Here is a 57,671-nt window from a genome sequence, read left to right as displayed (position 1 = left end):
ATGCTGTATAGTCTTCCATCGCTTGCTTCACTTTGATTGGAGAGTTGATACTTGAACCGTCATTGAATTCAATTTTTTGAATCAAATGAGGTTTCGTGTACATACCGTTCGCGCCAAGTGTTGCGTAAGCAGCTGCCATCTGTGTCGTGCTCGCTTCGGCAGTACCAAGTGCGTTGGACTCATTTAGTTGATCTCCGGAATAAGAAGGCTCAATACCAACGTTTTTCACGAACGATTCGATTGCATCTTGTCCGTATTCATCACGTACTTCTTGGAATGCACGAACAGCTGGCGTATTCGCAGAAATTTTCAAATATTGACGCATCGTATTTGGACCACGGAAACCAGTGTAATAGTTGTTTGGACTGTACGTACCTTCTAACTCGGCGTCAAGCAATATTTTCCCCGTCGACCATTGTCCATTTTCAATTCCTGGACCATAGTCGAAGAACGGTTTCGCCGTCGATCCAATTTGATACTTTTCATTTGAGTAGTCACGATACGTCGTATCACCTTGTTTCGCTTGCTGGCTATCGACGATGGCGACAATCTCACCTGTTTTCGTATTCAGTACGGTCGCACCCATTCTCAAGTCCTCAGGGAAACCATTTGTTTGTAAATTGACGTTATTCGATTTAATGTCGCTATTGATTTTTGTATGCAACTCTTTATTGATTGACGTATACACTTTCAGACCTGTGCCATAAATATCTGACTGGTCAAGCCCATAATCATCTTCTAACTCTTGAAGCACACGTGAGTATATCGCACGCGTGAACGCTTCCTCTTCCGTCTCTTCACCCGGTGAGATGACGTCAGCAATCGCGACATCAAGTGCTTCGTTATACTGTTCTTCAGAAATATGACCGTCTCGTTTCATCGCAGACAAGACCTGTTCCTGCCGATAACGTGTCAACTCCTGGTCACCATTGATTGGGTCATATGCGCTCGGACGTTGTGGAAGACCTGCGAGGATGGCAGCCTCCTGATAATTGACCTCCGAGACCGGCTTGTTGAAGTAGCGTTTCGATGCTGTTTGAACACCGTATCCACCACTACCATAGTAGTTTTTGTTCAAATACATTTCTAAAATCTGTTCTTTCGTATACTCACGTTCGAGCTTAAGCGCAAGCCACTGTTCTTGAAGCTTCCGCTTCAACTTCTTATCTGTTGAAAGAAACGACTGTTTCACCAACTGCTGCGTGATGGTAGATCCACCCTCTGCACCGAAACCGTCAGTCAAGTTGGCCACAACTGCACCACCGATTCGACGCAAGTCGATTCCGTTATGTTCATAAAAGCGACGATCTTCAATTGAGACGACCGCTTGTTGCATCACTTGTGAAATATCGTCGATGGAGACGTACTCCCGAATTTGACCGGCGCCTTCGAGCGGTTCACCTTCAGCCGAAATCAGCTGAATTGGATACGTATCAACGAGTTTTTCTTCGTCAAGCTCTGGTGCCGTCGCAATCGCATATACGGTATATGCTCCAAATGCAATGACTGCTGCAATAAATAGCATGAAACCTAATAAAAAGATGCGTTTCCACATCGGTTTCTTACCTTTAGTCTTTGGTTGTTTACCAATTTTTTTACGTTTATTCGTCGTCGAATCTTGTCGACGTGCGACCCTACTTCGCTCCATTCATGGTTCACTCCTTCTATTCAATCGAGCCATTGATCGAGCACCGTCAAATAATCAATCGACGGTAAGGCTCTCGTCGGAACTTCAATCGCGTCCTGTTCAATAAAGCTGAGCGGAATCGATTTTCGTCCCGTCAGTCGTTGTTCCCACCACTGAACAAGTTGTTCCGTGGTCAATACATATTGCGTATTATAGCGACTAAAGCGGATGATGACAAAACAAATCCCTCCGTGACGTTCACACTCGCGCATATGTTCAATCTGATGTTCATGAAAATTTCCGAGCGGAAACGACGTCTTATTATTCGTTTCTTTCGCTTCAAAGTCAATGTACTTACCGCGATACACTCCGTTATAGTCGGTCGTGGATGCCTGCTTGAAATAGGCCTCCGTAACCTTAGCGGCACTGCGCTTCGGATAGTCGACTTTGACAATTTGTAACGGTGTCGGTTTCTTATGAATGACAGCTCGTTGATGAATCCGATAAAATTCATTCGTTTCATTTAACAACGTCTCTAAATTCATTCCGCGATTCGCATAGGTTGGAGAATTCGATACTTCTCTCGAAATTCCTTCCCCCTTTGGTTCCTTTGTCACTTTTGCTTTCTTACCGTTTGGATAATGGAACAATGTCGTCACCCCATACATACATATTAACAGGTCGGTCCACTCGTTCCTTCCGTCTCAGGTCTGATTGTCGACTTCTGTCGGTCGACACTTGTGTGGATTTACCGCAACACATATCGTACCAAACTCCCGTATGTTAAACTAGTATGTAAGCGATTGTGTATCCAAATTGAAAAGCTCTCGTCACGTAAGACCCGATTGCTTTTCTATGATAATAGCATCTCTTCTGTTTAGCCAAGATTGTACATCGATAAACCTAATTGATGTCATTCTGAAAAAAAGTGTGCAATTTCTGTGCAATTGATTGACCGTATCACCATTTGGAAATAAAATAGGTAGCTTAAAAAACGTTAAGGTTAAGCCGTTTTGGAGGGATTGGATGGAAAGTGGAAAGAAGTATGTCATGTTCGTCGATGAGACAGGTACACCGAAAGGCAACACACAGTTCAATTTAACTGGTGTTCTGATGGAGTACAAATATTCAATCGATGCGGATGAGACTGGATTACCTTGTGTATTAAAGCGACGCCTTCAAGCGTTTAAGCGAGATGTTTTTAAAACCGAACAGATCCCGCTACATCTAAAAGAAATTTTAAAGGCTGAACATCCTTATGGAAAAGAAGACGGCATCACAATCGACATGTTGCGTGATTTTTGGGATAAACTACCTGATTTTTTACGTGGCATCGATTGTACAATCGTCAGCGTCGAGGTCGATAAGCAGAAATTACATGATTTTTACTCGACGCCAAAAGATCCATATGTAGTCGCCTTTGCTCATCTCATGAAATCATTTTATGCTTTTTTAGAAGAAACAGAAGCAGTCAGTGCTCGTGTCGTCCTCGAATCTAGAGATGATTACCAGAACTTATTGATTCAAAAAGCATTTTTCGATATTTTCAACTCGGGTACGGTCCATCTCGATGTCGAAAAAAGTCGTCAAAAAATTAAAGGATTCATCTTCTCTGAGAAGCAGAACACAATGTATCAATCCGGTCTAGAGATTGCAGACCTCGTCTGTCTCCCGTTGTCACGTGTTCGTCGAGGTGTGATTGAGGTAAAACCACGGTTCGTCCATTATGGGGACGAGAACCGAATTTTCAAAGCGATTAAGGACAAAATTTACATTCGTAAAGAAAGTCCGGACCAAGACTTCCGCAACTGGGGCTTCAAAAAAGTACCCATCACGAAAAAGCGTCGTGAATGGAGCGACCATCCTTGGAATCATTAAAGCGAAAATGCATCGACACAGAACGTGTCGATGCATTTTTATGTGGTGACTTTCGTCGATTTCATCCGTTTCTTACCTTCCCGGCACATATGAAGCAGCGGACATGTCTCACAAGCCGGTCGCTGCGCTTTACAATGGTAGCGTCCAAAGAAAATAAATTGATGATGAAGTTTCGACCACTCATCGCGCGGGAACTTTTTCATCAATGTCTCTTCAACTTGACGGACGTTATCTTTCCAACGACAGATACCGAGACGTTTCGAGACACGCTCTACATGTGTATCTACCGCAAATGCCGGTTCATGGAAGGCGACTGACAAGACGACGTTAGCCGTTTTGCGGCCGACACCTGGAAGTGCCTCGAGTGACGTCCGGTCTGACGGCACAATCCCGTCATGCTCGTTCACGATTTTCTCAGAGAGCGCCTTCACATTCTTCGCTTTATTCCGATACAGTCCAATGCGTTTAATCAACGTCTCAATCTCCGAAACTTCTGCCGTAGCCATCGCTTCAACAGTCGGAAACGCTTCAAACAAACCTGGTGTCACCTTGTTGACTAGGGCATCTGTCGCTTGCGCAGATAGCGCGACAGCGACTACTAATTCGAATGGATTTTGATGCGTCAATTCGCAATGTGCATCCGGGAACATTTGCTTCATCGTGTCCGCTATTTCTAGCAGCTGAACTCTCGTCAACATCACTTATTCCTCCGTTGATATTCCACGACATCCTCGAGCGATTCGACTTGATGATCCTGCCAAACACGTAAGATTTTGTCCATGTATTTGAAATTTCGCACATTCCGTAATTTCGCTTCACGGAGTGCCGCCATGATGAGTTCTTCACTGAAACCATCCTCTGTCATCCATCCGACGATTTGTTCAATCTCAAACGGGGTGATCGTCCCGAATTCCCGTTCGAATGTATGAATGATGTTTTCATTCAATGTCTGTTGCGGCGTAATCTTCTCTTCAGCTTGCAATGCCTCGAAAAGTGGTAGCAAACTATATCGCTCGCTATTACTTGATGCATCGATTGCAATCAATTCTTTTTGCAACAGCCCAAGTAGCACTGACCGGGCCTCATTTTCCGACACATTCAACCGTTTCCCTAACTCGCTCGGGAGAGGCATGACGATGCCTTCACCAGTCATTTCGAGTAGATGAACGATAAGACTGAACTCAATCGGTGACAAATCGAGTCGTCTTGCATCGGTAAACAGTTTTCGCGGAATGACGACCGGACTTTGCTCGAATAATTGAATCAATTGATGTGCATCCATGTCGCACTTCCTTTCTAAGACACATCAATCGGGGAGGACATGACGTCTTCCCCGATTAATCGTTAAGGGTGGATTCGGTTTAATAGACGTGGGAACGGGATCGCTTCACGGATGTGCTCGATTCCACTAATCCAAGCGACCGTACGCTCGAGTCCGAGTCCGAAACCAGAATGAGGGACCGAACCGTATTGACGGAGTTCGAGGTACCAATCGTAAGCATCTGTTTCGTCAAGACCTTCTTTGATGATCTCTTCTTTTAGACGATCGTAGTCGTCCTCACGTTGAGATCCCCCGATGATTTCTCCATATCCTTCTGGTGCAATCAAATCTGCACACAGAACGAGTTCTGGGTTTTCCGGGTCCACTTTCATGTAAAACGGTTTGATTTCTTTTGGCCAGTGCGTGATGAATACCGGTTGATCGTGTGCGTTGGCAATCGCCGTCTCATGTGGTGCACCAAAATCGTCGCCGAATTCGATATCATCGAACCCTTCTGATTTTAAGAATGTTATTGCATCCTCATAACGGACACGTGGGAATGGTGCCTTTACTTGCGCCAATTTTTCAAGGTCACGTCCGAGAAGTTCAAGCTCGTTCTTACAGTTCGTAAGCGCTGATTGCGCAATGTAGGAGACGTATTGTTCTTGAATCTCGAGGCTCATGTCGTGATCGAAGAATGCCATCTCTGGCTCAATCATCCAGAACTCGATCAAGTGACGACGTGTTTTTGATTTTTCCGCACGGAACGTCGGACCGAATGAGAATACTTTACCGAGCGCCATTGCAGCGGCTTCCATATACAATTGACCCGTCTGCGAGAGGTAGGCTGATTGACCGAAGTAGTCTGTCTCGAACAACTCTGTCGTGCCTTCCGGTGCACTGCTCGTAAGGATTGGCGGATCGATTTTGACGAATCCTTCTTTGTTGAAGAATTCATATGTCGCACGAATGATTTCATTACGAACTTTCATGATCGCGTGTTGGCGACGTGAACGGAGCCATAAATGACGATTGTCCATCAAGAATTCCGTTCCGTGCTCTTTTGGTGTGATTGGGTAATCCACTGACTCCGCAATCACTTCTAAATCTGACACTTCTAACTCAAATCCGAGTGGTGTACGTCCACCGTCCGATTTGACGTTACCTGTTACCCATACAGAAGTCTCTTGTGTCACGCCTTTAGCGAGGGTGAACAATTCTTCAGCAACATCAGCTTTCACGACGACTGCTTGAGCAAATCCGCTCCCATCACGTAGTTGGAGGAACGCAATCTTCCCGCTTGATCGTTTGTTAGCAATCCAGGCCCCTACACGGACCGTTTGGCCTTCATAGTCTTTAAATTGGTTAATCGAAATTGTTGTCATGTTCATTTCCATCCTTTCGCTTATCGAGCGCGCTTCGTAACGAAGTCTTCTACTCGATCGAGCGCTTCTAAAACGCGTTTTAATTCAGTAGCATATGATAATCGTACGTAATCGTCCTGTCCAAAACCAGAACCTGGCACGAGTGCCACGTTCGCCTCTTCGAGAACAGCCTCACACCAATCATCTACTGTATCGTATCCGCTCTCTGTCGCGGCAACTTTTGCATTGGCATATAAGTAAAATGCGCCTTGCGGTTTCAAACATGTGATTCCAGGGATTTTGACGAGACGATCATAGACGATTTCAAGTCGTTCTTCAAACGATTGACGCATCATTTCCACATCATCCTGTGGGCCGTTATAAGCTTCCACTGCAGCCGCTTGGGCGAGAGACGTCGGGTTCGACGTCGAATGTGAAGCCAAATTCGTCATCGCACCAATAATTCTAGCATCACCAACAGCGTAACCAATCCGCCAACCTGTCATCGCATGAGACTTCGATACACCATTGATGATGATGGTACGTTCGCGCATATTTGGGAGTGTGGCAATCGATACGAATTCCGCATCACCGTAAATCAATTTTTCATAAATCTCATCGCTCACAACGAGAAGGTTGTGTCGAAGAACGACATCGGCGAGTGCCTGTAGCTCTTCTTTCGTATAAATCATTCCCGTTGGATTCGAAGGACTGTTTAAGATAACGGCCTTCGTGCGAGCTGTAATCGCATTCTCGAGTTGATTTGGCGTCAATTTAAATGACGTCTCTTCATTCGTATCGACTAGGACAGGCTCTCCGTCCGCCAATTTGATTTGTTCTGGGTAACTGACCCAATACGGTGTCGGGACAATCACTTCGTCCCCTTCATCTAGAATGGCTTGGAACAAAGCATAAAGGGCATGTTTCGCACCAGAAGCGACCATCACCTCGTTGCGTTCGAACGACAATCCACTATCGCGTTTCGTTTTTTCGATGATGGCATCTTTCAACGCTACCGTCCCGCCAGATGGCGTGTATTTTGTATCCCCATCTCGAGCCGCTTGACAAGCAGCATCAATGATTCGTTCCGGAGTATTGAAATCCGGCTCACCCGCCCCAAGACCAATGACGTCTTTGCCCGAAGCCTTGAGCGCCTTTGCTTTAGCTGTGATTGCTAACGTTGTCGATGGCGTAAGTTGTTTCACTCGTTTCGCTAATAGATGATCCATCATAATCCCCCTCTAATTCGTCACATTTGATCAGTCAGTTGAACACGTCGAATAAACTCTCCGGACTGTAGCGTATAGTATGAGTACGTATAAGATGCATCTGCTTTTGTAACCACTTCGATGAGTGCTCGCTCGTCGAACCCATATTTACAGCTGACAAGTTGTCCGCCAGTTTCCTCGATAGAACGTGCGCAGACGTCTTTCGCTTTCACTTCACCGAATTCACGTTGCTCAATCTCTAGTTTGTCATCAAGTGGAACAAACCAAATAGAATTCCCGTTTTCTTCTGAAAAAACAACATACGTATCCGTTCCATTGAACAGTTCACCCTGTTCCACTTTCAGGTTAGGTGCCTCTTCAGTGAGACGATTCGTCGCTTCCTCGACAAGTTGTTCCTTTTGGTTTTCTGTATATCCAATCGTGAAGCGATACATCAAACTAAAGACAAGGACGACACCAATCAGTGCCGTCAGTAACGAGACGATCCATTTTGTTTTTCTTGTCATTCTGTACGATAGATGGTGAAAACCATCTCTTCCTTCTTTGGATCATTCACTTTCTTCTCAAGTGAAAGTCCGAACATCAAATCTTGACTTTTTAAAGTACGATTCAATAAATCGACAATCTTATAGACGTCCGCCGTCGGTTCGATGCGTACGCTCGCAAGCGTCTCGATATTCGAATTCATATTGATTCCTCCTCCAAAACACTATACGTATCATTATAAAGCGATAATATCATGATGCCTAGCGTTATCTATCATTTCGTGTTACAGACTTTTCTTTCTCATCTAAGAACAATTCCAACTCAGACAGAGAGGTATCTAACGTTCCTTCGATTCGATCGACTTTTGGCAAACTATTGATAAACTGTTTGCCATAACGGGTCGTCTCCACACGACGATCAAATACAAAAATTGCCCCGTAATCCCCTTTTGATCGAATCAATCGACCGATACCTTGTTTAAATCGAATGACGGCTTGAGGGAGTGATAGTTCAAAGAATGGCGATTTCCCTATCGACTCAATTTTTTCTGAACGGGCTTGCATGATAGGCTGATCCGGTGGGGCGAATGGTAGTCGAACAATGACCAGGCACGTCAACGCCTCTCCCGGAATGTCGACACCTTCCCAAAAGCTTGCTGTCCCAAAGAGAATGGATTGTTCCATCCGCTTGAACTGTTTCGTCAATCGGCTACGAGAGCCTCCGCTGACACCTTGTGCGAGGAGCGTATAAGACGGGTCGAGGTGATCTTTTACTTGTTCGTAAGTCAAACGTAACAACTCATTTGATGTGAAGAGGACAAGCATTCGTCCTTTTGTCACGTTCGCAATTTGAACAATCGATTGCGCCGTCTGGTCGACAAACTGTGCAAGCGGTACATCGTTAATCAACGGGAAGTCTGATGGGATAAACAACTTGGCTTGTTCTTTAAAGTTAAACGGTGAAGGTAATACGACTCTTCGGATCGGCTCACCTTCTAACCCGAGCCGTCGCTCCATAAAACTAAACTTACCAGAGACCGTCATCGTCGCCGATGTTAAAATCGTCGGTCTCTTCTTAAACAGCCGTTCATGTAACAACGGTCCAATTTCAACCGGTTGCGTATATACCGAGGTCAACTTTCGGTTACCTAAATTCAACTCGACCCAACTGACTGCATCATCGTCTCGTGTCAACATTGTTTCATAGATGACACTCTCAAGTTCTCGAACATCCCCGATTAGTGTTTTTAAATCACCCAAGAGCGCGCGTTGTTTAAACGTCATATGCTCTTTCCGTTCATCAAGGAGTCGATGCAAATGCCTAAGTGACGTTCTGAGCGTCCGAAGCTTGTCCTCTAATCGATTCGCCACCTCACGAATCGGGCTGAACGATGAGCTTTCCCGTTCAAAACGAACCGTTTGTCGTGGTTCTTTTTTCTTCCCTAACGATTGGAGCGCCGTCAGGAGGTCTTCAAGTTCTTCTTCGACCTTGGCGAGTGATGAATCAATCTGTTGGCTAAACGCTTCCGCCTCTTCGGTGACGGATGTCAAGTCCGCCAGCTGAATGATGCGAGAATGGAATTTCCCATCCGCGCCATATCCGAACCACTTGAATAACCGATCAAATTGGATAGCGTCAAACGTTACACCAAAGTGATGCGAAGCTACTTCTTCGACTTGATGCGCCTCGTCTAGGACGAGTGGTGTATCGGTTGGCAAAATACCTGCCTGATGTTGTAAGTCGGAGAACAACAAAGCATGATTCGTTACAATCAAGTCTGCTTCTTTTGATCGAAGCACAGCTTTTGTGAAAAAGTCACGACTATACCATGGGTCAAATCGACCGAATTCACTCGAAGCATCGGCTTGAATCAAACGTTTGAACGAGGCGGGACCTTGCGTCGCAGATCCTGGAAAGGAGAGCTCTTCTAAATCTCCAGTCTCCGTTTCCGTCAGCCATACGAGGACCATCGCTTTACACATCGCTACCAAGAGTCCGTCATTTGATTCATCTAGTATCATCTCAAACTTACGTAAATCGATATAGTTTCGTCTTCCTTTTAAAAGTGTAAATTCAATCTCAGGAAAAATTTGGCGAAGTACCGGTAAATCTCGATTTAGTAATTGTTCTTGCAATTGTATCGTATGCGTACTAATAACAACTGGTCTTTTCGTCTCGAGTGCATGATGGGCACTCGGAATCAAATACGCCAACGTCTTTCCTGTCCCGGTTCCGGCTTCAACCAATAACGTCTCCTCGTCATCTAACGCTTTATAGACGTGTCGCATCATTTCAAATTGACTTTGTCTCGGCTCGAACTGCTCAAAAAGTGACGGGAGCGTCTCTTCAATCGTGCGAAGTAGGAACGGTTCAAACGGTTCGCGATCTTCGGCCGGAACAAATCCGTCTGTCGGTCGATGTAGCGCAATTTTTCGATGTATATCAAAGCGTGACTCGTCGTCCGGTCGAATCCCAACCTCCAAAATCAATTCATCAAATAACGGTTCGATGTGGCTTGTCCACGACTCAGACAAGACGCGAAGTTTCTTCAATGTCACCATAGGTAAATCGCGTAATCGGTCGAGCATCCGGATGAAAAGCTCGGCTGTCGCGTCGGCATCACTAAGTGCCCGATGCGCGTCTGTATGTATGAGGTTAAATGTATCGGATAATGCTTCTAGCGCATGGCTCTCCAATGTCGGATAAAGAATACGAGCCAATTCTACCGTATCAATCGCTCGTCCTTGAAATGGAAGATACCCAGCTTGTTCAAGACTCTCGTTTAAAAAAGTTAAATCAAAAGCGACGTTATGCGCGACAAATACCCGACCATCTAACATCTTCCAAATGTCGGGAATCACATCTTCGAATGTCGGTGCATCACTTACGTCATCATCACTAATCGTTGTTAATTGCGTAATAAAAGGTGGGATTGGTCGACTCGGTCGAATCAAGGTGCTGTAGCGCTCAATCACTTCACCATCTCGTACGACGACCGCTGCAAACTCAATCAATTCATCACCGGACTTAACGGAATGTCCCGTCGTCTCTATATCCACAATCACATACGTGTCCATAACATCCATCCCATCTTAGGCACGCTCGTGCTTTCTATCTGTCTCATCTTACCATAGAATGAACGACGAAAAAACGGGGATGCCTCTGTCGACACCCCCGAATAATTCACAAAATTGTATGGGCAATCTCTTCGTAAAGAAGTTGATCTACCTCGTTTTGCTCGTTCAATACAGCAACTTTTGGACGGTGCGTATTTGCCTCTTCCGCAGTCATTTGACCGTACGCCATGATAATGACGACATCACCGACTTGGAAATGGCGTGCTGCCGCTCCATTCAAACAAATCACACCAGATCCACGTTCTCCTTTGATGACATACGTCTCAATGCGTGCCCCGTTATGGTTATTTGTGATGTGCACATGCTCATTTTCCATGATGCCTACAGCGTCCATCAAATCTTCATCGATTGTAATCGAACCGACGTAGTGTAAGTTTGCTTCTGTCACCGTTGCCTTATGAAGCTTAGCGTGCATAAATGTTCGAATCATTGGATTCACCCCTTCTTCCAAATCACATTATCAATCAATCGGGCCCGTTCAAACTGAACGGCCACCGCAAGTAATAGTTCATCTGAGTCGTTTGAGGCAATACCGAGTGTCGGATAATCGACGAGTTCTACATAATCGATTTGACTGTTCGGAATCTCGTTTAATCGTACAGTCAGTTGTCGTTTCACTTCTTCAATCTCAAGACCTGCCTCAAGCGTTTCTCTTGCTGCCCTCAGCGCTTTAAAGATTTGACTCGCCTCTTCTTTTTCGACGTCAGACAAATACACGTTTCGAGAAGACTTGGCAAGTCCTGTCTCCTCACGAATAATCGGGCAACGTCGAATCTCGACCGGCACAAAGTAATCTCGGACATAGCCTTCAATGAGAGCTACTTGCTGGGCATCTTTTAGACCGAAGTACGCACGTGTCGGTTGAACAAGATTAAATAATTTAGAAACGATTGTCAATACACCATCAAAGTGACCAGGACGACTCGCTCCGCACAGTACGTCAGCTCCCTTTCGAATGGAAACGCGTGCCATATCGATTGGATACATCGTTTCCGTCACCGGATAGAACAGAAGGTCGACACCTGCTTCTCGAGCCAACTTTTCATCTCGTTTAAAATCTCGTGGATAACGATCGAGGTCTTCGTTCGGACCGAACTGAGTCGGGTTAACAAAGATACTCATGACAACAAAGTCATTTTCGCGACGCGCATTTTCGACGAGACTCATATGACCTTCATGTAAATAACCCATCGTCGGAACAAAGCCGATGGTTTGATTAAACGGTAAAGCGTGACGTAATTCTTCGACAGTCGATACAATCTTCATCATTTTCCTCCATACAACGAGTCGAGTAGTGACTCATCCATCGTGAACGTATGGCGTTCAAGCGGGAAGTGACCATTCTTCGTCTCTTCGACATAAGAACGGATGGCATCAGTCGCCACTTCACTCACATCCGCATACGCTTGAACGAATTTAGGGAGACGATCGACTCCATATTTCAAGACGTCATGGTAGACGAGGACTTGGCCGTCGACATCCGCTCCCGCACCGATTCCGATGACAGGAATCGTCAATTCTTCCGCGATTCGTTTTGCCAATTGATGAGGGACACATTCGAGAACGAGCATCTTCGCACCAGCCCGTTCAGCATCTAAGCTATCACGAAGGAGCATTTCAGCAGCCTCGAGAGACTTTCCTTGTACTTTATATCCTTCTAGCACCCCAACCGATTGAGGAGTCAATCCTAGATGGGCAACACAAGGCATTCCTACTTGAGTGAGACGTTCAATCGTTTGAAGTACTTCACCGGCACCTTCTAGTTTGATGGCATCCGCATGGCCTTCTTGGAACATGCGAGAAGCTGCTTGAAGCGTCCGATCAAAATCTCCATGATATGTCGCAAATGGCATATCCACAACGACGAACGTATTTTGTGCTCCACGGCGCACTGCTTTCGAATGATGGAGCATATCTTCCGTTGTCACGGGGATTGTCGAGTCGTAACCGAGGACGACCATACCGAGTGAGTCGCCGACTAAAATCAAATCTACCCCAGCCGCCTCGGCAAGTTTGGCTGATGGATAGTCATACGCCGTCAACATGACGAGCTTTTCCTGCTCATTCATCTTTTTTAATAGCGAAGTCATCGTGTGCATGTGTTTCTCCTCCTAAACGTGGAGACAGGAAAGAATAAACGCCTTCTTACACGATTGGCAAGAAGGCGCACGAAAAACAAATTCATGGTTTTCATGAGTTAGTGTCCTTCTGTCCCTGTCAAAATGATCAAGGCAGACAACTGAATGTGACAGTCTGCAAGCGCGGTACACTTCAAGAATCGATAGCGTCCGACACATTAAGTATAGACGATGGTCTCGCTTTCATCAATCATTCCACACTGCAATCTCTGCAGAGTAAATCGATTCAATCTTTCCTTCTTCTTCAAGAAGTAAAGCTCCTTCATCGGAAATACCTCGCATTACGCCCGTGCGAGTTGTTCGGGAAGCATGTATAGTAACCGTTTCATTTAAATAAGCAGCATGTCGCATCCAATTTGTGCGAATCGGCGCAAATCCTGACTCGAGGAATTGATCGTACTCGATTTCGAGTTCTGTTAATAGGTCGGCTAGTATCTCGCTTCGATGATATTTTGTCTCGGTCTCTAGATAGAGTGAGCTGGCCCGGTGCGCTAGCTCTGTCGGTATTTCTTCACCGTTTACATTTATCCCAAAACCTAAGATGACCGCCTGGATACGATCGCCTTCCGTCTGCATCTCTGTCAAAATGCCGCCAATTTTCTTTCCATTCATCAGTAAATCATTCGGCCATTTGATTGTCACATCGATATTTCGGTTGTTGAGCGCCCTTGCGAACGCACTTGCTGCCATCAAGGTCAATTTCGACGCATCTCGAATCGGCAACTCCGGTCTCAGGATAACGCTCGCCGCAATATTAACATGCTTTGGATTATGCCAGTTACGACCAAGTTGCCCACGACCCGACGTCTGTTCTTCGCTGATGACGAGCGTTCCTTCCGTCACGTGTTGTTGTGCGAGTTCATGCGCAATTCGTTGTGTCGTATCGACTTGATCGAACGCATGGACGACTTGACCGAAACGTCCTTTACGAAACGAGACAAAGGCTGGCTCATCAAACCGATCACTCTGTTCAAGCAATTGATATCCTTTCCTTGGAATGGTATGAATCGCATATCCGTCTTGTTTAAGGGTTTCGATATGTTTCCAAATAGCGGTACGTGAAATATCTAATTGACGTGCCAGCTCTTGACCGCTCCATACTTCACCGTCTTGTAATAATGTCAGGACACGCCCGCGCGTTGAAGCCATCGTTTCGCCTCCTCTTTCAATACAGTCTCGTGGTTCGGCACCTCTTGTAAGACGACGCGCTGTTCAAGGTCGGCCAACAGATGCTTGATGGTTTCCCCTCTCGCCCCGAGTTCAAGGGCATCTCGTCCGTTAAACATCATCTCTTTGCGTGATTTCATCGGAAGCGACTGTTTCAGTTCGTGGCTACGGTCACTTTCTCCGTTCATTCGGAAATAGGTCGAGAGCGTGTGTTCGTCCGTCAGATAAACGGTCATCGTATCAAGTCCCACCTCACATAATCGTGCAAGCGTACGTGCCTCTCGTTTAATAGTGTTAGATCGTTTCCACGGCAGAAGCCAATCCTCGTCTTTCGCATGATAGATAAAGAGCGCCCATCCACTGACCGCATTCACCGGTGTTCGCACGTCTTCCTGTACACATCGCATCAGTTCTGTCGAAACGTTCGGTAAGTAGTGATGAATACCGAGCTCAATCATTTCACCTAACGCCCGTCTGTAGGCAGGACCGGTCAACAGTTTTTCAAATTCGATTGCGATGCGCTCCATCGCAATGTGTTCGAGCCTGTGACCAAGCCTATTCGCTGCGTGGCGCAACTCCTCATGCAACGTGAAGTCGAGCTGCGACATAAACCGGAGTGCACGCATAATGCGTAGAGCGTCCTCTCCGAACCGCTCGTATGGGCTTCCGACCGTCCGGATGATTCGTTCCTCAAGGTCATGTTGACCACCAAACAAATCAACGACTTGCCCATCATGGAATGCCATCGCGTTCATCGTGAAATCACGACGCAACAAATCCTCTTCTAGCGACACCCCTAGCGCGACATGGTCGGGCCTTCTCGAATCCGAATACGAGCCTTCCGAACGGAATGTCGTCACCTCGAACGGGTGATGATTGAGAATGACGGTGACCGTTCCATGTTCAATACCGGTCGGGACTGATTTCGGGAACAGCGTCATCACCTCTTCAGGAAAAAGTGAGGTCGCCAAATCAATATCGTCTGGCAAACTCCCGAGCACATAATCGCGTACGGCGCCACCGACAATATAGGCTTCACCGCCATGGTATTCAATTGTTTCGATGATTTTTTTTGCATATTCCCATTCTGTCATGATGTCACCACCTGTTCATACAAACGCTCATATTCGGTCACGATGTCTTGCGAGGCAAAGCGTCGGGATTTCTCTAATCCGTTCTGGCTGAAGCGTTCTCGTAGCGGATCATCTGTCAACATACGTTGTATCGCCTCTGCAGCCTGCGTCACATCTCCTCTCGGTACGACAAAGCCGTCCTCGCCATCTGTGATCACTTCTGGGAGACCTCCTGCGTCACTTACGACTGACGGCACGCCTGTCGCCATTGCTTCGAGGGCGACGAGACCGAATGCTTCTTTATCTGATAACAAAACATGAACGTCACTTATTGCGAGAAGGGCGGCGACTTGTTCTTGCTTTCCTGCAAAAATGACCTGTTCTTCAAGTCCCATCTCTGCCACGAATCGACGCATCGCCCCCATCAGCGGACCGTCACCTACAAGCAATAGCTTTTTGTTCGGCACATCCATTTTGTCGAATGCTTCCAAAACCAGGTCGACTCGTTTGACAGGACGGAAGTTCGAGATGTGGATGACGACCCGGTCCTCTTTCGACAAGCCGTATCGTTCCCTTAGCGTCGGGTCGAGTTGAGGCGTATAGACCGATTCGTCGATAAAGTTGTGAATGACTCGAATCGGTAAATCACTCGCAATCCGCTCTTCAGTCTCTCGCTTCAAACTGTGTGACACGGCCGTAATCGCGTTCGATTGACGCAATCCGTATAAAATGGCAGGTTTCAATTCCTCATCCTCACCGAGCACCGTGATGTCCGTTCCATGTAACGTCGAGACGATTGGAGTCTTCACCCCTGCCATCTCACGACCGAGCGCTGCACATACGGCGTGCGGTACCGCATAATGGGCATGTATGACATCGAGCCCGAACGTTTGGATGACACTTGCGATTTTCGCTGAAAGCGTCATGTCGTACGGTGGATAACGGAAGACCGAATATTGGTTGATCTCGACTTGATGGAACGTAATATTCGGATGGTAGGCGTTCAGACGAAACGGCATGCTACTCGTGATGAAATGGACGTCATGTCCCCGATCTGCGAGCTTCATCCCGAGTTCTGTCGCCAAAATCCCCGAACCACCGACTGACGGATAACAAAGAATCCCGATTGAATACTTCATGCAAGATCACCTGCTTGTTTCACGACATATGGTCGAACACGTTTTAATCCTTCCGCGTACGCCACACCGATCAAACTACCAAAATGTCGTTCGCGGGCGACGACTCGTTCCACGTACGCGTCAGTCAAAGGTGTCTGTACCCCATCCACAGGTGTGAATTGACTCGCATAACACTGTAACGCCTGTTTTTTCACTTCAATCATGTCACTAATATCCACACACACATCCGGCTCTACGTATGCATTAATCATGTACTGATATACACTTTCCGGACGGTATGCGTCGAGATCAGGTAAGTATTTGCGGATGCCGGCATTAAACAGCGCCTCGGTCACGAGGTGTGCGCAGGCCGCATGATCCGGATGACGATCGACCTCATAGGGATACAGCAAATGAGTCGGGCGCTCATTGCGAATCAAAGAAACGATGGCTTTTAGTTGTTCCTCACTTCCGTCGATTCCTCGGTCTTTGAACCCTAAATTTACACGGCGTACACCTAACACCGAATTTGCTTCGCTCGCTTCTTGTTGTCTCATTTCGACATCTCCATTAGAAGACAACTCCGCTCTCGTCAAATCGACATAAACGACTTCAATCTTCTCTTTCGTCCATTGGGCGGTCATGCCGGCGATCCCGATTTCAATATCATCTGGATGTGCCCCGATGGCTACTACTTTCATTTACATCACCTCTTCTTTGAAAAGTATAGCCGACTCGTTTCTGAATGTCATATGTTCAGGCTAGTCAACTGAACTGTTTTTCGAGTACTCTATCTAAGGGGGGGTGAACCTGATGACGGTACAATTACCGATTCGCGTTCGGAATATTATTTTTATACTAATAGGTTCGTTTATTTTTGCATTCGGCGTTTATCACTTCAACGTCCAAAATAATTTGGCTGAAGGTGGATTCACCGGAATCACATTGATCCTTCGTGGTCTGTTCGATATTTCGCCATCTGTCACCAACTTGGCTCTAAACATCCCACTCTTTTTCATGAGTTATAAACTGTTAGGTCGAACGACCTTCATCTATACGCTCATCGGGACGTTCTCATTTTCACTTTGGTATGCGCTTATCGCTAAATACTCGACGCTCGTCATCGACTTGACAGACGACATGGTGCTTGCGAGTCTCTTCGCTGGTCTCTTTATCGGGGTCGGGCTTGGTATCATCTTCAATAACGGTGGCACGACTGGAGGAGTGGATATTATCGCTCGTCTCGTACAACGATATTTTGGTTGGTCAATTGGCAAGACGTTTCTCATCTTTGACTTCTTTGTCATCGTCCTCAGTTTGACTTATCTCGATATCCGCGAAGCGATGTATACACTTCTCGCCGTCTATATCGGGGCTCGTGTCATCGACTCGATGCAGGAAGGGACATATGCTGGTAAGGCAGCGATGATCATCAGCGACCATCGGACCGCCATTGCGGACGGGATCCATGCGACGATGAATCGTGGAACGACAAGATTGCTCGCAAAAGGTGGCTACTCGAACCGAGAACTCGAGGTCCTCTACGTCGTCGTCGGTCGAAACGAAGTGAATCGATTGAAAACAATCGTTAAACAAATCGATCCGCACGCGTTCGTCACGTTCCACCATGTTTATGAAGTCGGTGGAGAAGGATTTACGTTCGACGAGAACCGTATGCCGCTGAAATAAGGTCATACAAACATCGCTCCGTTCACTTAATGAACGGAGCGATGTTTTATGTCTCGATTTGGAGAACTTCAAATTGAAGTGCACCACCTGGTGATTCAATCTGAACAATTTGGCCGGCCTCTGCACCAATCAACTCACGACCGAGTGGCGATGTGATTGAAATGGTCCCATTTTCTATGTTTGCCTCGGCTTCACCGACAATCCGATAATTTTCGGTCTCATCCTCTCCCACTTCTCGAATGACGACCTTGTTACCGAACGTGACAATTTTCGATTGTTCCGACTCGATGATGACCGCATCATCAAGCACCCGTTCAATTTCTAAAATATCGGTCTCAATCTGTTCATAATGATCGACTGCCTCGGCGTATGTGACATCCTCTCGGAAATCGCAAAACTTACGGGCAGTGCGAAGGCGTTGCCGTGCATCCGTCTTTTCGTCTCTCAACTTCGAAAGTCTAGTCTGCAGTTGATTGTGACCGTCTACCGTCAGTTTTGGTTTCATCATCAAACATTCCTTTCAGACAATAATAAAAATCCCGTCATTCGACGGGATTCACTTCTATTCATCACGTGGCATAAAGACGATGAGCGCCAAGCGAATGAGTTCGGCAACCGCAACGAGTGTTGCAGCCACGTATGTCCATGCGGCAGCATTCAACACTTTTCGTGCACCTGTCTCTTCCGTCGCCGTCACGATTCCGTGCGACGTCAACTGAGTCATCGCACGCTTCGAAGCATCGAACTCGACCGGTAACGTGATGAGTTGGAATATGACCGCCCCGAGCATCATGATGACACCGAGTTGTGCAAGTCCGAGTGCGCCGAACAAGAAACCACCAAGTAATAATGGGAATGACAAGTTTGATGTGATGTTGACGACAGGAACAAGACTATGACGAACACGCATCATCTTATAGTCCGTTGCATCTTGAATCACGTGACCGATTTCGTGCGCCGCGATTGCAGCCGATGAAATCGTCGAGCCTTGATACACTTCACGCGACAACCGTACAACTTTATTGACCGGGTCGTAGTGGTCGCTCATCAATCCATCGACCATCTCGATTCGAACATTATGAACACCGTTTTGTTTCATGATGAAATCAGCTACTTGTGCACCTGTGACACCGCTTTGGAGCGGTTTTTGTAGAAACTGTTTATACGTACTTTTCACTCGCATCTGGGCCCATAATGGAATGAGCATAATCAGTGCAAGATAGAAAATATAGCCACCTAATGACATTTTCTATTTCACCTCTGAATGTATTTGATAATTTGATTTTACATTCTTATGAACTTATTTTCAAGCGATGGACGCAGGACGAACGCATATCCCATAAAAAAACATAATCCCGTCAACCAGAACGAGCCGTAGCCGATCCACATAATCTCTTCTGCGAGTGACGGATAACGTGGCCATTGACCGAGCACATAATCTACTACGTCGTTATGAATCACCCAAATTAGAGAACAGACAAACGATGCAACCGTCCATTTCATAAACGGAGCATAGATGAGTGCTTGTAAAGCCATCGCACCGTGCGAAACCATCAACATGACTGCCATCAAGATGGTAATGGTCGGTGCATCCGCCGGTAGCTTTCCTAAATACATAATATTCATTATGACTGCCCAGACTCCATATTTAATCAAAGTAATAAACGCAAGTGTCTCGAATAACGGGGAGCTTTTTTTCATCATCCATAATCCGAGCACAATCGTAAAGAAGAGAGATGCCGTCGGACTGTCCGGGACGAATGGCCAATAAATATATGGAGTGTCTCGTAGTTGCGGTTCATACCAGATATAGCCGTAAATCGTACCCCCTAAGTTAATCATGAAAAGAATGGTTAGTACGATTCGATGCGTCAAGAAAGGTTTTAAAAACATCGGGTTCATTGTCTCAATCCTTTTTTCTTTCAGTTTATCGTAATTAAAGTAAAAAAGTGTAGCCCGGTATTCAGGCTACACTTTATGGCTTACTCGTTATTTTCGCCGCCTTCACCATATGAAGCGATGAATTCAGATAATACTTGTAAATCTTCAGGTGAGCCGTCCCACTGTCCAGCAGGCATCGTCCCAATTCCATTTACAGCGATATCCGCAATCTCGTCAGCCGTGTACGTCGTACCGACCAAGCCAGGAGCCGCTGCTCCACCTTCTAGGTTTTGACCGTGACAATTCACACATGATTGAGCCGAATAAATCTCATATCCCGGTGCCGCTGTATCAATTTCAGGACCTTCACCTGGAACTTGAAGTTCACCTTGAGCGTGGACTTGATCCCAGTGTGTCGTTTGAACAGATTCCCAAGTCAAGTAAAAGACCGAGAGAATACCGAGCAACATGAAACTGATGGCGACTGGTCGCTTAGCAGGTCGACGCTCTAGACCTTGGTCAAGCCAAGGTGCGATGAGAAGTGCCGTAAACGCCAAACCTGGAATGATGACCGTACCGAGCAAAATCCAGTCTCCAGCAGCGAATTGATATTTTAACAACTGATACAAGAACAAGAAATACCAGTCCGGTAATGGAATGTATGACGTGTTCGTTGGATCGGCGATATTTTGAAGCGGTGCTGCCTCGACGATTGTCAAAGCGATGAAGCCGATCAAGAAGACCGACCCTACCATCCACTCTTTAAGCAAGAAGTTTGGCCAAAACGCTTCTGTGCGTCCTGGATATTCTGAATAGTCTTTTGCAATGTTTTGTTTCCGATTCGAGATTCCTACTCGAGAGTCGGTTACAAATTTCATCCCTTTACCGCGATGCATATCGTTTCTCCTCCTTTTTCTCCTCGAATCGGTTTATAGCGGTCCAGAAATACCTTGTTTACGAATCATCAAGAAGTGGGCTCCCAACAATCCAAACAATGCCGCCGGTAAGAAGAAGACGTGGATCGCGAAGAATCGTGCGAGTGTGCTCGCCCCGACAATCTCACCACCGGCGAGAAGTGTCTTCGCAATACCACCGATGACCGGTACACTCTCAGCGATTTGAAGCGTAACTTTCGTTGCGAACAATGCTTTCATGTCCCAAGGAAGCAAGTATCCTGTAAGTCCAAGCGCCAAGACGACGAAGAACAAGAGAACACCAACAACCCAGTTAAGTTCACGTGGCTTCTTATACGATCCCGTGAAGAACACGCGGAGCGTATGTAAGAATAACATGACGATGGCGACTGATGCGCCCCAGTGGTGCATCCCACGTACAATTTGTCCGTGTGCGATTTCATTTTGTAAGTAGTACACTGACGCGTGAGCGTTAATGATGTCTGGTACGTAATACATCGTCAAGAACATCCCCGAAAGGATTTGAATGACGATTGTAAAGAACGTCAAACCACCAAAACAATAGACAAATGCAGAGAAGTGATGAGCAGGGTTGACGTGTTCCGGTACTTCGTGGTCTGCGATATCGCGCCAAAGTGGTGTGATGTCTACGCGTTCATCGACCCAATCATAAATTTTTTGTAACATCGACTAGTCCCCCTCTCACTTCTGTGAAATTGGGCTACCTAGATATAGGAACCCATCTTTTTCTTCTTTTTCATAACGAGCAAGTGGTGCTGTTGGTGGTGTACCTGGGATGTTCGTCCCATCTTTTTCATACCGTCCTAAGTGACATGGGCAGAAGAATTCAGTTGGACGAGTTGGATCACCCGCGTAAGCTACTTGACAGCCGAGGTGTGTACAAATCGGAGAAAGTGCGACAATCTCACCACTTTCTGTTTTGTAAACCCATGCTGAAAGTGTTTCTTCAAATTCGTACCAAGCATCTTGTGTTTGTTTCTTAAAGTCGACACGTTGCGGCTCAGTCGTGATGTCATCAAGACTCATAACTTTTACTTTGTCGCCTGCTCCAGTTTTTTTCAAGACCGGATCGATCGCAAAGTTGACCATCGGACTGATCAATGTTGCCGCCATAAAGCCACCTACTCCAGTCAGTGTGTACGTTAAGAACTGACGGCGTGTGACTTTTGACCCATTTTGAGCCATTTCGTTCCCCCCTCATTCGTGTGCATAACCCCATAATTCTTTATGCATTCTTCACAAAAATTTCTCACTCAACAAAATAGTATATCAATAAAACCTCTACGTCAACCGCTTCATGTCGCCATCCAACGGCTCGAAAGCTCTGTGATAACTTGTGTCGCAAAATTTTGAACCATCGTGTGCGCTTGATCGCTCGACATCGCTCCTAACGCAAGCGGCGGTACAAACATAATCGGCAAATCATACGATTTGAAACGGACGTCTGACGCAATAAACAATACGTGAGAAAATCCGGATGAATCCGCTTTTGTCACCACATCTTTTGCCAATTCCACTCCGGCTTCGACATCGGTGTAACTAATTGGCGGGCTGAGCATCGTTCGACCAGATAACTGACGTTCTGTTTCAACCGTGACGGCATGAATCACTTCATAGCTTTCGGCTTTACGAACCATGTCTTCACCAAACGCCAATTCTGCGAGCGGAACGATGAGCGTATCGACATATTGTCGTTCGGCAATCGAGCGCAGTGCCCCTTGACTATCGAACCTCATCTTTTCCCTCCTCTCCAACTTATCTCATCATGTCTATTGTAGCGTACATGACATCGCTCACATTCCAAACTTATGAACGAACTGTGAAATAATTGTGTATTCCTACGTTATTAATATACCAAAAAACAAGCGACTACCGGAACGGAAGCGCTTGTTTTTTTCAAAATAATTTCGCTGCCCGCACTTGATGGAGTTGACTCGTCAAGTTACGGAATAAATTCTCGTCTCTGCGATCAAGCGCCTTATCGATTTCAATCAATAATCGCTCTTCTTCAAATTGAGCAACAGAGGCTTGTATGACCGTTTGGGCAGAGGAGGATACTTCATCTTTCACTTCCGCCACAGGCTCAAAGGGATTCTGTTCCACGATGTCCACCCAATTCTCATCAATCATCATGCCTTGAAAATTTAACTCCACATAGATTGGCCCATCGTGTAGACGAATATCATGATAGGCTTTCTCAGGATTCATGGTCACAAGGTCTCCCCGTCGGTATCGAAACGGTTCGCCGTCAAAGCCGTAAGCCGTCATCACAAGACTTCGTGGCGAGACCGAGGCGTTTGTCACGAAATGAACGTTTCCCAGCTTATCAGGATGTCTCAACCAATAGTCAAGAATCCACTTTGCTTCGCGCTTCCGAAGTGTATGATGAGCGACGAATCGCTTCAAAAATTTCCGTTTCCGCTCGACCATCTGACCTCATTCCCTTCCCTTTATCATTCTACGTCATCAGACAATTGTTCGAGCTGATCTTCGAGTACTTGACGATCTTCGAGATCGACCATCAATGCAAGCGATTGCTCGACCACACGTCGTGCTTCTTGTCTACGACCTTCCTCTATCAACAGTGTAGCCCATTCCGTCACAAATGACACGTCCTCTTTCAAAATCGGTTCGATTGATGCATACAGACTGACCGCTTCTTCGTACTCTTCGAGCTCATATTTCGCTTTCGCCTTATACCATGTCATGAGCGGTGACGTCGTGTGGTCTTCGAGTGCGTCTATTGTTTCGAGAACATCATCGAATTCTCCTGCCTCGAACAAAATTGATAAGAGGAGTTCTGTCGCTTGAATCGATTCCGGATTTAACACGAGCGCTTCACGGAGTTCCTTAATGGCACCTTCTCGATTTCCAAGTTTGAGAAGCAGTTTTGCTTTGACATGACGAAGCTCATCATTGTAATCGTCACGTGTGATGCCCTGGTCAATGATTTCTAATGCTTCTTCCGTTTGTCCGATTGCATCGAGCGACTCGGTATAAGGAAGGTAAAGCGAAGTAAAGTCCGGGTCCATCGCCTGAAGTTCTTTGAACTGCTTAATCGCAATTTCCTCTCGTCCAATCCGATGTGCCGTCATCGCATGACCGAAGACGGTATTCAAATCACGATGGGTTGTTGATTCGTACTCTTCAAGCGCCTCTTCGAACGAGCCGACCATCGTGAGGGCCTCTGCGTAATCCGCCTGATAATCAATTTCTGAAGGTAGTTTCATTTTTGGAAGTCGCGCATAGAGCGGGATCGCTTGTTCAAATGAACCGGTCGATGCGTAAAGTTCGGCCAAGCCATAGATCAATAACGGTTCGTCTGGGTTCTTTTCAAGTGCTTCCATCAGTTTTTTCACGGCCACTTCATCCAACCCTTGAGATTGATATAAGTCAGCTAACAAGACGAGGCTTCTCACTTGTGTTTCCGCGTCATTCGACTTGATTTTCTCAAGAACAGCAATCGCTTCTTCTTCCCGGTCGCTATCTAAATACGCTTCCGCGAGTGATAGGGCAACGTTTGGGTCCCCTTCGTAATCGACGTACAGTTTAGAAAGTACTTCGGTAGCACGGTCGGCAAGACCTAGTTCTAAATACAGGTCAGCAACCGCTAAGCGATCATCATCTGACCCTTCTTTCTCAAGTTGTTCAATATGCATGAGCGCATGTTCAGTCTCACCAGACTCAAGCATCTCGATTATATGTGTTAATGCTGATTCATCTAGCATGTTTCGTCCTCCTGGCCTTCGGTTTGTCGTTATTCTATCTTACGTTGAACCCGTTGTAAATCTTGACGGAATCGCGGATAGCTGACATCGGATGCTTCTATTTCTTCAATGTGAACGAATTCATCTGTCATGAGTGCGGCGATTTGTAACATCATGGATAAGCGGTGATCTCCATACGTCGTGACACTTCCTCCGTGAAGTCGACTCGGATTAACGATGAATCCGTCTTCTGTACCGATGATGTCCACACCAAGTTTTCTGAGTTGTGAGACGACCGAATCAATCCGGTCTGTCTCTTTCACCCGAAGTTCCGCAGCGTCTTTCACGACTGACGGTGAGTTCGCCTGTGAGGCGACGAGTGCAAACAATGGCAATTCATCAATCTGTGAGGGAATCATGTCCTTTTCAACAACTGTACCGGATAGTGCGCTCGTCTTGACCGTGACGTCACCGACGATCTCTTCTCCGACCAGTCGTTCATTGGAAATGACGACGTTCGCCCCCATCCGCTCAAGCGTCCGTAAAAAGCCGATTCGTGTCTCATTCAAACAAACATCTGTTGTCGTCACCGAGCTTCCAGATACGATGGATGCCCCGGCCCAGAAAAAGGCGGCCGAAGACGGATCCGCCGGCACGTTCACCGTTGCTCCAATCAACCGAGATGGGTCGACGCGAATGACGCGCTCCCCTTTTTCCACTTCGACAGATAGTTTCGCTCCGAATAGTGGTAACATACGCTCTGTATGGTCTCGTGACAACATCGGTTCGCGAACAATCGTCGTTCCCGAGGCGCGTAATCCGGCGAGTAGAATGGCTGACTTTACCTGGGCGCTCGCCACAGGTAACGTATAGTCAATGGATTGAAGCATCGCCCCTTCGATGAAGAGCGGTGCCTGATCTCCTTTGACGTGTGCTCCCATCTCACGTAACGGCGCGGTAACCCGTCGCATTGGACGTTTCGATAGCGAGTCATCACCCACAAGTTCAAATGACCCGTTATAGCCGGACAAGAGACCGATCAATAAGCGCATGGTCGTTCCCGAGTTTCCACAGTCAAGACGTGCCGATTGCGGTGACTCGATTCCTGTGATGATCAGCTCTTCTCGCTGTTCCTCCACGTCGGCTCCGAGTAACCGAATCACCTCGAGCGTCGAACGACAATCGGCACCGAGAAGAGGATGCCGCACACGCGTCGTCCCGCTCGCCATCATTCCAAATAACAGCGCCCGGTGCGTGATTGATTTATCACTCGGGACACGGATTGAACCGTTTAAACTCATCGTTCCCACCATCCTTTCATCTGCTCAAACGTACGTTGAAGGAGCTCTAGCGCCACCGGTTCAACAGTAATTGATTCACGAAGTAATACAAAACGAATCGACCCGTTACGATTCTTTTTATCCCGAACCATTTTGTCCACATAATAAGAGAACGGTTTCCAGTCGATCGGCGTGACATCATTCAAACGCATCCAATCGAACAAACGCTTGGCCCGGACTTCATCCCCGGATAGTAAAAAGGCGAACACCATACCATGCAATACTGCTTCACCATGTGGGATGCGATAAGTTTCGACTGATTCAAGGGCATGTCCGAATGTGTGTCCGAAATTAAGCCAAGCTCGAATCCCTTGTTCTCGCTCATCTGTTTCGACTATCGCTCGTTTCACTTCAATTCCACGGGCAAGCCAACAAACCCAATCGATTTGTTCAACATCCGTCAAAGCTAAAAACAAGTCGTCCTCGAAAGAGGTTTCGAGGACGTAACGTGACAAATACGCATGTTTCAACAGTTCACCGAGACCACTCCGCACTTCTTGAACCGGTAAGGATTTGAGTCGAGACACATTATAATTGACTCCAATCGGTTGATAAAACGCCCCAATCGCATTTTTCGCAAGTGGATGGTTGACCGCAACTTTGCCACCAACAGCGGAATCATGGGCTAAAATCGTCGTCGGAACTTGTATGTAAGGAACACCACGCATGTAGACGCTTGCTAAAAAGCCAGCCAAGTCACCAATCATCCCACCGCCGAAGGCGACAATCAGTGAGTGACGATCGCATCCGTGACTTAACCCTTCCGCGACAAGATGTTCTAGATGGGTTAACGACTTTGACGCATCACCCGCCTCAACGACGGACCAGACGACGTGTGAATGCACTTGTTCCAACTGTGTACGAAATGAGTTCCCGTATAGAGAATCGACATGTTCGTCCGTGACGACCCAAAGTATCGGATAACCTGATAACTCAATCGTTTTAATCCACCGGTCTTGATCATCGACGACGACATCATACGGGGTCGATGCCGCAATTGGAATCGTCACCATATGCGTATTTCCTCCCGGTAATCCTCGACACGGCGACTGATTCGTTCCATCGTATCATGTCCGAACGTCTCACACACTTCCTTCGCGATTTCAAACGCGATGACCGCCTCGACGACGAGGGATGCTGCAGGTACAGCACACGAGTCACTCCGTTCAATTTGAGCAAGGAATGCCTCTTTTGTATCAATATCGACGGATTGAAGCGGTTTGTAGAGCGTCGGAATCGGTTTCATGACCGCTGAACAGACAATCGGCATACCCGTTGTCATCCCGCCTTCGAATCCGCCGAGGTGATTACTGAGTCGGGTATACCCCTCATCTCCATAAGCAATCGGGTCCATTACTTCCGAACCAGGCCGATACGCCATCTCGAATCCGTCCCCAAATTCGACACCTTTGAAAGCATTGACACTCATGACAGCTTGCGCGATTTTCGCATCCAGTTTTCGATCGTATTGTACGTAAGAGCCTAGACCAGGAACGACACCGTGCACTTCGGTACAGACGATTCCGCCAATCGAGTCCCCATTCGCTTTCGCTTCATCGATTCGTTGCATCATTCTTTCTGCAGCTTTCGTATCAAATGTACGTACAGGTGATGCGTCGATAATCTCCAAAGTTTCTTCTAACGAATCGAACGTCTGCATGTCTGCCTTCTCCCCACCAATCACTTTTACATAGCTAAAGAGTGACATCCCAACTTGTTGAAGCAGTTGCTTACAAAAAGCCCCGACTGCGACACGGGCTGCCGTTTCTCGCGCACTCGAGCGTTCTAAAACATCTCGCAAGTCTCGATGGTCATACTTTAATCCACCAACTAGGTCCGCATGTCCAGGTCTCGGTCGTGAGACGCGACGCTTCACCTCGATGTCGCCTTCAATCGATTCTGCTTGCATCACATGTTTCCAGTGCGTATGATCTTTATTTTCAATCCAAAAAGTGATTGGGGCACCGGTTGTCTTCCCATGTCGAATACCAGAACGAACCTCCACTTGATCAGACTCGATTTGCATGCGACGTCCTCGCCCATATCCGGACTGCCGCTTTTTCAATTCAAGATTCATCTGATCAATGTCTACGACAAGTCCTGCAGGTGCACCTTCTACGATGACCGTCAGTCCCGGACCATGTGATTCACCAGCTGTCAAATAACGCATCCGTTCACCTCATCCATCTATTTTTTCGTAAAAGAAACTTTGTTTCATCGCATAGCCATAACGCTTTGGCTGGAAAATTTGTTCGGTTCCACCGACAAATAATATCCCACCAGGACGTAACGCCCGTTGAAACGACGAATATACTTTTCCTTTCGCATCTTCTGTGAAGTAAATCAATACATTTCGACAGACGATCAAGTCGAAGTTTCGTTCATATACATCCGCTAATAGGTTATGTTTTTTGAACGTAACCAGTTGCTTAATTTCGTCTGAGATGAAATAGTCCTCCCCACGACGCGTAAAGTAACGCTTTTGAAACTCAACGGGTAAGTCAATCAGTGCCCGTTCATGATACTTTCCTTGTTTCGCCTTTTCGATGACGACATCATCTAAATCTGTAGCCATGATTGAAAATTGAGATGGAGCCAAATGTTTTGACAGTAACATGGCGAGCGAGTAGGGCTCTTCTCCTGTCGAACAGGCAGCACTCCACACGCGAAGCTTCCCTTTACTCGAACGGATCAAATAAGGCAGAATATCCTCTTCTAGCTGTTGCCACCGAATCGGGTTACGGTAAAATTCACTCACATTGATCGTCATCCGGTCAAGAAATTCCTCGTATAACTGACGATCCATATCCATCGCCTTCAAATATTCAAGGAACGATGCATACCCTTTCTTTTCACGCAAGGCGACCATTCGACGCTTCATCTGCGCCTCTTTATATAAATTCAAGTCAATACCAGACTTGATATAAAACTTTTTTACGAAGATGGCATAATCATTCATCACCAATTTCAACCTCAATTCTTTCTCATTTCCTCATTCTTCTGAACATAGGCATTTCAAGGGAATCAAAAAGGGACAGGTTTCCCCGTCCCTCGAAAAGTCATGAAACGTGTGAGGCGATTTCAGCGAACCAAAGTGCAAGTTCGCGCTCTGCGCTTGCCACACTATCAGAACCATGAATCACGTTTTGTGACATCGTCGATGCAAAATCGCCGCGAATTGTTCCTGGTTGCGCATCAAGTGGCTTCGTCTTTCCAATCATAAGACGAGAGACCGCTACGATGTCTTCACCTTCCCATTCCATCGCAACGACCGGACCAGAAGTCAAAAACTCTACCAATTCACCGAAGAATGGTTTTTCTTTATGCTCTGCATAGTGTGCCTCCGCGACCTCAACTGACGGTGTCACCATTTTGAGACGGTTCAACGTATATCCTTTGTTTTCAAAGCGTGAGACGATTTCCCCAATCAATCCACGTTTTACCCCATCCGGTTTAACCATTAAAAATGTCTTTTCCATTCCCCAAATCCCCCTAAGTCAATAAGTGTGTACGATGTACGTTTTTAGTGTACATGGTCTTTCACATTTTTGAAAGGGGTTCCATGGGAGTTTACCATTTACGCTTTCCAATATATTGTGCAATTTCAATCAACGATCGCTTATCAGGGACATCTGGCAACCCTTCTAACCGGCTGATGGCACGATTGACATATCGGTCAATCGTGTGTTGACTTCGTTCTAGCGTTCCATTTTGTTGCACTTCCCGTACGAGAGACTTCGTCACTTCCGAATCCGTTGACGCGTTCACCCGGCGAAGACGATCATAAAAACCTGGGTCTTCAGAAGAATAAAGGAGTGGCAAAGTCTTATGACCGTGTTTTAAATCTTCACCGACTGGTTTGCCGAGTTGAAAGCTTTTCGCCGTAAAATCCAACAAGTCGTCCGTCATTTGAAACGCCATGCCGATATCATATCCGAACAGGCTCAACTGTTTCACCACTTGAGGAGATGCTCCTGAAATGACGGCGCCAGCAGCACAACTCGTTTCAATCAAAAGAGCAGTCTTTCGTGCAATTCGATCTAAATATCGCTTTGGTGATTGTGCCCATTCGTATTGATCTTGGATTTGATTGATTTCACCTACACAAATACGTTCCATCGTATCTGCCATAATTCGCATCACTTGCGGTGACTCAATTTCGGATACGAGACGAATCGCCTCCCCAAATAACGTATTCCCTGTATACATCGCCACTGTTTCATCATATCGCTCCATTACGGTCGGTTTTCCGCGACGGAGCATCGCATCATCGATGACGTCGTCATGGACGAGTGATGCCATATGAATCAATTCAAGACTTGAGGCAACTTTCGTCAAACGGATATCTTTCGTCTCACCGAACCCTGCGCTCAATAGGACGAAGGCTGGTCGGATGCGTTTGCCACCCGCATCGAGGAGTTGGCGCGATGCTGATTCAATGACGGGGTGGTCCGTCCTGACTCGAGTAGATAAAAATTGATCGATTTGATCAATCTCTCGGTTCATATGACGATAAAGTCGCTTCAAAGACATGTTTCACCACTTCTTTCCTAGATGCATGGCACATGCACCTCCGGAGAATGTCTTCACTTCGACTTGTTCAAACCCGGCCTCTTCGAACATGCGTTTGAGCTTCAAACGATCCGGAAATTGGTCGGTCGATTCTTGGAGCCACTTATACTGATCATATGACCCGGCAAACATTTTACCGAATAGCGGCATGACCGTCCCAAAATAAAATCGATACAATTCTTTAAAGACCGGTGCTGTCGGTTGGCTTGTCTCGAGACAGACGACCGTCCCTCCCGGTTTCAAGACCCGATGCATTTCATGCAATACCGTCATGTAATCCGGAACATTCCGCAGTCCAAATCCGATCGTGACGTAATCAAATGAGTGATCTCCAAATGGCAGTGCCATCGCATTGCCGTGAAGTAACTCGATGTTCGACCATGATTTCACCTTTTCTTCTCCAACTTTTAGCATGTTTTCTGAAAAGTCGAGACCTTTGACGACACCCGTATTTCCGGCAGCGTTCGCCAATTGAATCGTCCAGTCGGCTGTCCCGCAACAAACATCTAGACATTTAGCCCCCGGAAAGACGTTCATTTTTTTCATCGTTGTCCGTCGCCACCATTTATGAAGTCGGAAGCTGATAATCGAGTTCATCGTATCGTAGCTAGGAGAAATGGACTGAAATACTTCGTATACTTTTTGCTCTTTTTCTATCGGTTGCAACGTGTAACATCCTTTCCGTTCTAAGCGACCGCATATGCGAGCAACGTCGTCAGTTGCTCTTTTTGGTCTTGCCTGAGGGTTGTCGCTTTCTTTTCAATAACTTGTTTCCCACTCGTTGTTAAATAAGGTTGTTTAATCAATTCGGAAAGAGTTTGAATCAATCCGATGTTTGCTTCAAGCCAAACAGTCATCGAGGCGTTCTTCTCGAGCAACAAGGTACACTTCGCCGCATTGACGCGCTGTACGGACTGCCCAAACCGGTCACCATATGACGATGGAAAGTCTGTCAAGATTTTATAAAACTGAGCCGAAGCAAAGTCGCCAGCGAGCACTTTTAATTGGCGGGCTAGAGACCCTCTCGGACTACTGTTCACTTGATCGTGTAATTCGAGCGCTTGATGTGCAAAATAGGTTGCCATCACGAGTTGTCGATGCTCAATCGATTCCAAATCAATCATCTCGACCATCCAACGAAGCAACAGCATGTCGATGGCTGGTACCACCTCGTGTTTCGTCAAATAGGGATGATTCATACGTGTTTCGATTTGACGAGCAAGGTCTGTGACAACAAATTCATTTGTCAACTTTTCCATGCTATCCCCCCTCGCCCACTTCATTGTCATTCTGACATAGTATAGCACATTTTTGTCACATTCACGTCATTCGAACTCGCAAACACAACAAAAAAGCCGCCTATCGGCGACTTATGTATTGCAGATTACTTGACCGCATCTTTGAGCGCTTTACCTGCTTTAAATGCAGGAACTTTACTCGCTGGGATTTCGATATCTTCTTTTGTACGTGGGTTACGACCTTTACGGGCAGCACGCTCACGAACTTCAAAAGTACCAAAACCGATCAATTGAATTTTCTCACCGTTTTGGAGTGCTTCAGTGATTGATTCAAACGTAGCTTCTACGATTTTCGTTGCTTCTTTTTTAGAAACATCGGCTTTCTCAGTAACAGCTTGGATCAATTCAGTTTTGTTCATCACGATTCACCTCCTCTCACAGGGAGTTTACGGGATTAATCATATCGTACAAACGTTGATATGACAACATTTTTTGCATGATTTCATGACATTCACTATCAAAACAAGCTCAATTGTTTAAAAAAACGACTTCTCCTTGTTCATCTATTGTATAACCTTGAGAATAAGCTGGGGCAAATGGAGCATCTTTATAGAGCAAATAACGAATATCATCACCGATTTTTGGCGACTCATCCGTCTTTTGAAGCGCTTCTTCCACATCTTTTCGGTAGTCTACAAAAAGTTGTCCCGTGCCATCTACATAGATTGGAAGCTCCCGATCAGAGTAAGGGCTTGGAATGACCGGTTCCTCCGTGATAAAGATTTTATCGTAGTCTAGTGTGAACTGATTCTTGCCGAGTGATCCATCGAACGGAAATTTCCCCTCTTTTGCTCGGAAAGCATTGATGTTTGTTTGAAGTTGCTGTAACCGCTCCGAGACACGTAAATCAATTAATTTCACAGTCGGTTCAGTCTCGACGTCAACGAGAATATATTGGAATAATCCACCACCCTCGAAACTGTTCGCCGGCGGGTCAGACAAGTACCCAGGGACGAGACGTGAAAATTCGATTGGGTAACGCTCCATAAGAGGCGTTTCCGCCGGTTTCGTCTTAATCGGCAACACGCCGGATTGTTCACGATACGCATCGACCGCACTTTGTACGGTAGTTAATTGATTTTCATACGGAACATTATTCGTCCGTTCCGATTCAGGAAACATACAACCTGCCAACAGAGTCGTCAGTACCAAACTGACAGCGATGATCATCTTTTTCATAACGTTTATCCTCCCGTCGGTCCTGAGACGACGACAAAAATCATAATAACAGTCCCAAACAAGAAAATGATGAACGCGATTATTCTTACAAGAGTCGCAAACCAACCGGTCAGTTTCGTATGACTGATGGCGACCATTAATGCAGCAACGGCAAAAGCACCGATCCCTGCAAATGAAATCCACATTTTTATGAGTGACGGTGTCACGTCTATCCCCCTACTTTCTCTATGTTCTCCAGACTTCAAGTTTAGCAAAAAAAAGCGAGGAACTGAACGAAAACGTCAGCCCCTCTTCAAACCATTCTTATTCTTCGAAATGAAAGACTTGTTCCATCTCGTGCTTTTGTGGTCGTCTCATTAGTTTTTTCACTTCATCATGAGGGCTCTTGCCTTCGAACAACACATTATAAAGTGCTTCCGTGATCGGCATCTCGACACCTGCATCTTTCGCAAGAAAGTGAGCCGCCTCACAAGCCCGAACACCTTCGACGACCATTCCCATATTGCCTAGAACGTCTTCAAGCTTCTCACCGCGTCCAATCGCATTTCCCGCTCGCCAGTTTCGGCTATGTTGTGACGTTGCTGTCACAATCAAGTCTCCGATTCCAGTGAGGCCCGAGAAAGAAGCAGGGTTCGCACCGAGTTTCACGCCAAGCCTTGCAATTTCAACAATCCCACGGGTCATGAGGGCTGCTTTCGCATTATCCCCATAGCCAAGTCCGTCTGTCATTCCGGCAGCGAGGGCGATGATATTTTTGAGTGCTCCGCCATATTCAGCACCAACGACGTCTGAGTTCAAGTACACACGGAACTGATCGTTTGTGAGCAACTCCTGCACTTCGTCCGCGACATCGAGGTCCTCACAGGCGATCGTGATGGTCGTCGGTTTTCGAACCGCGACCTCCTCCGCATGTGTCGGACCTGTCAATACGCCGATTGCCCGGCGTTTCGATGGTTCGATTTCTTGTGCGATGATTTCCGAGAGACGCTTATGCGTCTTCGGTTCAATCCCCTTCGCGGCATGGACAATCGTGACAGGCTTCGTCAACAGCGAGTTCAGCTCTTTTGAGACCGGACGAATTGCCGAACTCGGGACGACAAGAAAGACGATGCTACGATCGTCGAGCGCTTCTTTCATATCCGTCGTCGCACGAATCGATTCCGGTAATGGCGCATCTTTCAAATAAAACGAGTTGGTGTGCGACGAGTTGATCTCATCGACTTGTTCCTGTTCACGTCCATAGAGCAGGACATCGTGTCCATTATCCGCTAAGACGAGCGAGATGGCCGTTCCCCAGCTTCCCGCTCCTATGACAGCTACGTTTGCCATAAGTGGCACCCCCGTTATTAGTTTTTCTGACGAGCCACGATATGAATCGGTGTCCCGGTGAAGTCAAATGCTTTACGAATTTGATTATCTAAATAACGTTTATAAGAGAAATGTAACAATTCAGGGTCGTTGACGAACAAGACGAATGTCGGTGGTTCGATAGCAACTTGAGTCGCATAGTTAATCTTCAATCGCTGTCCTTTATCCGTCGGTGTCGGGTTCATCGCGACCGCGTCGACGATGACATCGTTCAACACGCTCGTCGAGATACGACGACGATGTGTTTCTGCCACTTGTTTGATGACAGGCAACAATGTCTGTAAGCGTTTCGACGTGAGCGCTGATAAGAAGACGATCGGTGCATAATCAAGGAACAAGAATTCTTGACGAATCTTTTCTTCCATCTTCTTCATCGTCTTGTCATCTTTTTCGACGGCATCCCATTTGTTGACGACGATGACAATCGCTTTCCCAGCTTCATGCGCGAGACCTGCAACGCGTTTGTCCTGTTCAATGATACCTTCTTCACCGTCGAGGACGACGAGGACAACGTTCGAGCGCTCAATTGCTTTCTGGGCACGCATAACACTGTAACGCTCTGTCGATTCGTATACTTTCCCGCGTTTACGCATACCCGCCGTATCGATGATGACATATTCTTGTCCATCACGTGTGAATGGCGTGTCGATTGCGTCGCGTGTCGTACCGGCAATATTTGAGACGATGACACGATCTTCACCAAGAATCGAGTTTGTCAAACTAGACTTCCCGACGTTCGGACGACCAATCAACGAAAACTGAATGACATCGTCGTTATATTCATAGTCGTCTTTTTCTGGAGCGAGTTCAAATACTTGGTCGAGTAAATCTCCAAGACCGAGACCGTGTGTCCCAGAAATCGGGAACGGGTCCCCAAATCCAAGTGAATAGAACTCATACATAAGATCTCGCATTTCAAAGTTGTCCACTTTGTTCACGGCAAGAACAATCGGTTTGTTCGAGCGGAACAACAAGTTCGCCACTTCTTCATCGGCTGCTGTGATTCCTTCACGACCATTCACCATAAAGATGATGACATCTGCTTCATCGATTGCAAGTTCTGCTTGATGACGCATTTGAACGAGCAACGGCTCATCCCCTATTTCGATACCACCTGTATCGATTAAATGGAACTTACGATTTAGCCACTCTCCTGTACCGTAAATACGGTCACGTGTGACGCCTGGCTTATCATCAACGATCGAGACACGATCTCCGATGATGCGGTTAAAAATTGTGGATTTCCCGATATTCGGTCGGCCAACGATGGCCACTGCTGGAATTCCCATAACAACACCTCACTAACTTTCTATCAAAATTTCATCATTTCATCATTTCGAAACGCAACTTACCTATCATATCACAGGCAAAATTAAGTGACCATACAAAAAGAAGCGGGAGTATGACTCCCGCTTGAACGATCATCTTATTTTGAGTCGTCCGAAGAGTCATCCCCTGTCAATTCAGAAACAGAGAATCCTCCTTGGTCGCTATATTCATCGAGCAACGCTTGGTCATCATCTTGACGAGTCGGTTCAGATGATTCGAGTGCACGCATCGACAATGAGATTTTCTTATCGTCAAGATGAACGTCCAACACTTTCACTTTCACTTCCTGGCCTTCTGACAATACTTCAGATGGCGTTGCGATGTGACGATTCGCAATTTGTGAGATATGAAGGAGTCCTTCCACTTGCGGCGCGACTTCAACGAACGCACCGAACGTTACGAGACGTTTGACCGTTCCTTCAATCACGTCACCTGGCTGGATTTTCCCTTCGATGGTTTCCCACGGGCCTGGTTGCGTTTCTTTAATCGAAAGTTTCACTTTTTCATTATCTAAGTCGAGTCCGAGAACTTTCACTTTGACACGATCGCCTTCTGTTACGACATCGCTCGGCTTCTCGACACGGCTATGAGCCATTTCCGAGATGTGAACGAGACCGTCCACGCCACCGATATCGACGAACGCACCGAAATCTGTCAATCGTTGAACCGTTCCTTCAATTACTTGACCAACTTCAAGCGATTCGAGCGTTTCCGATTTCTTCGCGCTCATTTCTGCTTCGACAACTGCTTTATGTGACAAGATGACGCGATTTTTTTCGCGGTCAATCTCGACGACTTTTACGGTAATTGGGTTGTTCAAGTATGACGAGAAGTCTTCAACGAAGTGACTTTCGACAAGGGATGCAGGGATAAACCCGCGAATTCCGATATCGACGACAAGGCCACCTTTGACCTTATCTTTTACCATCACTTCAAACACTTCACCCGATTCGAATTTTTGGACGATTCGATCCCAAGCTGCTTCGGCATCGACGTCCTTTTTCGAAACGACCACTTCTTCGTCCGTGACTTTTTTTACTTTGACACGAATCTCGTCGTTCACTTGGAGTGATTCGTTTAAATCGTCTAGATGCATGCTTGATACTTCGCTAATTGGCAAAATCGCTTCGGTTTTATAACCGATATCGATCAGCGCTTGCTTATCCTCGATTTTGACGACTGTTCCGGTCACAATCTGGCCACGATTAATTTCAAAATCAGGCATATCTTTCATTTCTTCGACCATTCCAACACTACCCCCTCACGATGAGTACAAAAAGGAGCGCCATAAGGCGCTTACACCTAGTATAAATCTCTTATAATTCCGAGAATTTGTCAAGGCGTTATGAAGATTGTACCTCTATTGAAAGAAGTTTAAACCTCAATTCCGTAATCCTTTCCTCACTTCGTGAGTGAATGCTTTAAATAGAGGTCAGCAATCGTATCCATGATCAAATCGGACGCTTCTTGCGCACTTGCCTTACGTGCTTTCAGTTCTGACAAGTCAATCGGTTTTCCGATGATGACGCGGAGTTTCGCACGAAACTTGTATTTCCCAATGATGGCAATCGGTAAGATGTGCGCCTCCGAACGCATCGCAAAGAATCCGACACCCGCTTGTGCCTTCCCGAGCGTACCGTCTTTTGATCGCGTTCCTTCCGGAAAGATAGAGATGACTTCATCCTCTTTCAACTTTTGAAGCACGACACGAAGCGCTTGACGGTCACCTTCCCCACGTGACACCGGAATCTGACCTGCCCGCTTCAAAATATGCTTCAATACCGGAACACTAAAAAGTTCCTTCTTGGCAAAAAATCGGAGCGGACGCTGCTTTGGAATGGCGCACGCGAGAAGCACGGGATCCCAATTCGATTGGTGATTCGAGCAGACGAGAATCGACCCGTCCATAGGGACATTCTCTCGTCCGATAAATTCGACTCGGAATAATGCCCGTTGAATGACGTTCACGACGGCTGTTGCCAGCCGATACATACCGAACGGTCCATCGTTTAATGGTTTACTCATGCTTTCACCTCTTCAATTAATCGTTCGATTGCTTGAACAACGCCATCAATCGCCAACGTCGTCGTGTCAAGGAAGTGTGCATCGTCAGCTTTGCGGAGAGGAGCGACTTCACGTTCTGAATCCCGTTTATCACGAAGCGCTATTTCTTGTTTCAATAGTTCGTAATCACTCGCAATCCCTTTTGACAGGTTTTCTTCGTGACGGCGACGAGCTCGCTCTTCGACCGATGCCGTCATGAACACTTTCAAATCGGCATTCGGGAGAACATGCGTCCCGATATCGCGACCGTCCATAACGACCCCACCATGTTTCGCCAAATCGCGTTGTAAATCCATCAAGGCATCTCGCACTTCCGGTTGGCGTGCGACAAAACTGACGTTATTCGTCACTTCACTCGAGCGAATGACGTTCGTCACTTCCTCCTCTCCATCGAATACACGCTGTCCTTCTTCAGAAGGAACAAGTCGAAGCGTCATCTTCTCAATCATCCGAGCAAGTGCAGGTCCATCTTCGAGCGCAATCCCTTCGCTCAGCGCACGAAACGTGACTGCCCGATAGATGGCACCTGTATCGATATAGACATATCCCAATTGTTTCGCCAATGACTTGGCGATTGTACTTTTTCCGGCACCCGCCGGTCCGTCTAAAGCAATTTGTAATGATTTTTTCATACAAAACGGGTATCGAGTGATCCCGATACCCTCCTCCTCTCGGTCAATAATCCCGAGAACATCATAACAGTTTTTTATCGTGAAGAAAATACAGACCCTGTCCGTTTTCGTGCTTCAAGCTGAATGCGGAAACAGTATCGTAAAATCGTTTCCTGGTCACGTGATGTCAAATCTTCAAAGGCTAAGGAAAGTTCCTGCTTCACTTCTTGCTTATGTATCCGCACAAGGCGGCTCTTTACACGGAAGAGCTGAGGTGTACCATGTTCGTCTTCAATTCGAAAGACGACGATGAGCGACTCATCGACATCGACCGGCGCACGGTTGGCGATGATTTTCATCCCACCGGCGGAAACGTCGAGCGACATCGTCTCGAACGATTCAAAACTATCTCCGTCGGTCGCGAGCACTTTCACGTCAATCATTTCAGGGACTCGTAAGTATTCACGACGCTGGATCCGTTTGATTTTTTTCTCGTCCGGCATCTTGAAGGCGTAGCGAAGCGTCATCTGTGCATCGCTGATTCGTTTCACGACTTTTGTATCGAATGCATACAATTGATTTTCTCCTTGAAAGAAATAGACTCGCAGCTGTTCCTCTTCATGTAAAAAAAACGTTTTTAACGTCGTCATGTCGCTCGGTGATTCAATCCATACGACTTGATCAGTAATGGCGGCAATCTTCGTTTTCCCCTCAGCGCGCCCTACCACTTCAATTCTCAACTCTTGACCTTCTTTTAACATACTTATTCTTCCCCTTTATTTAAATTGACGACGATTAGACAGATTGGCAGCTCGTACGAGCAAAAGTGCCACCATCCATAAAATGACGATATAGAGCACGGCAGGCAGTTTTTGGTTCGGTTCAAGAATCAAAATCAAATCGAACGTTCCGTGAATGACTGTTGCGGAAAGGACCGCCATGAATAGCCACAGACGTTCACGTGTCGAGTGCTTTGCCCGTCCTAAACAATAACCCATCACGACTGCGAACAAAGCATGTCCACTTACCGGCAGAACGGCTCGCCAAATCGCGATTTCTAATGAATCATACACCCATAAGTATAAAAAATTCTCCAATGTCGCAAAGCCTAATGAGCAGGCGACCGCATAGAGAATCCCGTCGTAGTAATCATCAAAGACTTTATGTATATATATTGTATAATAAATCATAAACCATTTAAAAAACTCTTCAAGTAAGGCAGTAGTGATATACGCCTGCCAAAACGGTCCAGTAAGCACTCCTTCTTCAACGAACGCATATTGGATAAACATGATCGGAAACACGAGAACGGCCCCGGCCACGAAAGAACGAATCACATATCCGAGCGGTTCTGCTTCTAGTTCATGGCGAAGATAGAAGTAGGATAGAAGGGCGAGCCCAGGTGCAACCGCAGACAAAGCGATTGCGATCATCATACATCTCCCCTTTCTTTCTTTAGCATACACTGAATTGCTTGAAAGAAAAAGTATAGAACGCCTAGAAAATGGAAATCTTCATAAAAATAATTAGGAGGACATCTATGAATCATTTATTACTCATCCACACCGGCGGTACGATCGCCATGTCTCAATCTGGCACTGGTCACGTAGAACCAAGCGACGTCAATCCGATTGATGCCACACTTCCGAAAGCGACAGATATCGCTCATATTACAACGAAACATTTTTCGAATATCCCGTCACCACACATGACACCAGAAAAAATGCTTGAGTTGGCGCATTTTATTCAACGAGAATTGACGCAAGATACGTATGATGGGGTTGTGATCACACACGGTACCGATACGCTTGAAGAGACTGCTTACTTTCTGCAGATCACGCTCGGCGCACCAGTCCCAATCGTCTTGACGGGTGCGATGCGTTCCTCGAATGAAGTCGGTTCGGATGGAGAATTCAATTTAATTACTGCCCTTCGTGTCGCAAAAAGTGAAGCCTCCCGTGGAAAAGGGGTACTCGTCGTATTTAACGGCGAAATCCACTCGGCTTTCAACGTCACAAAAACCCACACTTCTTCGGTCGATACGTTCAAATCCGTCCACTTTGGAAATGTGGGTATGGTCACAAAGGACCACGTACTCATCTATAGTCAACCGATGACTAGACAGCCGAAAATGATTCCATCCATCACAAAACGCGTCGCGGTCTTGAAAGTTGTTGCCGGGATGGAACCTGATTTACTCGAATCTGTGATCACTCTCGGATACGACGGACTCGTCCTCGAAGTGTTAGGCCAAGGGAATGTCCCACCGTCTCTTCTGTCAGCACTCGAACATTTGGTCGAGGAAATTCCAGTCGTGATTGTTAGTCGTTGCTTCAATGGCATCGTGCAAGATGTATATGGATATGATGGTGGCGGCAAACAATTGAAAGAAATGGGCCTCATATTCTCAAACGGATTAAATTCACAAAAAGCCCGACTCCGGCTGCTCGTGGAACTCGAGTCTGGTTCCTCACAGTCAGTCATGGAACACAGTTTCAGTTTCCAACAATAACCTTGCGCACAAGCGTCTCCTTCCCTACAATGAGCAAAGAGGTGATTTTCAGTGAATAAACAAGCGATTATTGTCGGCGCTGGACCATGCGGTCTTTCGGCGGCCATCGAGTTAGAGAAGATCGGGGTTTCTTGTAGTGTGATAGAACGGGGAAATATCGTCGATGCAATCTATCGATATCCGACACATCAGACGTTCTTCTCATCTGCAACCCTGTTAGAAATCGGAGACATCCCGTTTATATGTAAAGACTTAAAACCACGAAGACAAGACGCACTCGTCTATTATCGGGAAGTCGTCACGCGCACCGGACTAAACGTTCACCCGTTTGAAACGGTTGAATCTGTCGAAAAAACCAATGACCGCTTCGTCGTGACTTCAAGACATGACCGACGCGGCGTCACAGTTCGTGAAGCGGACTATGTGATTTTAGCCACAGGGTATTACGGACGTCCACGTATGCTCGATGTACCAGGTGAATCGTTGCCACACGTCCATCATTATTTCAACGAGGCACATCCCTATTACCGTCAACACGTTACGATTATCGGCGGGAAGAACTCCGCTGTCGATGCTGCGATTGAGCTCGAAAAAGCCGGGGCATATGTCACAGTACTCTATCGAGGCGACTCGTATAGTCCTTCCGTCAAGCCATGGGTCCTCCCAAACTTTGATTCGCTCGTCCGTCATGAGAAAGTCCGAATGGAATTTGGCGCGACGATTGATCGAATCACTGAGGACGGTGTCCATTATCATCAATCTGGCGAAGAAAAACATGTTGATGCGGATTACGTTCTCGCAATGACCGGTTATCAACCAGACCATCATTTATTCGAAAGCTCAGGGATTATCATCGATGAAGAGAGTGGGGTCCCGACATACGACGAAGAGACGTTTGAAACGAACGTCGAACACTTGTTCATCGCTGGTGTTGTGGCAGCTGGGAACGATGCGAACAAGATTTTTATCGAAAATGGTCGATTCCACGGCAAGGCGATCGCAGCTACAATTGCGAATCGAATCCAAGTTTAACTCCCGCGCCTACGTCGATAAACCGCAAAGTATAGATAAAAAAGTTCGGTCAACTTGAGTTGACCGAACTTTTTTGATTAGACCCAACCGCGAAAACGTGACGCTTCCGCCATCTTCCGTACACCGACCATATAGGCAGCCAGACGCATATCGACTTTACGGGCTGAAGATGTATTGTAGACTGTATTAAACGAATGGACGAGCACTTTTTCAAGTTTTTCTTCAACTTCTTCTTCCGTCCAATAATAACCTTGATTGTTTTGTACCCATTCGAAGTAAGAAACCGTGACACCACCACTTGATGCCAAGACATCCGGCACAAGAAGAATCCCACGCTCTGTCAAAATTTTCGTCGCTTCGTTTGTCGTTGGACCATTCGCTGCTTCGACAACGATTGAAGCTTTGATGGCGTCCGCATTCTCTTCTGTGATTTGGTTCTCGATTGCTGCCGGTACGAGAATGTCACAATCAAGTTCTAACATATCTTGATTCGAGATTGTATTTTTGAACAATGTCGTGATTGTACCGAATGAATCGCGACGATCTAACAAATATGGGATATCGAGACCGTTCTCGTCATGGATGGCACCGTAAGCGTCGCTGACCGCGATTACTTTCGCTCCAGCATCGTACATGAACTTCGAGAGGAAGCTACCAGCGTTCCCAAACCCTTGAACGACGACGCGTGCTCCTTTGAGTTCGATGCCACGACGGAGTGCCGCTTCCCGAATCATGATGGCCACACCCTTCGCAGTTGCTGTCTCACGTCCATGCGAACCACCAAGGACGAGTGGTTTACCAGTGATAAATCCAGGTGAGTTGAACTCATCGATTCGGCTATACTCATCCATCATCCAAGCCATGATTTGTGAGTTCGTAAACACGTCTGGTGCTGGGATATCTTTCGTCGGTCCAACAAATTGGCTGATTGCGCGAACGTAACCGCGACTTAAACGCTCAATCTCACGGAAGCTCATTTCACGTGGGTCGCAGACAATTCCGCCTTTTCCTCCACCGTACGGCAAGTCGACAATTCCTGCTTTCAAGCTCATCCAAACAGACAATGCTTTGACCTCTACTTCAGTTACGCTCGGATGAAACCGAATGCCTCCTTTTGTAGGTCCGACCGCATCGTTATGTTGGGCACGATATCCTGTAAATATTTTCGTCGAGCCATCGTCCATGCGAACTGGGATCCGAACGGTCAGCATGCGAAGCGGTTCTTTCAACAACTCGTACATCTCATCTGGATAGCCGAGTTTATCTAAAGCTTCGTGAATCACCTCTTGTGTCGATTCCAAGATGTTTTTTCGTTTTTGATGACCTTTTTCTTGATCCGTTATCATGAAGGTTTCCTCCCCTAAATTGTCAATTCTCCCCCAAGAATTAACCTCGTATTCGTTTAAAAGTATAGCCGATACGCGTTCAATTTGAAAGGGTTTTACAAAAATAATGAAAGCGTTTTCTTTAAGGCTAGAATAATCGTTCCCTTACTTCGTTTCACGTTTTAATGCTAAATCGATGAAACGATCTAAGAGTTCCCCATAAGAGATACCTACTGTTCTTGCGCTATCCGGGAACAGGCTAAGCGGTGTCATACCAGGTAATGTGTTCGTTTCTAAAATATAGGCTTCTCCTATGTCAGAGACCAAAAAATCTGAACGCGAGTACCCTGAACAACCTAGCGCGCGGTGTGCGAGTATAGCAGCCTGCTGAACTTCTTCCGTTAGTTCTACTGGAATTTCAGCCGGACAAACATGAATCGAACCACCTTCTGTATACTTCGATTCATAATCGTAAAACTCATTTTTTGGAATGATTTCGATTACGGGTAACGCTTCTTCTTGCCCAAAGTTCCCGATCACCGGCACAGTCAATTCTTTTCCTTTGATATACTGTTCTACGAGAACCGCTGAATCACATGCGAACGCCTTCTCAATCCCAGTGCGCAACATCCCCTCATCAAACGCGATCGTCAAGCCGTTCGAAGACCCTTCTTGGGCAGGTTTGACAACACATGGGAACTCATTTCCCCACTCCCTTACTTTCGCATCAATAGACTTTGGGGATTCAATCAAAACATCCCGTGCAACACGAATGCCAAATGCAGCAAAAATAATCTTCGCTCTCGCCTTGTCCATCGCGAGGGCCGACGCCAACACACCTGATCCTGTGTACGGGATACCCGCCATCTCTAGTAAAGACTGGACTCGACCATCCTCTCCATACTTTCCGTGCAACGCACTGACGACAACATCGACATCTAATGTCAACAACTCGTTCGCTCGTTCCGGATGAAAGTCGATGGCCGTGACCTCGTGACCACGTTCCTCCAGTGCTTCAATCATCCCTCGTCCGCTTGTGAGGGAAACCTCTCGTTCTCCTGACACTCCACCATATAAAACAGCGACTTTCATTCCAATCTCTCCTTCAACTAACTACTAAAAATTCAAGTCTAATCATAACACGGACACCTTAAAAACAATAGGAACAGAAAAGTAAAAAAAGCCGTACTCATGCGAACGCATCGTACAGCTCTTTCACGGCTTGTTTCGTTTGAATTGTGTTTCCGTACTCCATCATGACGTATGGACTTACCGTAGTCGTTTTTCCATACTCGGACAAGATGGCAGCAAGCCTTTCTTCCACTTGTGCAGGAAGCACCTCCACAAAATGGAGATAATAACGACCTTCATAGTGATAAAGCGCCCCACCCTGTTCGGTTTCATGTATATGTGGAAAGAGACGAATCGAAGCGTTGATTACATCTTCAAGGTCCTCGAACTGATAAATCAAGTGGTGAATCACGTCAATCGTCAGTCGAATCTCGACCTGCTCGATATCAAGCTCGGCAATTGCTTCACCTTTTTGAACATCGATGACGAGTCCATCACGAGGAAACATCGTCACGTTTAAATCAACCGCGCCTTGTGGAGAAAAGCCATACTCACTCTCTGCTGTTTCAAGCAACTCTTTCCACAGCTGTTGACCATTTTCTCCTACAATCGTATCGATGGCGATTCCACGTAACGAGAGTTCATTTGCAGTCACATATACACGAAGATGTTCTTTTGTTTGTTTTTCAAATCTCAATCGAAAACCTCCAGTGAATAATCAATCCTACTAATAAGCTACTCCCGTTTTAATCCCGTGTCAAATAGTTGATAACCATTTGGTCCATTCTTCCGGTGAGTCCCCAAGAAATGCTCCATTGAATCGATCCCGCTCGAGACTGACCGCATATCCACCTGCCCCGATTTTCAAATCAGAATGCTCTTCTTGAATATAATCGATGGCATCTAATAGGTCGGGGATATGTTCTGTCAGTGTGCATGCAAAAATGAGGCAAGTCGTATCAATATCATGCAATGCCTTACTCAAGTCTTCTTTCGGGAACCCTGCTCCCAAAAAGACGACATCGTATCCATGTTGACGTAAGTAAAGTGTAACGAACAACAAACCAATCTCATGCATTTCACCGGGCGCACATACACATGTAATGCGTGGAAGGAATGGATTCATCGGCATTTGAAGAGACAAAGTGGAGAGCCTTGCTCGTAAAAATGCCGTCGCAAAATGCTCATGGGCGATGGTAATCGATCCTTCTTCCCAACGTGAACCTATATCCATCAGGAGCGGTCCAATGATGTCCTTTGTCACTTTTTCAAAACTAAATGTATTAAATGCGCGATTGATTAAGTCGTGCGCTGACCGCTCATCAAAAGAGAGCAACGCATGAAGCAGTCCATCCTTCAATTCTTCGTCATATAACTTGGTAGATGATGGCTCTGGCTCTATTTCCGGCGCTTGATGTAGCTGTTGAATCGCTTGCGAGACACTCAGGCCTTCTTTTTGCTTATCGACCACCCATTTAATTTTTTCCACATCTTGATCTGAATATAGGCGGTGACCAGATTCCGTTCTGCTCGGTACAATAAATTGATAGCGACGCTCCCAAGCGCGAATCGTCGTAGGATTAACGCCCGTTAACGTCGCGACCGTTTTTATAGAGTATTTCGGCATCTCCGCCCTCCTCTCATACTCGTTCTATGATTTTAGTATATCCTCATTCTAAAAGGTTTACCCCTTTTATTGTGCAATCGTGTGTTTTTATAATTCGTCAATTAAAAAAGGGTGCGAACCTTGCTCGCACCCTACTTCAAAATATTGCATGTCGCCCGATATATATGAAAATGAGAATAATCGCTAACATGGCGAAAGTTAATGTCATCGCCAACGGGCGCTTCATCCAGTTATCATTTAACTTTCTCTTTCGTTCGTGCTCTTGTCTCTCAGATCGAGACGGCAATGTGTCCGCCAACTGCTCGCGTAAAGAATCCGCTTGATTCCGATGTCGCAACATATGCCCTCCTTTACCTTTTTTATCATTTTACTATGATATTATTCAAAGGAAAAGATTTGCGTCAACCGTATTTTCCATTCTGTCACATTTTCCCGAACGATTTTAGGTGTGTCTGGGAACACGATGGGGCCACATATATCGCAACATTCGTTTTGTTCAATCGTTGGTTCCGAAAAGTAGCGTAGTAAATAATCGCGCCGACACGTGCGAATGAGTGCATAATCCATCATCTGTCCAAGCTGACGGTATCGGTCGCGCCTTCTTTCTTTTACCCAATCCAGTGCTTCTTGAAGAGAACGTTCGGACAACAACTGCTTTAACAACAAGAATTTTGAATCTTCTTCATTCATTTTTAGTAAACGCGGTAACTGCGCTAGAGATGTGCCGTTCTCACGCTCAAAATACGCCAAACGAACATCCTCGTCTTTTGGATATTGACCGTCAATCAAAAACTGCTGGATTCGCTCGTCCCCATCTGCATATAGGAGCACAGCAAACGCAGGCTGTCCATCGCGTCCGGCCCGGCCGATTTCCTGCATATACGCTTCGACCGTCGCAGGTAATTGGAAGTGGATGACCGAACGAACGTTATCTTTATTGACTCCCATTCCGAACGCGCTTGTACAGACCATGACCGACACCTCGTTTCGTAAGAATTGAGATTGCACGAGTCGTCGGTCTTCTGTAGACATTCCACCGTGATAAAACAATGCGTCTTCTAGCTCAAACGCTAGCGCCTCTGCCTCCCGACGTGTTGCCGTGTAAACGACGATCGGTTTCGGAATCTCTCGAACTAATTCCTTCAGTCTCTCGAGTTTCTTCTCTTTCTCCAGTCGCTCGACCATTAATCGAATCTCGGGTCGATTGGCTGAATGAACGAATTGTTCGGGTGAGAAGAGTGCTAACTTCTCAACGATATCCTGCTTTACGCTCTCAGGAGCCGTCGCCGTGACCGCCATACATTGCGGGCTGCCGATTTGCTTTCGCAACTCGCCTAACCGGGCATATTCTGGTCTAAATTCATGGCCCCATTGGGAGATACAATGCGCTTCATCAATTACAAGCATTTGAATTTTCACATTCGCCAACGCACGCGTGACATAAGGAACAGCCAATTGTTCGGGTGAGAGATATAAAAAACGATAACGCTTCAAATGATTGATGATGTCCTGCTTTTCTTCAATCGACTCCATAGATGTCAATCGGGCTACGCCACGCTCACCACGTTCCCGGATATGAAGCATTTGATCCTCAATCAGAGAGAGTAGCGGCGAGACGATGACCGTCAAACCTCCATTCTTTATGTAGGAGGGGAGTTGAAACGTCAACGATTTTCCCGCACCGGTCGGCATGACGGCCAAGACATCCTGTCCTTCCACCACTGCTTGAATGATGTCGTGTTGACCAGGTCGGAACGAATCATATCCAAAGACTCGTTTCAATGTCGATTCATACAAATGTCTCACCTCGTTTCAGCCTTGCGAACACAAGACGTATTTGAAAATAGCTGACGTTACCCATTTCTTCAAAGACAGGCTTCAAAGCCCAACTGACCGGATCTCGTAATTTTTCGATGGCGACAATGTCCTGCATCGGCACAAATTGTTCGAGCGGGAAGACAGCTAAATACATCGCCATCTCCACCACATGGTCTTCAATCGTACTCGTCCGCAATCGACGCCTTGCCTGAACTTGATCGAATGTGTATCCCTTCAGAAAGAGGTCATACGATTCATGCGCAGAATACGTCATCCGGTCTGTCGATAACCCATACGTGAACCCTCGGATTTTCGCATCTTCCGGCAACACTTTCAGCAACTCGTTCCATCCTGCCAAAAAATAGAGGCGGGCCGTTTCGGCATCGACATCAAGCAAACTAGCAATTTGTTCATACGTCAATCCTGTTTCGAACGCTCCAGTAAACCGGTAGACGACCGCAGTCGCATACGGATCCCCAACGTGATCAAGCGCTTTTTCAATCTCTAGATGGAACGTCCGCATGAGCGCTTTCCAATCACGATCGAGTTGCAATAACTGTTTTACCCATTGCTCTGCAGGACGGTCAGCTTGAACCGGATAAAATGTTCGCGCATGCTCTTTAGACATGAAGGTTTGCACGAATAAACTCAACCTTTTCCACGTCGTCGCATTATAGTCGCGTCGTTCTCCACCTAACCGATTGAATAAACGCTCAACAGCCTCAGGTGATGAGATCATTTCGCCTGCTTTCGTCAATTTGAATTGTTTTCGGTCCAACCACCCCCGTTTTTCAAATCCTTTCAACATGGACTCATATGAGTATGTCGCTTGCGGAAACTGTCCAAAAATAGACTCTAACTCATAGAAGAACGCATCTTGTAACGTTGTGGCCGAACGTTTCCCGTTCAGAACATGAAATAGACTACGTTCACTCCGTTCTCCATTTAATCGTTTAATGGCCAGCAGTAAAATCCCATCCGCTAAATGAACCAAATCGTCACTTCCTTAAAAAAACATTATCGTACCAAAAAGACACTCGTTTCCTCATTGAAATAATTGGGTATGTAGACTACAATTACTCATAGTCAGTAGAATGATTTCTAAGAGAAACAAACCGTTTGGAGGGTTATTATCATGGCAAAATTTACTATCGTCGATAAAGATACATGTATCGCATGCGGAGCTTGCGGCGCAGCGGCACCAGATATTTACGATTATGATGATGAAGGTCTCGCGTTCAACTTGATGGATGACAACACAGGTACTGTTGAAATCCCTGATGAATTACACGAAGACATGATGGATGCATTCGAAGGTTGTCCAACTGATTCAATCAAAGTGGCGGACGAATCATTCGACGGCGATGCTCTAAAATTCGAATAATTTACGAAGGACGTATCGGTCATTTGACTGATATGTCTTTTTTCATGTCTTTTCGATTCACTCTCTTCTAATCATGACAGCTCTAGCCAAGTATAACAAAAAAGGTTGTTTGGCTTAAGTACCAAACAACCTTATTATAGTGGACATATGTCCTATTTCTAATCAGCGTTTCCCTTTAATATATGGGATACCGACCGACTTCGGTGCATCCGCACGCCCGACAAGACCAGCAAGTGCAAGAATTGTGAGCGCATATGGCGCAATCAACAGGAGAAGTTGTGGCACATTATTGATAATCGGCAAATTACTTCCGATAATCGAGAGCGCCTGCGCAAATCCAAAGAACAGTCCGGCGCCTAGCGCACCGAGTGGATTCCACTTCCCGAAGATCATTGCGGCAATCGCCAAGAAGCCTTGACCGACAATTGTCGTTCCACTGAAGTTCGTCGTAACGGTTACAGCATATACTGCACCGGCAAGACCACCAAACGCACCAGAGAGCATGACACCCATGAAGCGCATTTTCGTTACGTTGATCCCCATCGTATCAGCTGCCATCGGATGCTCACCGACTGAGCGAAGGCGAAGTCCAAACGGCGTCTTAAAGATGACGAACCATACGACAAACGCCAAGGCAATCGCCACGAATGATGTATATTGAACGTTAATGAAGAACATTTTGAGTACAGGAATATCTGATAAAAACGGTACGTTCTCTTTCGCAATCCGATATTCGATAAAGTCAGTTTGTCCTTTATTGTAGAGCACACGTACAACGAAGATGGCAAGACCGATCGCTAGCATATTGATTGCTACCCCAAGAACAGTTTGGTCCGCGCGCCACAGAATCGCAGGTACGGCCAAAAAGAGAGAGAATAATGCACCGACTACCATTGCTACAAGCAAGGCAATCCATGGACTGAAGACGCCAGCACCTAAATCAGTTAAAGTAAGCGTTGTGATAATCCCAGTCGCGGCACCGATGATCATAATTCCTTCGAGAGCAATGTTGACGACACCAGAGCGTTCGCTGAAAATCCCACCGAGTGCTGCGATAATGAGTGGAGTCGCATAGGCAAGTGCAACCGGTACGACGATATAGAGGACTTCTAAGAAGCTCATTTTTTCTCCACTCCTTTCTTACGATTTCCTTTTAGTTTTTCTACGACATAGTTGATGGCGTAACCAGATGCCACAAAGATGACGATTGCTGCAATGATGACTTTGACGAGTTCTGACGGTACGTTCGCACCAAGTTGCATCGCCAAACCACCAATATTCAATCCTGCAAAGAGAATCGCGGCGAGAACGACACCGATCGCTGTATTAGCTCCTAAAAGGGCCACGGCAATCCCATCAAATCCGACACCTGTGAACGATGCCGATAAAGTCATACTTCCGAATGTTCCAAGACCTTCCATAGCTCCAGCAAGTCCAGCGAACATACCTGAAATGACGAACGACAGGACGATATTTCTGTTTACGCTCATTCCTGCATATTGAGATGCATTTTTGTTGAACCCAACTGCACGTAACTCATAACCAAGCGTCGTACGCTGAAGAATATAGTAGTACACAATTGCTGCAAGGACAGCGACGAGAACACCCCAGTGAAGTCGAGAATATGTCGTCAACTCTTGTAGCCAAGGTGATGCGAGAGATGCAGACTCATTGATTGATTCTGTCCGTTCGTTCGTCACACCGATGACATTACGCAAAATCGCATTTGTCGTATAAAGTGCGATATAGTTCATCATAATGGACGTGATGACTTCATGGACATAAAACTTCGCTTTCAAGAATCCTGGTACGAAAGCCCAAATTGCTGCTGCGATCATTGCTGCGAGAAGCGCGAGCGGCAAGTGGATAAACATCGGCAAACCATCGAAGTTGATTCCTACATATACGGCCGCGACCCACCCAATCAATACCTGACCTTCTACTCCGATATTGAAAAGCCCTGTCCGGAAGGCGAACGCAACGGCAAGACCCGAGAAGATGAGCGGTGCAGCCGCTCGCAACGTTTCACCGATGGCATACGGACTACCAAACATTCCTTCGAATAATGAGATGAACCCTTGAACCGGGTCGTAACCACCGATCAACATGACGATGGCACCGACGAGAAGACCTAAAATAATCGATAGGAATGGAATGAGGAGCTGGTTTAAACTTAATTTTTTCATTCTGTTTCGTCCCCTCTCTGACCGCCGGCCATCAAGAAGCCAAGTTCTTGTTCAGTCGTCTCTTTCGGATCACGAATCCCTACGATTTTCCCTTCGTAAAGAACAGCAATACGGTCGGATACGTGTAAAATTTCATCAAGTTCGAATGAGATGAGCAAGACGGCGCGTCCTTTTTCACGCTCTTTAATAAGCTGTTCATGAATAAATTCAATCGCACCGACGTCAAGACCACGTGTCGGTTGTGCAGCGATGAGTAAATCTGGTGAACGGTCGACTTCCCGGGCGATGATTGCCTTCTGCTGGTTCCCTCCCGAGAGCGCACGCGCCGGCACGTCGATAGATGGAGTTCGGACGTCAAACTTCTCAATTAACGCCTTCGCCTTCTCTGCAACAGCTTTGTAATTCATTAGCCCTCGCTTAGAGAAAGGTTCTTTGTAATACGTTTGTAAAACCATGTTGTCCCGAATCGAGTAGTCGAGGACGAGTCCGTGTTTATGACGGTCTTGCGGAATATGTCCGATGCCGGATTCCGTCATCTTACGCGGTGTTTGACCAGTCACATCTTTCCCATTGAGCTGAACTTTTCCTGATTCCGGTTTTTTAAGACCCGTAATCGCTTCAATTAACTCGGTTTGACCGTTACCATCGATTCCAGCAATTCCGAGCACTTCCCCAGCCCGAATTTGCAAGTCTAATCCTTCAACGACCTTCAATCCACGGCTGTCTTTAACGACGAGCCCTTGAACATCGAGAACAACTTGTTGCGGTTCTGCTTTTGAATACTCAGCAGCGAAGTTAACTTCACGCCCGACCATCATTTCAGCCAGACTATCTTCATTAACCGTTTCATCCACTTCAACCGTTCCAATGTAGCGACCACGACGAATGACCGTACAACGGTCCGCCACTTGCATGATTTCCTTCAGCTTGTGCGTAATCAAGATGATCGACTTACCTTCAGCAATCAAACGTTTCATAATTTGGATAAGTTCTTGAATCTCTTGCGGCGTCAACACTGCCGTCGGTTCGTCGAAAATCAAAATATCCGCTCCACGATAGAGCGTTTTCAAGATTTCTACTCGTTGCTGCATACCGACCGAAATATCTTCAATCTTCGCATCTGGATCAATTTTAAGTCCGTACTGTTCTGAAATATCCATTACCTTTTGACGAGCTGACGCGCGATCGATTGTCACACCGCTCTTCGGCTCAAGTCCAAGGATGATGTTCTCCGTGACGGTAAACTTTTCAACCAACATAAAGTGTTGGTGGACCATCCCGATCCCAAGATCATTGGCGATGTTCGGATTCTCAATATCAACTTTCTTCCCGTGTACGCGAATCTCTCCGCCTTCAGGCTGATATAGACCAAATAACACGTTCATGAGCGTCGACTTCCCGGCCCCGTTTTCTCCTAGAAGCGCATGGATTTCTCCTTTACGCAATTGGAGCGTGATATTATCGTTCGCAACGAACGTACCGAACTCTTTGCGAATATTTAGCATTTCAATTACATATTCCAAGGAAGTTCACCCCTAACTTTAAGTAAAGGGAGACCACATGGGTCCCCCCTATACTCAAATGAATTATTTTACTGTTTTCATGAACTCTTCGAACTCAGCGTCAGTTGCTGGTGCAACTACCTCGCCGTCGATGATTTGTTGACGATACTCGTCAACTTTCGTAAGAACGTCAGCAGCAACGTTTTCTTCAGAAGTTGGCGCGATTCCTACACCTTCGTCTTTAAGAGAGAACTCAACGATTTCACCAGCTGGGAACTCCCCGTCCATTGTCATTTTCGAAACTTCAAGTGTAGCTGTATCTACACGTTTAACCATTGATGTAAGTGTGACGTTTTCTGGAAGTCCTTCTTCATACTGGTCACGGTCAACGCCGATAACCCAAACATCTTCGCCGTTCTTCTTACGGTTTTTCGCTTCTGTGAATACCCCTACACCCGTACCACCAGCTGCGTGATAAATGATGTCAGAACCAGAACCGTACATACCTGAAGCGATTGCTGTTCCTTTTTCAGCTGAGTTGAAGTCTTCAGCATATTTCACATCGATTGTCGCCTCAGGGTTTACAGCCATTACACCAGCTTTAAATCCATTTTCAAACTTCTTGATCAAATCTGACTCTACCCCACCGATAAATCCAACTTTGTCAGTTGTAGTCGTAAGACCAGCAACAACACCTACGAGGAACGAACCTTCTTGTTCTTTGAAAGTGATTGAAGCAACGTTCGGAGCGTCAACAACCATATCGACGATTGCAAAGTTGTTGTCAGGGAATTGTTCTGCAACTTTACCAATATCTTCTGCCATCAAGAAGCCGATTCCATAGATCAAGTTAAAGTTATCACGTGCCAATTGCTGTAAGTTCGGCTGATAGTCTGCTTGTTTTGCTGACTGAAGATATTTATATCCTTCGTTTTCAGTCAAGTCGTTTTCTTCACCGAATTTTTTCAACCCTTCCCATGCAGATTGGTTGAACGATTTGTCATCTACACCGCCGGTATCAGTAACCATCGCTACTTTGAAGTCGCTACCTTCTCCGCCTTCACCGTTTGTAGATGAGCCACCTTCGTTGTCATCGCCACCGCAAGCTGCGAGTACTGTAGAGAGTGTGAGTCCTGCTGCTAAAGCTGAGAGAATCGTTTTCTTTTTGTTCATCATCGTCGTGTTTCCCCTTTCGGTTCATAACAAATTTTGTTGTCATGTCATCAGTAGTCTTTACACCGGTATAAGAAAGCGCTTTCACGCTATTACCCAAAAATAACCCTTTCCGTCAAAAAACTGGTCGTTTTACACTCGTTTACGTACGACATGGAAATCGAATCGATCTGCCCGGAAAAAGTTGGCCGAATCGAGCAATGGTAAATCACTCTCATCGTAATGCAATTGCTTTAAAGCGAGTAACGGTTGGTCCGTCTGAAGTTGTGACGATATGTCAGAGCTGACGCTCGGCTCAATATGCGTAATCGCATACGCGACTCGACGTCCTACCTCTTTTTCAAGAGCATCAAACAATGACTTCCCTTCAGTCAATGTTTCAGGATTTGAGACGAGATGGGCCGGCACTTTATCGACACAATATACGACCGGTGTGTCATCCGCATATCGAATTCGAACAATTCGATAAATCGGTGAGTTCGGCTCAATCTTGAGACGATCGGCTTCTCTCTCTGTTGCCAACACCTTCTCGGCCACCAATACTTTCGTTCCTGGTGTCATCTTCGCACGCGTAATCATATCAGTGACACTGAATAACTCTTCAATTCCTGATGTAAACGGCGGCTTGGAACTGATAAATGTCCCTACCCCATGCTTTCGCACCACGAATTTCTCATCTTCGAGAATTCGGAGCGCTTCACGAAGTGTTGCTCGACTGACTCCGAGTTGTTTCGAAAGTTCGAATTCCGAAGGTAACTTTTCGCCTTCCCGATAGACACCAGCGTCGATATCTTGCTTAATTTTTTCAATTACTCGAAGATAGAGCAATCGATGATCGAGCTTAATCGACATTGGCCTCACCACCTTTAATTTACTTACCAGTGCTCAGACATCTGACGTATGAATGTCCTTGCCAATATTAAGTATAGGGATTCGAGAATTAGAACGCAATAGTTTTTGTTCGGAATCAGGGAAATATTTTTTTTAATCGTGTTGAACCGTACCACTGAGTCCATTTTACTCTTTTCTTTCATGCTTGAAAAAACTTTGTAAAATGAAAACGTTATTAAAATATGTAAGCGTTTCAAGGTTTTTTAAAAGTATGCACTATTAAATAATATAGGTCATATGTGCTATATTACATTTCTATTATAACGAACCTCTTTAATTATCGCTAATATTTCCGCATTCTATGAATACCATTAAAAAACGAACGATTATATATGAATATATATAATCGTTCGTTTTTATTATTATTCTTCTCGTTCTTGAATGAACACTTTTCGAGGTTTCGAACCTTCTGACGGCCCTACGTAACCGGCTTCTTCAAGCGAATCGATCAATCGGGCAGCCCGATTATATCCGATTCGAAATCTTCGCTGAATCATCGATGTCGATGCCGTTTCCTGAGTGACGATGAATTGAACGACTTCTCCGAACAATGAATCATCCGAGTCGATTGTCGTCACTTCTTCCTCTTTCGGCATCATCGCTTCCACATACTGCGCTCGTTGCTGTGCGATGACATGATTGACGACCATCTCGACTTCTTGGTCGGAGACGAACGCTCCCTGAATACGGACAGGTTTGTTCATACCGTTCGCAAGCATCAGCATATCCCCACGTCCGAGCAATTTCTCTGCTCCCCCTCCGTCAAGAATAGTTCGCGAATCGGTTTGAGAAGAGACCGCAAATGCAATCCGTGATGGGATATTCGCCTTGATGACCCCAGTGATTACGTCAACCGATGGGCGCTGAGTAGCGAGAACCATATGAATACCTGCAGCCCTAGCCATTTGCGCAAGTCGCATAATCGCATCTTCGACATCATTTGATGCGACCATCATCAGGTCTGCTAGTTCATCGACGATAACGACGATGAACGGTAGACGTTTCGCATCTTCATCGTCTGATTGATTGACGAGTTCATTATACCCTTCAATGTTGCGTACCCCGTATCGACTGAATAGTTCATAACGTCGTTCCATCTCGGCAACTACCTGTTTTAGTGCCTGAGCGGCTTTCTTCGGGTCTGTGACAACCGGAGTCAATAAGTGAGGAACACCGTTATATACATTCAATTCGACCATTTTCGGGTCAATCATCATGAGCCGGACCTCATCAGGTCGAGAACGCATCAACAAGGATACGATCATGCCGTTGATACAAACTGATTTTCCTGAACCTGTTGATCCCGCGACGAGCAAATGCGGCATTTTGTTAAGTGAGATTCCGACGGTCTCCCCACTGATACTACGACCAAGAGCGACGAGCAATTTTGAATCGTCTTGTTTGACTGGATCTGCTTCAAGCACTTCTCGTAAGCACACCGGAGCGACTTCCTGGTTCGGTACTTCAATACCGATGGCCGCCTTCCCTGGGATCGGTGCCTCAATTCGGATATCTTTAGCAGCAAGTGCAAGTGCTAAATCATCACTTAACGAGGTGATTCGACTTACTTTCACACCAATATCTGGTTGTAACTCATATTTCGTAACGGTTGGTCCGAGATGAATCTTTAACACTTTGACTCCGACACCAAATGACTTTAGTGTTTTCACGAGTTTTGCCGCATTCTCTTTCAAGCGCGCATTTTCTCCCGATAAATCAGTGATTACCGGCTCCTTTAAGTTTGAAAAAGGAGGGAGTTCATAAGTATCTGAGACATCTTGAGCTGCAGTCATCATCATCTCTTCTGTCGTGCTGGATGCATCAGTTTCCGTAGATTGGGGTGTTTTCGTTTCAGCATCTTTCTTTTCTGCCACAACTTTCTCGCTAAACCCAACAATCGGGATGTCATTCATCGTGACCGTGTCTGACTCTGATTCAGATGCTAACTCTCTTTCCGTATGTAACACCTTTTGATTTTGTTGTGCAGTACGTGTTCGATTCGAAGCTTGCTTCTTCTCAGTTTTTGGTCGTGCTTGCCATTCTTTCTTCACAGCTACAACGGATTCACTCATTCGATGGTACAGCTTGCCCCAAACTGTCGGCACATACAGAGATACTCCGACAACGAAGAACACGACGCCTAAAAAGACGAGACCAAAATCAGAAAACAAATATTGATTTAAATCATATAAAGCACCATTGACTCTACCACGCTCTTCTCCCCACAATAAGTCACCGAACAACAAGAGTGAGGCGGTCATATTGAGTAAACCTGCTCGTTCCATCGGTCTCATTGAATTGAGCACGACCCATAAGATGACGGCTACCATCAAATAAGTAAGCGCACCCCAACCACCAAAAATATATTCGGACAGCTCGGACAACTGTTGACCAATCCAGCCTAAATTAAAGAAGGCAAATACGAATGCAACGATGGAAAGAACAAAAATTCCCCATCCGTATGTACGTGGCGCAATCGGTTGTTTTTTTCGTTTTCTCGTATTTCGTGTCGCAGGTCGCTTACGCTTCACGGGAGTCTTTCTTGTTTTTTGTGCCACTATAGTCCCTCCTAAAAAAAGAAGGCAAAAGTCGGATGACTTTTGCCTCACTCACATTCCATTAAATCTCCATGATGATCGGCAAGATCATCGGACGACGTTTCGTCTGTTCAAACAAGAAGACGCTTAGTCGCTCGCGGA

62 protein-coding genes (2 of these 62 running past the window's edge) are annotated in these 57,671 nt (G+C 46.2%); 5 read left to right on the top strand and 57 right to left on the bottom strand.

Translation table 11 applies throughout. The features are described from left to right. Window positions 1-1,648: the 5' portion of a transglycosylase domain-containing protein gene (locus KNO98_RS01195; protein ID WP_214698302.1), read on the bottom strand. The gene continues 971 nt to the left of window position 1, outside the view; the window shows 1,648 of its 2,619 coding nt (coding positions 1-1,648); its start codon is at window positions 1,646-1,648; its stop codon lies beyond the left edge, outside the window. A gap of 20 nt (window positions 1,649-1,668) precedes the next feature. After that, entirely contained in the window at window positions 1,669-2,295 is a 627-nt protein-coding gene (gene recU, locus KNO98_RS01190; RefSeq protein ID WP_026826142.1) for a Holliday junction resolvase RecU, read from the bottom strand. 358 nt (window positions 2,296-2,653) lie between these two features. Between recU and KNO98_RS01185 the strand changes: the two genes are divergently transcribed. Continuing rightward, window positions 2,654-3,505 carry a DUF3800 domain-containing protein gene (locus KNO98_RS01185; RefSeq protein WP_034771101.1) on the top strand — a complete coding sequence of 284 codons (852 nt, stop codon included), beginning with the start codon at window positions 2,654-2,656 and terminating at the stop codon, window positions 3,503-3,505. Between the two features lie 38 nt (window positions 3,506-3,543). On the opposite strand, the gene nth is transcribed toward KNO98_RS01185, so the two are convergent. The 14 genes from nth to bshB1 form a co-directional block, all read right to left on the bottom strand. Further along, on the bottom strand, window positions 3,544-4,203 hold the full coding sequence (nth, locus tag KNO98_RS01180; RefSeq protein WP_214698300.1) for an endonuclease III: 660 nt from the start codon (window positions 4,201-4,203) through the stop codon (window positions 3,544-3,546). Further along, window positions 4,203-4,787 carry a DnaD domain-containing protein gene (locus KNO98_RS01175; protein ID WP_026826145.1) on the bottom strand — a complete coding sequence of 195 codons (585 nt, stop codon included), beginning with the start codon at window positions 4,785-4,787 and terminating at the stop codon, window positions 4,203-4,205. The genes nth and KNO98_RS01175 overlap by 1 nt, the downstream gene beginning before the upstream one ends. Window positions 4,788-4,849: 62 nt before the next feature. Continuing rightward, on the bottom strand, window positions 4,850-6,151 hold the full coding sequence (gene asnS / locus KNO98_RS01170; protein WP_026826146.1) for an asparagine--tRNA ligase: 1,302 nt from the start codon (window positions 6,149-6,151) through the stop codon (window positions 4,850-4,852). A 20-nt stretch (window positions 6,152-6,171) separates the two neighbouring features. Beyond that, complete coding sequence (locus KNO98_RS01165; RefSeq protein WP_214698299.1) at window positions 6,172-7,359, bottom strand: pyridoxal phosphate-dependent aminotransferase; 1,188 nt, start codon at window positions 7,357-7,359, stop codon at window positions 6,172-6,174. A 20-nt stretch (window positions 7,360-7,379) separates the two neighbouring features. Beyond that, window positions 7,380-7,865 carry a hypothetical protein gene (locus KNO98_RS01160; protein WP_214698298.1) on the bottom strand — a complete coding sequence of 162 codons (486 nt, stop codon included), beginning with the start codon at window positions 7,863-7,865 and terminating at the stop codon, window positions 7,380-7,382. Continuing rightward, a complete protein-coding gene (locus tag KNO98_RS01155; protein WP_015881492.1) occupies window positions 7,862-8,047 on the bottom strand; it encodes a YpmA family protein in 186 nt (61 codons plus the stop codon). The genes KNO98_RS01160 and KNO98_RS01155 overlap by 4 nt, the downstream gene beginning before the upstream one ends. Before the next feature lie 64 nt (window positions 8,048-8,111). Continuing rightward, window positions 8,112-10,922 carry an ATP-dependent DNA helicase DinG gene (gene dinG, locus KNO98_RS01150; protein ID WP_214698297.1) on the bottom strand — a complete coding sequence of 937 codons (2,811 nt, stop codon included), beginning with the start codon at window positions 10,920-10,922 and terminating at the stop codon, window positions 8,112-8,114. A 106-nt stretch (window positions 10,923-11,028) separates the two neighbouring features. Continuing rightward, on the bottom strand, window positions 11,029-11,412 hold the full coding sequence (gene panD, locus KNO98_RS01145; RefSeq protein ID WP_026826150.1) for an aspartate 1-decarboxylase: 384 nt from the start codon (window positions 11,410-11,412) through the stop codon (window positions 11,029-11,031). Window positions 11,413-11,417: 5 nt separating this feature from the next. Further along, on the bottom strand, window positions 11,418-12,248 hold the full coding sequence (panC, locus tag KNO98_RS01140) for a pantoate--beta-alanine ligase (RefSeq protein WP_026826151.1): 831 nt from the start codon (window positions 12,246-12,248) through the stop codon (window positions 11,418-11,420). Continuing rightward, on the bottom strand, window positions 12,248-13,081 hold the full coding sequence (panB, locus tag KNO98_RS01135; protein WP_214698296.1) for a 3-methyl-2-oxobutanoate hydroxymethyltransferase: 834 nt from the start codon (window positions 13,079-13,081) through the stop codon (window positions 12,248-12,250). Before panB ends, panC begins: the two co-directional genes overlap by 1 nt. Window positions 13,082-13,306: 225 nt before the next feature. After that, window positions 13,307-14,269, bottom strand: coding sequence for a biotin--[acetyl-CoA-carboxylase] ligase (locus KNO98_RS01130; RefSeq protein WP_214698294.1), 963 nt, complete (start codon window positions 14,267-14,269; stop codon window positions 13,307-13,309). Next, on the bottom strand, window positions 14,242-15,381 hold the full coding sequence (locus KNO98_RS01125) for a CCA tRNA nucleotidyltransferase (protein WP_214698292.1): 1,140 nt from the start codon (window positions 15,379-15,381) through the stop codon (window positions 14,242-14,244). Before KNO98_RS01125 ends, KNO98_RS01130 begins: the two co-directional genes overlap by 28 nt. Further along, complete coding sequence (gene bshA / locus KNO98_RS01120; protein WP_214698290.1) at window positions 15,378-16,499, bottom strand: N-acetyl-alpha-D-glucosaminyl L-malate synthase BshA; 1,122 nt, start codon at window positions 16,497-16,499, stop codon at window positions 15,378-15,380. Before bshA ends, KNO98_RS01125 begins: the two co-directional genes overlap by 4 nt. Continuing rightward, window positions 16,496-17,179, bottom strand: coding sequence for a bacillithiol biosynthesis deacetylase BshB1 (gene bshB1, locus KNO98_RS01115; protein WP_026826156.1), 684 nt, complete (start codon window positions 17,177-17,179; stop codon window positions 16,496-16,498). Before bshB1 ends, bshA begins: the two co-directional genes overlap by 4 nt. A 112-nt stretch (window positions 17,180-17,291) precedes the next feature. On the opposite strand from bshB1, the gene KNO98_RS01110 reads away from it, so the two are divergent. Beyond that, on the top strand, window positions 17,292-18,167 hold the full coding sequence (locus KNO98_RS01110; RefSeq protein ID WP_026826157.1) for a YitT family protein: 876 nt from the start codon (window positions 17,292-17,294) through the stop codon (window positions 18,165-18,167). Window positions 18,168-18,213: 46 nt separating this feature from the next. Here the strand turns inward: KNO98_RS01110 and KNO98_RS01105 are convergent, their stop codons facing one another. The 27 genes from KNO98_RS01105 to prsW form a co-directional block, all read right to left on the bottom strand. Then, a complete protein-coding gene (locus KNO98_RS01105; RefSeq protein WP_214698288.1) occupies window positions 18,214-18,672 on the bottom strand; it encodes a GreA/GreB family elongation factor in 459 nt (152 codons plus the stop codon). Between the two features lie 57 nt (window positions 18,673-18,729). Continuing rightward, a complete protein-coding gene (locus KNO98_RS01100; RefSeq protein ID WP_026826159.1) occupies window positions 18,730-19,413 on the bottom strand; it encodes a zinc metallopeptidase in 684 nt (227 codons plus the stop codon). Window positions 19,414-19,451: 38 nt separating this feature from the next. Beyond that, complete coding sequence (locus KNO98_RS01095; protein ID WP_026826160.1) at window positions 19,452-20,069, bottom strand: DUF1405 domain-containing protein; 618 nt, start codon at window positions 20,067-20,069, stop codon at window positions 19,452-19,454. Window positions 20,070-20,149: 80 nt separating this feature from the next. Continuing rightward, on the bottom strand, window positions 20,150-20,944 hold the full coding sequence (locus KNO98_RS01090) for a menaquinol-cytochrome c reductase cytochrome b/c subunit (RefSeq protein ID WP_214698286.1): 795 nt from the start codon (window positions 20,942-20,944) through the stop codon (window positions 20,150-20,152). Between the two features lie 33 nt (window positions 20,945-20,977). After that, window positions 20,978-21,649: a menaquinol-cytochrome c reductase cytochrome b subunit gene (gene qcrB, locus KNO98_RS01085; RefSeq protein WP_026826162.1), complete on the bottom strand. Its 672-nt coding sequence runs from the start codon at window positions 21,647-21,649 to the stop codon at window positions 20,978-20,980. Between the two features lie 15 nt (window positions 21,650-21,664). Next, the gene (locus tag KNO98_RS01080; protein WP_026826163.1) at window positions 21,665-22,168 is read right to left on the bottom strand and encodes a QcrA and Rieske domain-containing protein; all 504 of its coding nucleotides are present in this window, start codon (window positions 22,166-22,168) and stop codon (window positions 21,665-21,667) included. Between the two features lie 110 nt (window positions 22,169-22,278). Further along, complete coding sequence (locus KNO98_RS01075) at window positions 22,279-22,719, bottom strand: DUF2487 family protein (RefSeq protein ID WP_026826164.1); 441 nt, start codon at window positions 22,717-22,719, stop codon at window positions 22,279-22,281. A 160-nt stretch (window positions 22,720-22,879) separates the two neighbouring features. Next, window positions 22,880-23,413 carry a ReoY family proteolytic degradation factor gene (locus KNO98_RS01070; RefSeq protein WP_214698284.1) on the bottom strand — a complete coding sequence of 178 codons (534 nt, stop codon included), beginning with the start codon at window positions 23,411-23,413 and terminating at the stop codon, window positions 22,880-22,882. Window positions 23,414-23,436: 23 nt separating this feature from the next. Beyond that, the gene (locus tag KNO98_RS01065; RefSeq protein ID WP_214698282.1) at window positions 23,437-24,711 is read right to left on the bottom strand and encodes a tetratricopeptide repeat protein; all 1,275 of its coding nucleotides are present in this window, start codon (window positions 24,709-24,711) and stop codon (window positions 23,437-23,439) included. A 29-nt stretch (window positions 24,712-24,740) separates the two neighbouring features. After that, complete coding sequence (aroA, locus tag KNO98_RS01060) at window positions 24,741-25,991, bottom strand: 3-phosphoshikimate 1-carboxyvinyltransferase (protein WP_214698281.1); 1,251 nt, start codon at window positions 25,989-25,991, stop codon at window positions 24,741-24,743. Beyond that, complete coding sequence (locus KNO98_RS01055; RefSeq protein ID WP_026826168.1) at window positions 25,988-27,043, bottom strand: 3-dehydroquinate synthase; 1,056 nt, start codon at window positions 27,041-27,043, stop codon at window positions 25,988-25,990. The genes aroA and KNO98_RS01055 overlap by 4 nt, the downstream gene beginning before the upstream one ends. After that, entirely contained in the window at window positions 27,037-28,200 is a 1,164-nt protein-coding gene (gene aroC / locus KNO98_RS01050; protein ID WP_026826169.1) for a chorismate synthase, read from the bottom strand. Before aroC ends, KNO98_RS01055 begins: the two co-directional genes overlap by 7 nt. 9 nt (window positions 28,201-28,209) lie before the next feature. After that, window positions 28,210-28,989, bottom strand: coding sequence for a CheR family methyltransferase (locus KNO98_RS01045; protein WP_214698276.1), 780 nt, complete (start codon window positions 28,987-28,989; stop codon window positions 28,210-28,212). 100 nt (window positions 28,990-29,089) lie between these two features. After that, window positions 29,090-29,509, bottom strand: coding sequence for a nucleoside-diphosphate kinase (ndk, locus tag KNO98_RS01040; protein ID WP_026826171.1), 420 nt, complete (start codon window positions 29,507-29,509; stop codon window positions 29,090-29,092). 91 nt (window positions 29,510-29,600) lie between these two features. Further along, on the bottom strand, window positions 29,601-30,563 hold the full coding sequence (locus KNO98_RS01035; protein ID WP_026826172.1) for a polyprenyl synthetase family protein: 963 nt from the start codon (window positions 30,561-30,563) through the stop codon (window positions 29,601-29,603). A 3-nt stretch (window positions 30,564-30,566) separates the two neighbouring features. Then, a complete protein-coding gene (locus tag KNO98_RS01030; protein ID WP_026826173.1) occupies window positions 30,567-31,268 on the bottom strand; it encodes a demethylmenaquinone methyltransferase in 702 nt (233 codons plus the stop codon). Between the two features lie 20 nt (window positions 31,269-31,288). Then, window positions 31,289-31,861 (bottom strand): heptaprenyl diphosphate synthase component 1, encoded by a 573-nt coding sequence (locus KNO98_RS01025; RefSeq protein WP_026826174.1) that lies wholly within the window; start codon window positions 31,859-31,861, stop codon window positions 31,289-31,291. 125 nt (window positions 31,862-31,986) lie between these two features. Continuing rightward, window positions 31,987-32,259, bottom strand: coding sequence for an HU family DNA-binding protein (locus KNO98_RS01020; protein ID WP_015881465.1), 273 nt, complete (start codon window positions 32,257-32,259; stop codon window positions 31,987-31,989). Between the two features lie 109 nt (window positions 32,260-32,368). Then, window positions 32,369-33,079: a hypothetical protein gene (locus KNO98_RS01015; RefSeq protein WP_214698274.1), complete on the bottom strand. Its 711-nt coding sequence runs from the start codon at window positions 33,077-33,079 to the stop codon at window positions 32,369-32,371. Between the two features lie 5 nt (window positions 33,080-33,084). After that, window positions 33,085-33,285 carry a DUF2768 domain-containing protein gene (locus KNO98_RS01010; protein WP_026826176.1) on the bottom strand — a complete coding sequence of 67 codons (201 nt, stop codon included), beginning with the start codon at window positions 33,283-33,285 and terminating at the stop codon, window positions 33,085-33,087. A gap of 97 nt (window positions 33,286-33,382) precedes the next feature. Next, complete coding sequence (locus tag KNO98_RS01005) at window positions 33,383-34,408, bottom strand: NAD(P)H-dependent glycerol-3-phosphate dehydrogenase (protein WP_214698273.1); 1,026 nt, start codon at window positions 34,406-34,408, stop codon at window positions 33,383-33,385. A gap of 17 nt (window positions 34,409-34,425) precedes the next feature. Further along, complete coding sequence (gene der / locus KNO98_RS01000; RefSeq protein WP_214698268.1) at window positions 34,426-35,736, bottom strand: ribosome biogenesis GTPase Der; 1,311 nt, start codon at window positions 35,734-35,736, stop codon at window positions 34,426-34,428. Between the two features lie 137 nt (window positions 35,737-35,873). Further along, on the bottom strand, window positions 35,874-37,022 hold the full coding sequence (gene rpsA, locus KNO98_RS00995; RefSeq protein WP_214698266.1) for a 30S ribosomal protein S1: 1,149 nt from the start codon (window positions 37,020-37,022) through the stop codon (window positions 35,874-35,876). Window positions 37,023-37,177: 155 nt separating this feature from the next. Further along, the gene (locus tag KNO98_RS00990; protein WP_251129441.1) at window positions 37,178-37,801 is read right to left on the bottom strand and encodes a lysophospholipid acyltransferase family protein; all 624 of its coding nucleotides are present in this window, start codon (window positions 37,799-37,801) and stop codon (window positions 37,178-37,180) included. Continuing rightward, window positions 37,798-38,472 carry a (d)CMP kinase gene (gene cmk, locus KNO98_RS00985; protein WP_214698263.1) on the bottom strand — a complete coding sequence of 225 codons (675 nt, stop codon included), beginning with the start codon at window positions 38,470-38,472 and terminating at the stop codon, window positions 37,798-37,800. The genes KNO98_RS00990 and cmk overlap by 4 nt, the downstream gene beginning before the upstream one ends. 74 nt (window positions 38,473-38,546) lie before the next feature. After that, window positions 38,547-39,212, bottom strand: coding sequence for a flagellar brake protein (locus KNO98_RS00980; RefSeq protein ID WP_214698262.1), 666 nt, complete (start codon window positions 39,210-39,212; stop codon window positions 38,547-38,549). Window positions 39,213-39,227: 15 nt separating this feature from the next. Further along, entirely contained in the window at window positions 39,228-39,884 is a 657-nt protein-coding gene (gene prsW / locus KNO98_RS00975) for a glutamic-type intramembrane protease PrsW (protein ID WP_214698259.1), read from the bottom strand. Between the two features lie 107 nt (window positions 39,885-39,991). Here prsW and KNO98_RS00970 point away from each other — a divergent pair, with 107 nt between their 5' ends. Both KNO98_RS00970 and KNO98_RS00965 read left to right on the top strand, forming a co-directional pair. Then, complete coding sequence (locus KNO98_RS00970) at window positions 39,992-40,963, top strand: asparaginase (RefSeq protein ID WP_026826184.1); 972 nt, start codon at window positions 39,992-39,994, stop codon at window positions 40,961-40,963. Window positions 40,964-41,014: 51 nt separating this feature from the next. After that, the gene (locus KNO98_RS00965) at window positions 41,015-41,995 is read left to right on the top strand and encodes a YpdA family putative bacillithiol disulfide reductase (RefSeq protein WP_214698257.1); all 981 of its coding nucleotides are present in this window, start codon (window positions 41,015-41,017) and stop codon (window positions 41,993-41,995) included. Window positions 41,996-42,072: 77 nt separating this feature from the next. Here the strand turns inward: KNO98_RS00965 and KNO98_RS00960 are convergent, their stop codons facing one another. From KNO98_RS00960 to KNO98_RS00930, 7 genes are all read right to left on the bottom strand, one after another. Next, window positions 42,073-43,341 carry a Glu/Leu/Phe/Val family dehydrogenase gene (locus tag KNO98_RS00960; RefSeq protein ID WP_026826186.1) on the bottom strand — a complete coding sequence of 423 codons (1,269 nt, stop codon included), beginning with the start codon at window positions 43,339-43,341 and terminating at the stop codon, window positions 42,073-42,075. Window positions 43,342-43,485: 144 nt separating this feature from the next. Continuing rightward, window positions 43,486-44,412, bottom strand: a complete 927-nt coding sequence (locus tag KNO98_RS00955) for a D-alanine--D-alanine ligase (protein ID WP_214698255.1) — start codon at window positions 44,410-44,412, stop codon at window positions 43,486-43,488. A 97-nt stretch (window positions 44,413-44,509) separates the two neighbouring features. After that, complete coding sequence (locus tag KNO98_RS00950; RefSeq protein ID WP_026826188.1) at window positions 44,510-45,088, bottom strand: adaptor protein MecA; 579 nt, start codon at window positions 45,086-45,088, stop codon at window positions 44,510-44,512. Between the two features lie 60 nt (window positions 45,089-45,148). Next, window positions 45,149-46,018, bottom strand: coding sequence for a MerR family transcriptional regulator (locus KNO98_RS00945; RefSeq protein ID WP_026826189.1), 870 nt, complete (start codon window positions 46,016-46,018; stop codon window positions 45,149-45,151). A 136-nt stretch (window positions 46,019-46,154) separates the two neighbouring features. Continuing rightward, a complete protein-coding gene (locus tag KNO98_RS00940) occupies window positions 46,155-46,358 on the bottom strand; it encodes a hypothetical protein (protein WP_251125011.1) in 204 nt (67 codons plus the stop codon). A gap of 38 nt (window positions 46,359-46,396) precedes the next feature. Then, window positions 46,397-47,824: a RecQ family ATP-dependent DNA helicase gene (locus KNO98_RS00935; protein ID WP_371742723.1), complete on the bottom strand. Its 1,428-nt coding sequence runs from the start codon at window positions 47,822-47,824 to the stop codon at window positions 46,397-46,399. Continuing rightward, window positions 47,808-48,830, bottom strand: coding sequence for a YpbB family protein (locus KNO98_RS00930; protein ID WP_214698250.1), 1,023 nt, complete (start codon window positions 48,828-48,830; stop codon window positions 47,808-47,810). Before KNO98_RS00930 ends, KNO98_RS00935 begins: the two co-directional genes overlap by 17 nt. Before the next feature lie 141 nt (window positions 48,831-48,971). Between KNO98_RS00930 and KNO98_RS00925 the strand changes: the two genes are divergently transcribed. Then, a complete protein-coding gene (locus tag KNO98_RS00925; protein WP_026826193.1) occupies window positions 48,972-49,220 on the top strand; it encodes a ferredoxin in 249 nt (82 codons plus the stop codon). A gap of 162 nt (window positions 49,221-49,382) precedes the next feature. Here the strand turns inward: KNO98_RS00925 and KNO98_RS00920 are convergent, their stop codons facing one another. The 7 genes from KNO98_RS00920 to KNO98_RS00890 form a co-directional block, all read right to left on the bottom strand. Beyond that, window positions 49,383-50,342, bottom strand: coding sequence for an ABC transporter permease (locus KNO98_RS00920; protein WP_026826194.1), 960 nt, complete (start codon window positions 50,340-50,342; stop codon window positions 49,383-49,385). Continuing rightward, window positions 50,339-51,406 carry an ABC transporter permease gene (locus KNO98_RS00915; RefSeq protein WP_026826195.1) on the bottom strand — a complete coding sequence of 356 codons (1,068 nt, stop codon included), beginning with the start codon at window positions 51,404-51,406 and terminating at the stop codon, window positions 50,339-50,341. The genes KNO98_RS00920 and KNO98_RS00915 overlap by 4 nt, the downstream gene beginning before the upstream one ends. Further along, entirely contained in the window at window positions 51,403-52,929 is a 1,527-nt protein-coding gene (locus tag KNO98_RS00910; protein ID WP_026826196.1) for an ABC transporter ATP-binding protein, read from the bottom strand. The genes KNO98_RS00915 and KNO98_RS00910 overlap by 4 nt, the downstream gene beginning before the upstream one ends. A 63-nt stretch (window positions 52,930-52,992) precedes the next feature. Continuing rightward, window positions 52,993-54,081, bottom strand: coding sequence for a BMP family lipoprotein (locus KNO98_RS00905; protein ID WP_214698249.1), 1,089 nt, complete (start codon window positions 54,079-54,081; stop codon window positions 52,993-52,995). A 132-nt stretch (window positions 54,082-54,213) separates the two neighbouring features. Next, window positions 54,214-54,933: a GntR family transcriptional regulator gene (locus KNO98_RS00900; RefSeq protein WP_026826198.1), complete on the bottom strand. Its 720-nt coding sequence runs from the start codon at window positions 54,931-54,933 to the stop codon at window positions 54,214-54,216. A 401-nt stretch (window positions 54,934-55,334) separates the two neighbouring features. Beyond that, window positions 55,335-57,530, bottom strand: a complete 2,196-nt coding sequence (locus KNO98_RS14790; RefSeq protein WP_214698247.1) for a DNA translocase FtsK — start codon at window positions 57,528-57,530, stop codon at window positions 55,335-55,337. Window positions 57,531-57,591: 61 nt separating this feature from the next. Next, window positions 57,592-57,671, bottom strand: partial view of a ribonuclease J gene (locus KNO98_RS00890; RefSeq protein ID WP_026826200.1) — the final stretch only. 1,588 nt of this gene lie beyond the right edge of the window; 80 of the gene's 1,668 nt are visible here — the last part of the coding sequence; its start codon lies beyond the right edge, outside the window — the gene reads right to left on this strand; it ends in the stop codon at window positions 57,592-57,594.

The organism is Exiguobacterium sp. s57, assembly GCF_018617685.1.
Classification (GTDB): domain Bacteria; phylum Bacillota; class Bacilli; order Exiguobacteriales; family Exiguobacteriaceae; genus Exiguobacterium; species Exiguobacterium marinum.
The sequence above is the reverse complement of the archived record's forward strand: the minus strand, read 5'-3'. Positions and strand labels throughout refer to the sequence as shown.

Bases quoted from the DNA above. Each gene is read 5' to 3' on its own strand.
- recU (WP_026826142.1), bottom strand. From the start codon at position 2,295: ATGTATGGGGTGACGACATTGTTCCATTATCCAAACGGTAAGAAAGCA.
- KNO98_RS01185 (WP_034771101.1), top strand. From the start codon at position 2,654: ATGGAAAGTGGAAAGAAGTATGTCATGTTCGTCGATGAGACAGGTACA.
- nth (WP_214698300.1), bottom strand. From the start codon at position 4,203: ATGTTGACGAGAGTTCAGCTGCTAGAAATAGCGGACACGATGAAGCAA.
- KNO98_RS01175 (WP_026826145.1), bottom strand. From the start codon at position 4,787: ATGGATGCACATCAATTGATTCAATTATTCGAGCAAAGTCCGGTCGTC.
- asnS (WP_026826146.1), bottom strand. From the start codon at position 6,151: ATGACAACAATTTCGATTAACCAATTTAAAGACTATGAAGGCCAAACG.
- KNO98_RS01165 (WP_214698299.1), bottom strand. From the start codon at position 7,359: ATGGATCATCTATTAGCGAAACGAGTGAAACAACTTACGCCATCGACA.
- KNO98_RS01160 (WP_214698298.1), bottom strand. From the start codon at position 7,865: ATGACAAGAAAAACAAAATGGATCGTCTCGTTACTGACGGCACTGATT.
- KNO98_RS01155 (WP_015881492.1), bottom strand. From the start codon at position 8,047: ATGAATTCGAATATCGAGACGCTTGCGAGCGTACGCATCGAACCGACG.
- dinG (WP_214698297.1), bottom strand. From the start codon at position 10,922: ATGGACACGTATGTGATTGTGGATATAGAGACGACGGGACATTCCGTT.
- panD (WP_026826150.1), bottom strand. From the start codon at position 11,412: ATGATTCGAACATTTATGCACGCTAAGCTTCATAAGGCAACGGTGACA.
- panC (WP_026826151.1), bottom strand. From the start codon at position 12,248: ATGAAGATTGTATCGACTGTCGAAGAATTACGTCACGCTTTACCGTTT.
- panB (WP_214698296.1), bottom strand. From the start codon at position 13,081: ATGCACACGATGACTTCGCTATTAAAAAAGATGAATGAGCAGGAAAAG.
- KNO98_RS01130 (WP_214698294.1), bottom strand. From the start codon at position 14,269: ATGGCTTCAACGCGCGGGCGTGTCCTGACATTATTACAAGACGGTGAA.
- KNO98_RS01125 (WP_214698292.1), bottom strand. From the start codon at position 15,381: ATGACAGAATGGGAATATGCAAAAAAAATCATCGAAACAATTGAATAC.
- bshA (WP_214698290.1), bottom strand. From the start codon at position 16,499: ATGAAGTATTCAATCGGGATTCTTTGTTATCCGTCAGTCGGTGGTTCG.
- bshB1 (WP_026826156.1), bottom strand. From the start codon at position 17,179: ATGAAAGTAGTAGCCATCGGGGCACATCCAGATGATATTGAAATCGGG.
- KNO98_RS01110 (WP_026826157.1), top strand. From the start codon at position 17,292: ATGACGGTACAATTACCGATTCGCGTTCGGAATATTATTTTTATACTA.
- KNO98_RS01105 (WP_214698288.1), bottom strand. From the start codon at position 18,672: ATGAAACCAAAACTGACGGTAGACGGTCACAATCAACTGCAGACTAGA.
- KNO98_RS01100 (WP_026826159.1), bottom strand. From the start codon at position 19,413: ATGTCATTAGGTGGCTATATTTTCTATCTTGCACTGATTATGCTCATT.
- KNO98_RS01095 (WP_026826160.1), bottom strand. From the start codon at position 20,069: ATGAACCCGATGTTTTTAAAACCTTTCTTGACGCATCGAATCGTACTA.
- KNO98_RS01090 (WP_214698286.1), bottom strand. From the start codon at position 20,944: ATGCATCGCGGTAAAGGGATGAAATTTGTAACCGACTCTCGAGTAGGA.
- qcrB (WP_026826162.1), bottom strand. From the start codon at position 21,649: ATGTTACAAAAAATTTATGATTGGGTCGATGAACGCGTAGACATCACA.
- KNO98_RS01080 (WP_026826163.1), bottom strand. From the start codon at position 22,168: ATGGCTCAAAATGGGTCAAAAGTCACACGCCGTCAGTTCTTAACGTAC.
- KNO98_RS01075 (WP_026826164.1), bottom strand. From the start codon at position 22,719: ATGAGGTTCGATAGTCAAGGGGCACTGCGCTCGATTGCCGAACGACAA.
- KNO98_RS01070 (WP_214698284.1), bottom strand. From the start codon at position 23,413: ATGGTCGAGCGGAAACGGAAATTTTTGAAGCGATTCGTCGCTCATCAT.
- KNO98_RS01065 (WP_214698282.1), bottom strand. From the start codon at position 24,711: ATGCTAGATGAATCAGCATTAACACATATAATCGAGATGCTTGAGTCT.
- aroA (WP_214698281.1), bottom strand. From the start codon at position 25,991: ATGAGTTTAAACGGTTCAATCCGTGTCCCGAGTGATAAATCAATCACG.
- KNO98_RS01055 (WP_026826168.1), bottom strand. From the start codon at position 27,043: ATGGTGACGATTCCAATTGCGGCATCGACCCCGTATGATGTCGTCGTC.
- aroC (WP_026826169.1), bottom strand. From the start codon at position 28,200: ATGCGTTATTTGACAGCTGGTGAATCACATGGTCCGGGACTGACGGTC.
- KNO98_RS01045 (WP_214698276.1), bottom strand. From the start codon at position 28,989: ATGAATGATTATGCCATCTTCGTAAAAAAGTTTTATATCAAGTCTGGT.
- ndk (WP_026826171.1), bottom strand. From the start codon at position 29,509: ATGGAAAAGACATTTTTAATGGTTAAACCGGATGGGGTAAAACGTGGA.
- KNO98_RS01035 (WP_026826172.1), bottom strand. From the start codon at position 30,563: ATGTCTTTGAAGCGACTTTATCGTCATATGAACCGAGAGATTGATCAA.
- KNO98_RS01025 (WP_026826174.1), bottom strand. From the start codon at position 31,861: ATGGAAAAGTTGACAAATGAATTTGTTGTCACAGACCTTGCTCGTCAA.
- KNO98_RS01020 (WP_015881465.1), bottom strand. From the start codon at position 32,259: ATGAACAAAACTGAATTGATCCAAGCTGTTACTGAGAAAGCCGATGTT.
- KNO98_RS01015 (WP_214698274.1), bottom strand. From the start codon at position 33,079: ATGAAAAAGATGATCATCGCTGTCAGTTTGGTACTGACGACTCTGTTG.
- KNO98_RS01005 (WP_214698273.1), bottom strand. From the start codon at position 34,408: ATGGCAAACGTAGCTGTCATAGGAGCGGGAAGCTGGGGAACGGCCATC.
- der (WP_214698268.1), bottom strand. From the start codon at position 35,736: ATGGGAATTCCAGCAGTGGCCATCGTTGGCCGACCGAATATCGGGAAA.
- rpsA (WP_214698266.1), bottom strand. From the start codon at position 37,022: ATGGTCGAAGAAATGAAAGATATGCCTGATTTTGAAATTAATCGTGGC.
- KNO98_RS00990 (WP_251129441.1), bottom strand. From the start codon at position 37,801: ATGAGTAAACCATTAAACGATGGACCGTTCGGTATGTATCGGCTGGCA.
- cmk (WP_214698263.1), bottom strand. From the start codon at position 38,472: ATGAAAAAATCATTACAAATTGCTTTAGACGGACCGGCGGGTGCCGGA.
- KNO98_RS00980 (WP_214698262.1), bottom strand. From the start codon at position 39,212: ATGTTAAAAGAAGGTCAAGAGTTGAGAATTGAAGTGGTAGGGCGCGCT.
- prsW (WP_214698259.1), bottom strand. From the start codon at position 39,884: ATGATCGCAATCGCTTTGTCTGCGGTTGCACCTGGGCTCGCCCTTCTA.
- KNO98_RS00970 (WP_026826184.1), top strand. From the start codon at position 39,992: ATGAATCATTTATTACTCATCCACACCGGCGGTACGATCGCCATGTCT.
- KNO98_RS00960 (WP_026826186.1), bottom strand. From the start codon at position 43,341: ATGATAACGGATCAAGAAAAAGGTCATCAAAAACGAAAAAACATCTTG.
- KNO98_RS00955 (WP_214698255.1), bottom strand. From the start codon at position 44,412: ATGAAAGTCGCTGTTTTATATGGTGGAGTGTCAGGAGAACGAGAGGTT.
- KNO98_RS00945 (WP_026826189.1), bottom strand. From the start codon at position 46,018: ATGCCGAAATACTCTATAAAAACGGTCGCGACGTTAACGGGCGTTAAT.
- KNO98_RS00940 (WP_251125011.1), bottom strand. From the start codon at position 46,358: ATGTTGCGACATCGGAATCAAGCGGATTCTTTACGCGAGCAGTTGGCG.
- KNO98_RS00925 (WP_026826193.1), top strand. From the start codon at position 48,972: ATGGCAAAATTTACTATCGTCGATAAAGATACATGTATCGCATGCGGA.
- KNO98_RS00920 (WP_026826194.1), bottom strand. From the start codon at position 50,342: ATGAGCTTCTTAGAAGTCCTCTATATCGTCGTACCGGTTGCACTTGCC.
- KNO98_RS00915 (WP_026826195.1), bottom strand. From the start codon at position 51,406: ATGAAAAAATTAAGTTTAAACCAGCTCCTCATTCCATTCCTATCGATT.
- KNO98_RS00905 (WP_214698249.1), bottom strand. From the start codon at position 54,081: ATGAACAAAAAGAAAACGATTCTCTCAGCTTTAGCAGCAGGACTCACA.
- KNO98_RS00900 (WP_026826198.1), bottom strand. From the start codon at position 54,933: ATGTCGATTAAGCTCGATCATCGATTGCTCTATCTTCGAGTAATTGAA.